Raw genomic sequence first — 57671 nt, 5'->3', positions numbered from 1 at the left:
AACGCTTCGATATGTCTATTGCTTCTATGAGGATAACGCATGTAATAGGAGAGGAGGAATACGGCCGAAAAGATTATCTCAATATGAGAGACAATCCAGAGGCAGACCCTTGGAATGTATGGTCATATATCGATGCGCGTGATTGTGCGCGCGCTTTTCGTATGAGTCTGGAGGCATCCTTCGAGGGACACGAGGTGTTCTGCATTGCTGCTGTTGAGCAGCGCTGTTTGCTAAGCTCTAAAGAGCTCGCTAAGCGTTACTTCCCTGAGGTGGAGCTGAGAAAACCATTCGCAGGGCATGAGAGCTTACTGGATTGTACAAAAGCAAGGGATATATTAGGTTTTGTTCCTACATATGTTTGGCCAAAGGAACTATAGGCTTTTAAACCAGCCTGTTTTGAGCTTCTGCAAATATAAGAAAGACTGATCGCCTCTGCCCGATTAGTGTAGGCATGAGAATCAGTCTTTTTTATAATATTAGAATTTATAAGTTATCAGCGGAGCTGAACCCTTCTGATATTGCAAGAAAAGCTACCACTACTACGTGAAAGTATCTTCATCGAAAGGGCTTCGAATAGAAGCTTTTATTAGATAATTACTCCTCGGTTTGACGTGGACGGCGGGGAGGCAATGGGCCTAAGTATTGTAAAAATTGACACTCAATCCGACCATTAAACAGCTTGCGCTTTTTGTCAGCTGGGCGGCCCATATAATGCTCTACCCGATTGTTAGGGTTCAGGATAAATGTCGACCAGGTTGGGAGTTTGGATGTAACTCCGCCCAACTGTCGCAGCACTTTCTCGACTTCGTCGAGATCCCCAAGCCTTTCGCCGTACGGCGGGTTGGTAATCACGCAGCCGTAATCGCCGAGCGGCCTTGCCTTGGCCACGGGCAGCACCTGCAGGCTGAACTGGTTCGTCAGCCCGGCCGCCTTGGCGGCGGCCAAAGCCACATCGATGGCTTCGCTATCGATGTCAGAGCCTACGATCTCGAGTGGCACATCATCCCGCACGAGATCGTAAGCCTCCTCCCGTGCCTCGTCCCAGAGGGACAACGGCACGGCCTGCCACGCCTCGGCGGCGAAGGTACGCCGCAAGCCCGGCGCTATGTTCCACCCGATCATCGCTGCCTCGATCGGGATCGTTCCCGACCCGCAGAACGGGTCGTAGAGCGGGCGTTCCACCCGCCAACGGCTGAGCAGCACCAATGCTGCTGCCATAGTTTCCTTCAGCGGAGCTTCCGTAACGAGCTTACGGTAGCCCCGCTTGTGCAGGCTGGCGCCCGTTGTGTCCAGCGTCAAGGTGGCTATGTCATTGAGCAGTGACACTTCCATAACATACCGGTCGCCGGTCTCCTCAAACCAGTCTCTGTGATAACGCAGCTTCATGTGCTCCACAACAGCTTTCTTAACGATACCTTGACAAGCAGGTACGCTGGATAACTGGGATTTGTGGGAGCGGCCTTCTGCCGGGAACTCACCATCCTCTGGAATCCAGTCGGACCAAGGCAGTGCCTTGGTCCCTTCGAACAGCTCATCGAAGGTTAGAGCTTTAAACTGCCCCATCTTGATTAATATCCGATCGGCGGTACGCAGCCACAGATTAGCGCGGCAGATGGCAAGCTCATCCCCGATGAACGTGACACGACCGTTTTCCACAGTGACTTTGTCATACCCCAAGTCACGAATCTCCCGAGCTACTACGGCTTCAAGGCCCATAGCACAGGTTGCAATCAAAGTAATTTCCGACATTCTAGTTTCTCACTCCGTATCTATAGCTAATGGCGTAAACCACTGCAGGCTGTATGCAATTCAAATATGCATACAGCTCATATTCATTCACTTGTTGAAGTCTCCTTGGATAAAACATACAATAGTTTAGTAAGTAAAGGTATTGGCAGAAACAGTTCGGAGAAGATCCATCCGTGTTTTAGCGGAAAACTTTCCTTGAAATATCAATGAACCATCGAATCTCTGGTTCATTCTGATATTATAGGATAAACTATGCGTTTATACAAATGATTGGGAGGATACAGAGGAATGGAAAAGTTAACAGCAGAGCAATATGTGGAATCATTGTTAGAACAAGATGCACAATTGGTTAGCGTAAAGGAGAGTATCCGCGATAAAGGGATGCCGGAAATTTCTATTGCGCCTGGTTATGGTAAGCTGCTAACGCTTCTGGTGAAAATGAACGGGGCGAAGAACATTTTGGAAATAGGTGCATTGGGTGGCTATAGTGGGATTTGCTTAGCACGCGGATTAAGTGAAGGAGGTAAGCTGATTTCGTTGGAGCTAAAGCAGGAATATGCGGATGCGGCGCAGCAGAATCTTCGCGAAGCAGGACTAGGTGAATTGGTAGAATACCGGGTAGGGGAAGCCTTGAATAGTCTGGAACAGCTGGAGTCAGAGGGACAGCGGTTTGATATCTTTTTTATTGATGCAGATAAAGGTAATTACCCTAATTACTTGGAGTGGGCGATCAAGCTTGCTAATCCAGGTGCTATCATTATAGGCGATAACACGTTGATGCATGGCCGCAGCATGGATCCCAAAGAGAAAGGCAATGCTGTAACCAAAATGCGTCTATTTAATGAAGGGATTACTGGCGATCCGCGCTTGGAAGGTGTTATTTTGCCAGCTTATGACGGATTAGCGATCGCGAGAGTCCGCTAGTATAAATAGACGTAAAAACACCGCAACAGCTTAAATATAAAAGCTTGCGGTGTTTTTTTATGTCTATTAGGAAGCTTTTTTCACAGTAGATGTAGCCGTTTCGTTGGATGGAGAAGGAGGTGCTTCTTGAAGAGGCGTATCATCCTTTAGATAAACAATATTATCTGTTTTCTGAACCTCGAGATAAGCCCAATAGAAGATCATCAATTCGGCGCAAACTATAATAAACAATATCTTTTTCACGCTGATCCTCAGAAAAAGCACCTCCAAAAATTTTAATTGTTTTACTTTTTGATTCAAATAATGGAAAAAAATACCACAACTCAGTTTTAAATAATTATACATGAATGTAAGGAAATTGACAAAACTTTATTTGAATTTCTGATCTGAATTTATTAGTTGATCTTGATTTTCATTCATCCCATTCAATTTACCTTACCTACAGAAGCAGATTTGTTTTTTAGTACTAGAGTATAATAGACCCAGAATGAATTTGCAAACAACAGCGCGGAGGCAATAAGGAAGAGTTGCTGGATAGTTAAAATCCCCGAAATAGCGCCTCCCACGATAGGTCCGATCATATTGCCTAAACTTAAAAAGCTGGTATTAAAGCTGTAAGAGCGGCTTTCCATTCCGTTTGGTGTATATTTGCGTATCAAAGAATTGACGGTCGGCAATAATCCACCCAAGAACATACCAAGAAAAAAACGTGCTGCCAAGAGCTGCCACACCGTATGGACGAACGCTTGCGGAATTGAAGTTACAGCAGCTCCGATTAAGCATACTCCCAGTATTTTCTCCGGTCCGATGCGGTCCGAAAGCTTTCCTAATAATGGTGAAGCGATCATATTGGAAAAACCGGTAACAGACCCAACCAGACCCGCATAAAATGCGAGATATTCTCCCGATCCATGCAGCTGCTGCACAAATAAAGGAATTAACGGCATCGTGCTCATCAGAGAAAACTGGATAACGAATGTGACGGTATATAACGATGGAAGCTGTGTGATATGTCTTAGTACATTAAACGCTTCAACGGTTGATTGCTTAGGTTTTTTGGCAGCCGCTGCTGAATCAAAGGTTTCCTTAACCATGAACATTACCAGTAAGGAAGCTGCAAACAATAGAGCTCCAGTAATGTAAAAGATGTATCGGTAACCAATCCACTCTGCCATTAGACCGCCGAGAAAGGGACCCAGGATCGCTCCTGCCATAGTACCAGACTGTAAGGTGCCCATAGCGAATCCGGTCTTATCTTTAGGAGTATTTGTAGAAACTAAGGCAATTGCCGCAGGTAGAAAGCCTGATATCGTTCCGTTTAACATCCTCAAAATAAACAGCTGCCATGCCCCAGTTGCAAAGCCCATTAATGTCATGACTATGGCCATACCGAATCCGGAACGAAGCAGCATGACTTTTCTCCCGTAACGGTCTGCTAAGCCGCCCCAGATCGGTTGAAAGATAAACGATGTTACAAAATTGCCTGCAAAAATAATCCCTGCCCACGTAGCTATCTCATGGGGGTCATGCATACCCAGCTCTTGAAGGTATAAGGGGAGGAATGGAACAATCATAGTCATACCGGCCATGACAAGAAACGCTCCGACCCATAGAACAAATAAATTAACTCTCCAGTTAAGCAAAAGAAAATCGCCTCTTTCTAGTTGTGAAAACATACATCTATTTTTGAGCAAAGATATGGAAATCATGCATGTTATTGCTCCAAGCCTGTCCTCATTTCATATCGAAAGCGATCGATTCCAGGCATCTGCAGCTGTTCTGCGATGGCTATAGCTTTCTCCACATCGTAGGGGACTCGCACGGTTTGAATGCTGAATGGTTCACCTACTGAGGCATCGGGTTTGCCCTCGATAATCGCATAGCAGGCTTGGGGGATACCCTCGTAAGATGCCCCAACACTACCTGTATTAAATAGGAGAAGGCCTTCTTTGTTTTTATTTTTTATAGTTTGCATAAAAGGAATATGAAGATCACCATAACCAACGACATCCGGTGTAAGTGATGGTGATTTTACTGCACTGGCAGTATTTGCTGCTTCTGCTTCAATAATACTCGCTTCCGGAAAACTGGTCATCGCGGTATGCTCAAACAAGGATAGCTTTTCTTTACGGGAAGCTTTGCGTGTGACACGATGATAAACATCTTTGGAAGAAGCGTGGAACAAACGGATCCATCTACCGCTAAGGTGGAGATCCACGGAAAAAGGCAGCTGCTTCAAATAGTCAAGTCGCTCAGCTCCTAATTGCGATTGCTGCCAGAGGATGCCTTCCTTATTGTGAGGTTGGTTAACACTGTGATCCCAATTTCCCTGAAGTGTAACCTCACAGAGCTCACGTATACGGTCCACCGATTCAGCGGGCTGAGGTCCTTTGCCCACAAGATCACCGAGGCAGATGACTCGTTTAATTCGCCGTTTGCTTATGTCCTTGCATACAGCCTCAAGAGCAGTGAGATTCCCATGAATATCTGAAATGATTGCAATTTTACTCATCGTAATGCCCCCTGTTTGATACTTAGTATTACCATTATAAGGTTTGCAATAGAAAAGAGACACCTAATTTTCGGTGCCTCTTTCTTTATATCAGGGTTTCTTCTCGTTTTTTGTGTTTACTTAATAAATCCTATGGATTACTTCTTCGAAATTAGGCTCCTCCATATGAACATCGGCAATGGTTCCCCACTGTTCCATTTGGCGAAGAATCTCCATTGCTTGAATGGAACGGCGGTTGCATTGAATGATCAAATCATTTCCAAGATGCTCGGTAATTAGGAAATCACCGCTCCACTCGGCTGGAACAGAAACGGGTCCGGTATAGCTGACCTTAATGAGTGTTGGCAGACCAATCCTTTCCCTTAACCCATCTATGGTTCCGTCATAAGCTAATTGTCCATGATTAATGACCATCACGCGTTCGCATAGCTGCTCGATATCATCCATATCATGTGTGGTTAGCAAGATCGTTTTACCTAGCTCTCGATTTAATGATTTTAACAGACCTCTAATTGTTTTTTTAGCTACAATATCAAGACCTATGGTCGGTTCGTCTAGAAATAGAATATCGGGATTATGCAGCAGCGAAGCAGCTAGATCAGCGCGCATTCGTTGGCCAAGGGATAGCTTACGAACTGGCGTATCCATAAATTCACCCAGCTGTAGAAGCTCACCCAGCTCGGCAAGGGTACGTTCCTTCTGAGATCTTTCGATTCGATACATTTCAGCAAGAATATCGTAAGAATCCCGAACAGGCAAATCCCACCAGAGCTGACAGCGTTGGCCGAAGACAACACCAAGCTTACGCACGACTTGACGCCTGTTTTTGTGAGGGCTGCTACCGTCGATCAGAACTTCACCTGCCGAAGGATGCAGGATACCTGTTAGCATTTTGATCGTTGTTGATTTACCAGCGCCGTTAGGTCCGATATAGCCTACGAATTCCCCTTTGTTTACGGTGAAGCTGATGTCCTGTACAGCTGTTTTTTCTTGATGTGCGCCGCTGACGTAAGACTTGATTCGCTGCCAACGGTTTTTTCCAGTAATCGGTATGCGAAAAGATTTCGTTAAATGGTTCACTTGTATCATAGGATAGCTCCTTATCATGAGTGTAGGTCGAGCTTAGCTTCCTGTGCTCTGATAGCGGCTTATGCCAAGCTTCCAAAATCGCAGCATGGCCCATAGGAATAATAAGGCAAACGCAGAGGTTGCAGGCAGCAGCCAAGGCCCAAAGTCGTGTCTGAGTACATACAAGGCTGGTATATAATTAGCCATGCCGACAGGGATGATTGTTAGTAAAATCCCACGCAGCCACATTGGATATAAATCCATTGGGTACTGGACCGCAGTATGAGAGGCATCTTCCGTGACATTTTGTAAATCGCTGACTCTTGTAATCCAAAAACCAACTGTAGCTGTTCCAAGTCCAATGGCGAATAAGATGACAGCTCCTGTAGCAATAATCGCTGCCGTTTGAGGAAGGGCCCACCAGTCGATTTGCCCAGCCTGCATTAAGCTTTTCAAACAAAGAATCAATATGATTAGACCTTGTATGAATTCACCTGCCATAATGCGGAAGTTCTGAGACATGAGTGCTAATAGAAGCGGGATGGGACGAATGAGCAGCTGGTCCAAATCGCCTGATACTAAATATTTTTCAAGATGATGGACGTCGTTGGCTGTTGATCGGTATATAGCTTTGGACAGCATAATGGTTGCATACAAGTAACCGATTTCATAAAGTGACCAGCCCTTTAAACTGCCGAACTTCCACAAAATAAGGGAGATCAGCAAAAATTGCATGGCATTGATAATCGCTGCAAGCAGGGTGGAGAACCAAAAGTTCCACTTGTACTGCATTCTGCTGCGAATGCTGGCACGAATCAGCAGACCGTACATGCGCAATGAATTCATCCGCCTTGCACCTCCACCTTACGACGTACCCATGCAGTTACAACGAGGCACAGAAGTGTGAGACCAAAACTCCATATAGCCGAGCCAATCAGGAGAGAAGCCGATTCCATTTCGAGATACAGCTTAGTTGGCACATACTGCAGATAGGGATAGAAGGAAAGATGACTTATACGCTGCAGCCAATCCGGCAACCATTCCAAAGGTATTAGAAAGCCAGATAAGACAGTGGAGAGAGAATAGTGCACCCAGAACAACCAATTGGATTCAGTGGTCCAGAGCGAGGTAACTCCAATTAAGTAGTTAACACAAATGTTCATGTAGGCTGCTAATAGGAGAGCTATTACGGTCCAGAGCCAGGTTGTTGCACTATGTGGAACAGGTAGATTCAACATCCAAATATACAGCAAATAAATGGGCAGCGATTTATAAAGCAGCTGATATCCCACCTGCCCCCATTCCTTGCACATCAGATGATAAAATAGATGAACGGGCCGCATCAAATCTAGTGAAATTTGTCCCGTCCTTACAGAACGGTCAATTCCTAAGCCATTGGTTATGAATAGAGTGATCCACAGGCATACTTGATTGAAGGCAACATAATGGATAACATTTTGCAAAGTGTAGCCAGCAGCTCCTGCTTGGCCTGGATCACCGATGCCTTTCCAAATAGACACATAAATAAGCCCGAATATCGCGCTAGCCACGGTGTTGATAGCATGCGAAGACCGGTACTGCAAATTGCGGGCATAAGTCTTTTTCATTAAAACGAGAAAAAGCATAAACACCTCCTGAGGATGAAGTTGTTGTTGTTGTTGTACCCGCTGGTAACGGCAGCAAGTACTTGCCTAAAGGTTCGGAATAAAAGATGTAAGTAAGAAATGCCGAAGTCTGATTGAGAGGGTATTTGCGTAGAGTTTTAAAGAGAGACGAAGAGTATCATATCAAAACTTGTAAGTATTGACAACTCTTATTTTGATTCTATGTATTCATGACCTTAGACGTAAGTTTTGGTATAATGACCCATAGGATACTTTATTATTATAAGAATCAACCGTGCTGCGGAATATATATGGCACATGATCGATTAAAGGAGTAGGTCCTCATAGAATCCCGTTCAAAAAAACATCCCAAGCCTGTTAAAAGTAAAAGAAACACTTGGATTACGATCAGTGTGTTAAGTATGGTGATAGTAGGCTCTTTCAGTTATTTAATGTACTCGCTGTCAGGTCAGGAGAAAGCAAGAGGAGTGGAGCCTGTACCTGGAAGCAGTCCGACACCTATTGTCAGCTCAAAATCGGAGAAGGAAGTCGAAGTCGGCACCAATACGCCTGCCCCTACCCAGCCCAATAATAATGGTTCGAATCAGATAACTACAAGTGGAGGAACTGACTCACAAGCTGGTGGTAATGTTTCGGGTGCCGTGACTGGCTCGTCAAGCAGTAGTGCCGCTAAATCGAATGTGAAACTATCCTTTGTAGGAGATGTCATATTCGCAAGCAAGGTTGAGGATCTCCTGAAGAAATATGGCTGGGACTACCCATACCAGTACGTCCAAGCCTACCTGGATAAAGCCGATATCACGGTCGCTAATTTGGAAACTCCAATATCGACACGTGGTACTCCACAATCCAAGGAATATGTTTACCGCTCATCACCTGAGGCACTGCCCGCTTTTAAAGCTGCAGGTTTTGATCTTGTCAATACATCGAATAATCATATTATGGATTATGGACAGGACGCCCTTCTTGATACCTTGGATGAATTAGATAAAGCTGGCATCAAACGAGTTGGTACAGGACGAAACAGTGAGGAAGCGTATAAGCACGTTATAATAGAGCAGAACGGCATTAAAGTCGCCTTCCTCGGTTTTAGCCGAGTTGTTCCAGAAGTAAGCTGGTATGCTGGTAAGCAGAAGCCTGGTCTTGCAGAGACGTATACGACGAAACTCCCATTAGAGGCGATTGCCAAAGCTCGTGAGGAAGCTGACCTGGTCGTTGTAATTGCTCATTGGGGAGTAGAGCGGAAAGATCGCCCGGTCAAGGAGCAAACGGATCTCGCCCATAAATATATCGATCAAGGAGCAGATCTGGTTATCGCCAGTCATCCACATGTGCTTCAGGGCTTTGAACAATACAAAGGCAAGTGGATCGCATACAGCTTGGGTAACTTTATTTTTACAACCAATACGGAACCCGCGACATGGGAATCGATGATTCTGAATGCTACCTGCACGAAGGAGAGATCCTGTGACCTTCAAATGATTCCGATGTTGAGTAAAGGAGCTCAGCCCATTCGTATGACAGAAGAAGATGGGTTGAAGCTATTCGATAAAATGTCTCGTATTTCTATTAATGCCCATTTGGATAAGGAAGGGAATATAAGTGAGGCAGCTCCTGCCAAAGAACCAGAACCTGCAGCAACGGTACCGGCTCAGAAGACAGTTCCCAAAAAGCCTGCCGATACTGGAGCTGGAGGTGCAAACTCAGCCAATCCTCAGAATGGTAAAAATGCACCACCTGCTTCAACCACAAATAAGTCTTCAACAGGAAACACACAGCGGAATGAACAACCTAATTCAAATGCACAGCAAGAGACAGCAACACCTAAGAAACAGCCTTAACTGCATGAAATAGTATGAAATTTTCAGTTATTAAGAGGAGGATTAAGATGCAATCGATACGCAATATTTACTGTGTAGGCCGTAATTACGGATTACATGCGGCTGAGCTAGGCAATGATGTGCCGGATGAGCCGATGATTTTTACTAAGCCTACCCATTCTCTGGTCGGAATTCAAGGACAGACAATAACCTTACCGGGAAACCGAGGTGAGGTTCATTATGAAACAGAGCTTGTGCTGCACGTTGGTACAGCATATAAGCCAGGTATTGGTGTAGATGAGCTGATTAATAAGTTTGCACTCGGTATCGATTTGACTTTGCGCGACGTACAGTCGGTCATCAAGAAAAAGGGATATCCTTGGCTTCCTGCCAAAGGCTTCGTAAATTCTGCACCAATCTCTGAGTTTCGTCCTTTTCCAGGTATCGAAGCAGTGAAGGAAACGGAATTCTCCTTGCGTAAAAATGGGGAAGAGGCTCAAAGAGGCAATATTAACGATATGATTTTTAATTTTCAGGTCATCATTGATTACATAGCGGAGCACTACGGCTTAGGTGAAGGTGATATCATCTATACGGGGACACCTGCAGGTGTCGCAGCGCTTCAGACTGGCGATCGGCTGGAGCTGCTGTGGGGCGAAGAATCGTTCGGCGAATTTACCGTTGAATTGAAATAAAACAAAGCAGGAGGGGCTGAGATCATGGCTCCTCCTGCTTTGTTTCCCTTAATAAAGATTTCTCAACTGCTAGTGCTCTTCTGCTCCCCGAGAGCAACATCCGAATAGTCCTCGCGGATTTTGAGTATTTTGGGAAGCTGATCCATGAAAACGTCTACGACCTTGGGATCAAAATGCTCACCGCGTTCTTCCTTGAAAAAGTTAAGAATTCGGTCTAATTCCCATGCGCTCTTGTACACCCGTTCGCTTCCCAAAGCATCAAAAACATCGGCTATAGCTGTAATCCGACCATAGATATGAATTTCTTCCCTTGATAAACCTAAGGGGTAACCTCGCCCATTCCATTTCTCATGATGCTGGTGCGCCACAATAGCTGCGGTTTTCAAAATATGGCGGTTTGAATTTTTTAGCAAGCTGTAACCTATATCCGTATGCGACTTCATAATGTCGAATTCTTCTTCGGTTAGTTTGCCTGGTTTTTTCAAAACAGCATCGGGGATCGCTACCTTTCCGATATCATGCATGGGTGATGCAATTTTCAGTAGTTCGGCTTCTTCTTGACTCATCCCGAGACCAAGCGCCAGAATATAAGAGTATTCCGCTACGCGCTTTACATGATTGCCCGTTTCCTTTGATCGGCTTTCTCCAATCTCGCCCATTGTAAAAATAATTTCTTTTTGCGTTTCTTCGATCTCATTGGATAAAAGCGCCGACTCAAGTGATTTGCCTGCATATGAAGCGGCCAGGGATAAGTGCTCCAAATCCTTTTCAGAAAATTGTTCATGCTCTGTCAGCTTATTAACTGCTTGATAGGCACCCATTATTTCGCCTTCATTGTTACGGAAAGGAATTACCATCAGCGCTTTCGTGCGGTAGCCCGTCTTCTGATCCATGGCAATTGCACCGCGTTCCAGTACTTCCTTAAATTCAACATTTTGATAGGCGTCATCGATGAAAATGGGCAATCCAGTTCCAATGGAATGGCCGACTAATCCCGCATTGCTTGGAAGACGAAGAGGCGGAACTCCATGTGCTACAGTGGAATAGACCTCGTCTTTCTGCTTATCCAAAAGCCATACCGTGCAACGATCGGATATAACCATTTCCCGTCCCATATCCGCCATTAACATTATCAAATGATCCAAACGTCGTTCATTGGCTATTTTAGCCGCATACTCAAATATAACTCGAAGCATCTCTTCGGGTAGAAGATCTTTTTTGATCTTTTGAATACCTAATTGGTGAGCTTCGTGCACGTAAATTTCCTCCCCAGTGACACCTTTTTCCATCTATGAAAATCATATTATAATGTCTATAGGTCTGTAAACATATTATTGTTGAAATTTAGCGAAAAATGGGGAAGAGGTACTGCTATGTGGTTTGATTTGTGTCTAGGCTTGTTATTCAGTCTTTTAATAGCAGGAGCTGCATACGGCAAAAGGTCGTTGTCAGGCTCTGGAGCTGCTGCGGCCGTAGTTGTCGGTACAGTGCTGTATACCTGGGGAGGACTGCCATGGTATGGTACCTTGCTGGTGTTTTTTCTAACCTCAACACTATTGACCAAGTGGCGGCATAGACAAAAAGCTTCTGTCGAAAGCGGTTATGCCAAATCGGGTCGGAGGGATGCAGGACAGGTACTGGCAAATGGGGGGCTAGGTATGCTGTTTTGCATTGGACATAGCTTATGGCCGCATCCATTGTGGTGGGCAGCCTATCTAGGTGTAATGGCTACTGTGAATGCAGATACATGGGCTACAGAAATCGGCGGATCAAGCCGTCAAATCCCACGTTCTATAGTAAATGGACGCAAGGTCCCGGCAGGAACATCGGGTGGTATTACAGTACTGGGGCTTGTGGCTTCCCTTGCAGGGGGATTGGTTATTGGGATCTTCGCATGGTTCTTTATTCAATGGAGTACGAATGCTGCTGAGACTGGCTCTATCACCTATGCATCAAGCGGCATTGGACAGCTGCTTCTGCTTGGCGTAGTCGGAGGACTAGTGGGCTCTTTGGCTGATTCATGGCTAGGCGCCGTATGGCAGGTCATGTACCGTTGTGCGGATTGCGGCAAGGAAATAGAAAAGAACCGCCATTGCAATTCGCAAGCGGTTCGTGTACGAGGTGCTTCATTCATGACGAATGATGCTGTCAATATGATCAGTTCATTGTTCGGGGGAGCAGTTTGTGTAGGCCTGTATGCTACAGTGCTTTAGCGACCTACTGATAGTACTACCATTACTATGAAAAAGAGCCCTTCACCAATGATTTGCTTCATGTGGTGAAGGGCTCTGCTTCCCTATATTCCTCTAATTGGGCAGTTGGAGATTATTAGGGCAGCTTGATGGCCTTTACATCTTGTAAAGTGGCTGAATCCGTCGCTTTCAAAATTTGCTGCGAAGTCGTATACAGTATATCTCCGATGTATAAGATTCGTTGAATACTCCGCTCGTTAAGGCCTGCATATTGTCCTGCTTTCAAATAATCCTCGTCAGTCAAATGAGTAATCTTACCTTGGAGCTTGAAGCCGCTTGCCAAATCCAACTTATACACATAGGCCCCCTGGAAAGTAAATTGTCCGTATTGGGATGCCGAGTTCACATTAGTCGGGCTGTTTGATTTATTAGTTTCCCTTATGGTTACTGGGAATGCAAGCAGGTTTTTCTCCTTAGAAAACAGCAACGCTTTATGATTATTCAGAAGCTCGGATTCTGTACCCCGGTCACCTATCTTTTCACTGTATAGTTCCTGAGGGTTGGCAACATCGCTTACATCGAACATGGCCATTTTCATGCCTTGGTAGTATGCAATCGTATTCGGATTTTCTCCATTACCATAGTTGGTTGAAACCTCAACAGCATCCTTGCCAAATCCAATCAGATGATTCTCATCATAGGGGTGAAGGTAGTTACTGTAACCGGGAATTTTCAGTTTCCCTAATATTTTGGGCTCTTGAGGTTCTTTCAGATCGATTACGAATAAAGGATCAACAGTGCGGAACGTAACCATGTAAGCTCTATTTCCAGCATAGCGTACAGAGTAAATTTGCTCGCCCGGTGCTATATCTTCGATTTTGCCTGTAATATTCATAGATTCATTAAGCACATACATATTATTCTTGGAGGCAAATTTATCGTTCATTCCAGCAAAGCCGGTTGTTGTGGCAATTCGGAAATATCCGTTATACTCATCCATTGAGAATTGGTTGAGCGTCCGTCCGGGAACCTTCCCGCGGCCTACGTAGCGTACTTTACCTTGATCCATCCCGAACTTGTAGATGACACTGCTGGTCTCAGTTGGACCGATACGAATTTTTTTCATTTCAGTGTTAGATTCTTGCGATTCCGTAGCGGTGGTGTATTCTTCGGTAGTGACATACAGCTGTGTTTGTGAAGCATACACTTGATTGCCGGAGCCAAGATAGCTCGTTACATCCATTTTCTGTTCAGACTGCTCGAGATTCAAGCCAGCTACCATTAAATAATTGGGCTGTACGGATTTCGGGAAATATCGAATATCCTCATAGCCGATTTTCACAAAAGCATCGTTTCCTGCTGCTGAGTCACGATAAGACGGTAATGCACTCGCTGCTGCGCTAGTTTGCTGCTCCTGTGTAAGTTCTTTTTGAAGAAGCGGATAAACATTAAATCCTTTATTCGCGACCAGGTAGAGAGAGGCGCCTACTTTACGTGAAGAGACATAATTGCCTTCTAATTCGACTTCGCGTACTTTTTTTAGATGGGTTCGGTCTCCCAGCTCGTAGACGATAGCCTTTGTTGTATTCGTAAATACGCGGGAAGGTCGAACAATCATCTTTTGCACAGCAGTCGAGCTGCTGGATGCTTCAACCGCAGGAGAAGCAGGGCTTGCACTATCCTGAGCTGGATAAACTCTGTCGTTGTAAGGATAAGAGGTTCCTCCGATTACGACCATGTATTTATCATCAATGTAAAGTTCGTTCGCATGAAAGTTTTGGTCATCAAAAACTACTGTTTGAACTACTTTCATTTGATCAGCTGGATAGGCTGCGGCAATAATAACACGGTTTTTGTTCATTTGATAAATATAGGTTCCGTCTGTTTTGATAATATCGGATTCATCCACACCTTCGACCTGTACATTTGTACTGGAATAGGCTGCTTTTGCTTCAGATTTAGCTGCAGACGCTGCTGAAGGAGCAGGGGAGGCAGAAGCAGGGCTGCTTGCTGTGCTGTCCGTTGTTGCATTTACCGATAGCTTTTCTTTAATCAGTGGCTGTACCATAACCCTAGCTGTAGGATCATCCGAGTAAACTGGGAACGCATTGCTGCCATATTCCTTTAGCAGTTCCTTCATATTGTCTAATGAGCCGACAGTAGGCAGGCTTTTATCTGCATCGTGGATGGCTACTGTCTGGTTCAGCGCATCCCAATATACGTTAAAATCAAATGATTCACTGAAGAATCGAAGGGGTACGAATAATTTGCCAGCTTGCATCAGTGGTGCAGCATCGAGATTGACCTGCTGTTCTCCACGGAAAGCTTGTACGTTGTTTGTGGTTAGCTTGATGCTCCGGTCACCTTTTACAGCTGTGGCAGATTGAGCATTATCTTCCCAATTTACTTGAACATTTAATGCTTCCGATAAGTCTCTAAGCGGTACCATTAATGTGCTGCCTATCAGAAGTGGCATAGAACTGAAAGAAACAGGTTGGCCGTTCAAGCTTAGTCCGATTTCTGTACGATTGTCCATTGCAGCAGAAGGTAGGGAAACACCGGAAGTGAAAAGGGTAAGAGCGAGAAGACATGCTAAGGGTAGCAGTACTTTTTTCATAACAATCCCTCCAACAATTTTGTTCTTTTTTTCCAATCATTTCTTCTAACGAAGATAGTTGCAGATTTGTTACAGCTCAACTTGCTAAAATAAAGAAAAACACAAAATAAGCCGCTTCTTTTGGAAGATGGCGGCTTGTGGCATGCCTATTAGTTTGCGTTTTGATAAAGCATGGCCCTGTTGCGACCTTCATGTTTAGCTTGATATAACGCTTTATCGGCACGTATGAACAGCTCCGAAGGATTCATCTCAACACAAGGAATCACACTTGCAACACCTAGACTAATTGTGATATATAGGGTGGGCTCCGAACGAATGTGAGGGATTTGTAAGGACTCAATATGCGCACGCATCTGGTTAGCTACAATGTTCGCCCCTTGAAGATCTGTTGCAGGAAGAATGATAACGAATTCTTCTCCACCATATCGGGCGATAAAATCATTCGGACGTTTCACACTCTTTTTTAATGAATTAGCTACACGCTTCAAACATAAATCACCTTCAAGATGGCCATAGGTGTCGTTATAACGCTTGAAATAGTCAATATCAAGAAGAATGATTGATAGAGGTGTGGATAATCGGAGGCCGTGCCTCCATTCTTTATGGAAGCATTCATCGAAGCCTCGACGGTTTGCAACACCTGTTAAAGCGTCGATGGTCGATATTTTTTGGAGCATTTCGTTGGATACCATTAATTCAAGCTCGGCTTGCTTACGAGTGGTAATATCTCGGGAAACAGCAACAATTTCCTTACTATGCCTCTTAGAATCAGAGATACTCCGAGCTGTTGTTTCGAACCAGATGTAAATACCATCTTTTCTGCGAATTCGATATGAGGATAATTGTTGATTTAAGTAGACTGCATTCTTTTGCTCCCAGTTCACGAAAATATCATATTCATCCGGATGAACTAGCTCTAATATATTACGGCCTATCAACTCATCAGGCTTGTATCCAAGCAGAGCCGTTGATGCGGGAGAAGCATACAGAAAGGTGCCGTCTGCACCATGCCTTGAAATAAGGTCTGTTGAATTATTTGCAATCATTCGGTACATTCTTTCGCTTTCACGCAAGGAGTCTTCATTCCGTTTACGTACTGTAATATCCCGGAAATAGACGGTAATAGACTCAGGCTCGGGATAGGTGTGAAGCTCAAACCATTTGTTAAAGCTTGGTGAGAAAAATTCAAATGAATCAGCAAGCTGAGTGGTCATAGAAGACAGGAACTTTTCGTAGAGCGGTGTGTGGACAGCTTCTGGAAACTGTGACCAAAATGTGCTGCCGATTAGTTCATTATTACTTTTTTGCAGTAGTTGTTGTGCGGCCGAATTGATACCCGTGAAAAGGCCAGAAGCATCCAAAACAACTAACCCCACAGCAGTACCATCCAAGGAACCAGCTGATTGTGATAAAGGTTCTTGGATATGTCGATCCATCGACGAGGCCAATTCTTGGATTTGGATCAAAACACAGTCTTGATTAGAATCAGGTGAATTTAGCGGAAAGGCGCTTACTCGGATAGGCAAAGCCCCTTTTTCCTGGTGCAGCAGCCGTATTTCAAGCTGCTTTAATGTAGGCTCTCTCCATAAGAGATACCGGATAAAGAAGGCAAAGAGCAATTCATCGTCAGGGTGCGTAATAGAGCTTATATGTTTCTCAATCAAGGAGGAATCCGAGTAAGCGAGGATATTGCTGAATGCTGGATTCACCTTGAGAAAGCGTCCGTCTTTTGATATAACTGCCATGCCAGTAATCGACCACTGAAAAGCGGCGAGTCCAATACGAAGTTCTTCTTGATTTGGATCAGGCATGTAAAAATTCCTTCCCGTTCAATGATATGTTTTTGAACATTATTAACTACATTGTAAATAATGTTTACCAACAGTTCAATGAATAAATAGGAAAAAAGTGGCTCTTTTTTATGTGAATTAATCCAAAGGCTGTTTGGTTTCAGGTTCTGCTCTAGCAGGCACCGGTTGTTCGGTGAGGATTACAGGTGTAACAGTTGCCGCGGGTGCTTGCTGTAATTCAGCTAGTTGCTTCTCAAGCTGCTTGATCGTCTTTTTTAATTTAAATTGACGTGTCACACCGCTGAGTCCTACGATGAGTCCGCCGAGCAAAGTTGAGCCAAGTATAATTAAAATAAGCGGAAGCTCTGTTTCTGTAAAAATTAGATGCACCTTTACAGGTGCTACATTAAACACTGCAAAAATAGCTGTAATCAAAGCAAAAACTAAAATAAGAATAAAGGTCCATTGTGCTTTCAATAGAATACGCGCCTCCTGAGAACATGATAAAAAGGAACAAGGCTGCCAACATCTCCCGCAGGCAGCCTTGCTGTGATTAATTATTTAGCCAATTTTTCCATTTGCTCCAGTAGGTCTTTGAAGACATCCATGGCTTGCTTGATTGGCTCTGGAGACGACATGTCGACACCAGCACGTTTCAAGATGTTAATGGAATAGTCACTGCCGCCACTTTTAAGGAAGCCAAGATAACGATCGACTGCAGGCTGGCCTTCTTCAAGAATTTGCTTGGAGAAGCTGGTAGCAGCCGAGAAGCCAGTAGCATATTTATACACATAGAAGCTATTGTAGAAATGGGGGATTCGAGCCCACTCCATTTCGATATCTTTATCCACAACCATGTCCTTGCCATAGTACTGCAGGTTAAGGTCGTAATAGATTTTACTTAGCTCCTGAGGCGTAAGCGAATCACCTTGCTCGGCTCTTTCATGTGTTATTTTTTCGAATTCAGCAAACATGGTTTGTCTGAATACCGTTGTACGGAATTGATCCATGTAGTAGGTGAGCAGGTACATTTTTTCTTTTGGATCGGTTGATTTCTTCAACATATAATCCATCAGCAGCGCTTCGTTCAATGTAGAAGCTACTTCTGCGAGGAAGATTGTGTACTGGGCGAAGCGATAAGCTTGGGTCTCATCAGATAAGTAGGAATGAATTGCATGCCCCATCTCGTGAGTTAATGTAAACATGCTGTTCAAGTTGTCCTTATGATTGAGCAGAACATACGGATGAGTTCCATATGCACCCCAGCTATAGGCTCCATTTCGTTTACCTTCGTTTTCATACACATCAATCCAACGGTTATTGAAGCCTTCCTGCAAAATGTTCAAATAATCTTGCCCAAGCGGTTTCAAGCTTTCTTTTACCGTTTCTTTAGCTTGCTCGTAGGTAATATCCATTTTGTACTCATCCACCAGTGGAGCAAACAGGTCGTACATATGCAGCTCATCTACCTTCAGCAGCTTTTTACGCAGCTCCATGTAACGATGCATTAATGGGAGAGACTCATGGATAGTATCAATGAGATTCGTATAAACTTCCTTCTTAATATTATCTCCATACAGTGACATTTCAAGAGCGGAAGGATATTTGCGGACCTTTGCATAAAAAATGTTTTTGGTGATATTGGCCGCTAATGTAGCACCAATTGTATTTTTGTTTTTGCCGTAGGTTGCGTACATTGCTTGAAAGGCCTCTTTACGAACTTCCCTGTTGCGGCTTTCCAAAAATTGAATGTAGCGCCCTTGCGTTAGCTCGACTTCCTCACCTTTTTCATTTTTTACCTTAGGAAACTTCAAATCAGCATTATTCAACATGCTAAAGATAGTGCTAGGGGCTTGTGATAAGTTCCCTACTTGAGCCAGCAGCGCTTCCTCTGCTTTAGAGAGTATATGCTGCTTTTCACGGATCATCTCTTCCAGGGTTCTCTTGTAAAATTGAAGCTCCGGATGGTTCAGCAGCTTGGTCAGCTCATCATCCGACAAGCTTAGTATTTCGGGAGAGATGAAGGATAAGGCCTCGCCGCTTTCAACACTGAGCTTCTTAGCTTTGTCGGATAAGGCCTGGTATGTAGGTTCCGCCGTATCTTCATGGTGTTTCATATTGGCGTAAACATAGAGTCGTTCCATATGTAAGGAGATGGAGTCTTCCAGCTCGAAGCATTGCTTAATGGCTGTGGGATTATGAAGCTTCCCCTGAAATGCTGCCACTTTCTGCAAAGCTTCCTTGACCTCTTGGTACTCTTTGTCCCATGCCTTCTGGTCTGCGAATAAATCCTCCAGTTTCCAGCTATGCTCAACTGGAACATCGTTGCGCTTAAGTACTTGATTCATCGGAGCCCTCCTCGTTATTTTGGATGGTTTGCTATGTCCTTCTGCTGCTATTGGGGTGGAAAGCACAGTTCCTGTTAACAGCATACCAGTCATAATCAATGGAAAAAAACGCATCTAAGCTCACGCTCCCTGCTATTTTTTTCCTAGTATGACCGGATGGTAGCTTTATTATAAGGAAATTACCGATCGAAGTAAATTCACAGGTGCGCGACCGCGGTTTAAAGGTAAATTTCCTTGCTGATGTACGGAGGCATTTCTGGAAGTTGAGCTCACATCATAAAGAGAATCTTTTATCGAAGTAAAACAGGGATGTGCGATCGCGGTTTAGATGTAGATTCTCTTGCTGATGCACGTAGCCATTTCTGGAAGTAACGCTCGCATCACTTCCCCTGCTTAATGCAGTGAGAAGAAGCTATAGACGATCAACGAAAAAGAGAAGGTGACCATCACCAATGCTATTATAGCAAGAGGGCGCTTTACAGTGCTCGGAAGAGAGTCTTTTTTTAAAATTAGAATCAGTGCAAAACAAAAAGATACAATTATCAATGTTAATATAGATGCTGAATTACTCATGTAGGATTCACCTCATCTGGCGGGGGTATGGACTCTGTACTTATTTATTACAGGCAGTTCTCTCTAATGATTCGCTGCATAGAGTCATAATTCCTTTCCCTTGCAGGCTTGGATTGAGTTTTCTCTTTATTCCAGTATACGGAGAGCAGAAGGGATGCATTCGTTGTTCAATCGGTATTATATAAAAAAGCTTCACGATTGCAGCTCCCGACTTCGGTCACTTAGCGTAACCGAGTGGGGGGGCATCGTGAAGCTTTATCCTTAAGAGATTAACCGGTCTGCTTTACAAGTACTAATCGGCCATCAGCATCTTGACTTGCTTTAAAGCTGTCATCCGGTTGTATGTTAGCTTCTTCCATAAGTTCTTGAGAGAAGGTTAAATGACCGCTCGAATCGAGAGTAACAAAGGAACTACTTTTCTTTTTCCAAATACCGGCTAACAATACGCCAGCAGTTACAATGGCTACTAAGGTCCATTTAAGTACCGGATTGGAAGCAAACCACGTTGCAACGAGTGGATCTCCGACCAGCATCTTGCCAGCCGTGAAAGCAAGAACACCTGAGCCAATATAAATAATCCATGGAAACTTCTCCATCCAACGAATGAATAAGGTACTGCCCCATACCATAATGGGTACACTGATCAGAAGACCCAAGAGGACCAAGATGAAGCTGCCATCATGAGAGCCTGCTGCTCCTGCTACAGCAACTACGTTATCAAAACCCATTACAGTGTCTGCGATAATAATAGTTTGAATCGCGGGCCAAAGCGCATTTTTGGCTTGAATATTATGGTCTTTCTTATCAACCAGTAATTTGTATGCAATCCAGACTAATACGACGCCGCCTACCAAAAGAAGTGCCGGAAGCTTAAGCAGCCACACAACGGCTAAAGTTGCTATTACACGAATACCTATTGCGCCAACAGTCCCCCAAATAATAGCTTTCTTCTGAATTTCCTTCGGCAAATTTCTCGCTGCTAACCCGATTACAATGGCGTTGTCCCCTGCAAGTACCAAGTCGATGAGAATAATGCTTAAAAGTGCCGTAAAAAATGTTGCATCCAACCATTCCATACCCGATCAGCTCCTTAGTCTTGTAGTTTAAGTACATAAAAAATGACCTCTACCAATTAACTGGTAAAGGTCATTTAACAGAAAAAGACCTTTACCGAATAGGCAAAGGTCTTGCTAACAACGATTCGTTGCCAATAAAGCCGGGGCTTTTAAACCCGAACTGACGACTTTACTGTGACAGCTACTCCCCTTTGGAGGACATCTTATGTAATTAACTACATTATATGAGGTGGACAAGCACAAAGTCAAGTATCTGGGGAAATTACACTTCTTTAAAGGCCTTCATAATGGCTTCCCGTTCCTCCGGGGTACCGTTGAAGCCTTCCTTGGAGAACCTCGACTCAGCCCAATGCATCATTTCAGGACGGCTAATAAACGTATGGCATTCTTCGCCCCATTGGTCGCTAATTTCCCGTAAAATCAAGGTTTTTCCGTGAACCTCGACAGTAAGCATGTTCCATTTGTCTATTTTGTAAATTAAGTGCTTTTTGATCATCGTTAAGCTCCATTTCATTAGAAAGATATCGGCTGAATCATACCGCAAACCTAAAGGAAAATCAAGTGTGATAGGCTTTTCATTGTTATAAGCCTGTTTTTTCGTGTGTGCAAGTGAAAAAAAGGATTGTAAACATCTGGGTGCCATGTTAAAATTTCTCCTAAGCTTAGCGAAGGCTAGCTTATGGCAAGTTGCCATAGATGAGTTGAGATGAGAATAGGAGAGATGAGTATGAGTAAAAGATATGAGCAGGTAGGCGTAGCAATGACCTGTAGATCGTTTGCCGAGTATGAAAGAATGTTCGCATTAGGACAACTGACCGCGTTAGATGGCCCCATATTGGATGTTGCTTCAGGAGCATCGTCATTTACAGCTGAAGCTTGTGCAAGAGGGATTGACGCGAAATCGGCAGATCCACTCTATTCCATGAATGCAAACGAGATCATGAGTCATGGGGAACAGGAGATTGTAATCTCAACCCAGAAGCTTACCGCTATCAGAGAAACATTTGACTGGAGCTATTACGGCGATTTAGATCGTCATCGTGCTTTACGTGAACAGTCATTGGACCGTTTTATTCAGGATTATCGGCAGTACAAAGACGAGGGGCGTTACGTACCCGCCTTGTTGCCTAAGCTGCCATTTAAAGACGGCACGTTTAAGCTAGTGCTGTGCAGCCACTTTTTGTTCCTGTATCACGAGCAGTTTGATTACGAGTTTCACCTTCAAGCCATACAAGAATTGCTTCGTGTTTGCCGTCCTGGGGGACAAGTGCGAATCTATCCATTAAAGTCACTGCAATGGGACTATTATCCCCACTTGGAGCTATTGCTATCAACGCTAGAAAAAGAGCAAATAAAATCCAAAATACTTGCATCCGAATTGCCGTTTATTCCTGGTTCAACAGAGCTGTTAAGCCTTATAAAATAAGAGAAAAAGAGCCGTTCTTGATAATTTTTGAATGTTGATTTATAATAATTGAGATGCTATAATTAACCTATTCGCCCTTAGATGGCGATACTTCTAGGAGGTTGTTTTCATTGAAAGGTACAGTTAAATGGTTTAACGCAGAAAAAGGTTACGGTTTCATTTCAGTTGATGGCGGCGACGATGTATTCGTTCACTTCTCCGCAATTCAAGGCGACGGCTTCAAAACTCTTGAAGAAGGCCAATCCGTTGAGTTCGAAATTACTCAAGGAAATCGTGGTCCTCAAGCAGCTAACGTCATTAAGTTATAAGATCCTAAAACTTTCGTGGGGTTGCCCATTGAAAAGTTTTCTTATATATTAGTGCCATAGCAACCAAAAATAAAAGTAGTTTGCGAAAGTTTCGGCTTTCGTGAACTGCTTTTTCTTGTTTTCTTTGACCTGCACCCTATGGGAATGGTAAAATATAAGGTGACACTTATCAATAGGGAGCGTTTTAATATGAAGTTTAAATTATTTAAGGACCGTAAAGGAAAAGCAGACCAAGCTAAGAATAATCAATTTGTTAAGCTCGGACGTGAAATTTTCGTGGCTGCTCGTAAAGGTGGACCTAACCCTGATTCGAACTTTGCCTTGAAAGTAGCGATTGAAAGTGCTCGTCGCATACATATGCCTAAGGATAATATCGAACGCGCAATCAAGAAGGCAACCGGTGATGGAGATAATGTAGAGTATGAAGAAATTTTATATGAAGGTTACGGGCCAGGTGGTGTAGCTATCATGGTGAAGTGCCTTACGGATAACAGGAATAGAACAGCTGCTGATGTTCGTGCAGTATTCAATAAAAGAGGCGGCAACATGGGGGAATCCGGTTGTGTTTCTTACATGTTTGATGAAAAGGGAATATTGACTATCGACCGTGAAGAGCATTCATTAGACGAAGATGAGCTGATGATGCAAGCACTCGAAGCGGGAGCTGAGGATGTTAGAACAGAAGAGCAAAGCTATGAGATTATCACACATCCTCATGAGTTTGAGAAAGTGAAGACGGAGCTTGAGAAGCAGGGGCTTGAGTTCGTGGAAGCTTCGGTTAGCTGGACTCCACAGAATACGATCAGAGTAGAAGGCGAGAATGCTGAGAAACTGATCAAAATGATGGATTCGTTCGATGATTTGGACGATGTTCAAGATGTTTATTCTAATTATGATATTGAAGAAGAAGAGATGGCACGCATCGGATAGCCTACAATTCTTTGATGTCTACACCAATTGGAAAGCCCCGGACCTTTGATTAAAAAGGCCCGGGGCTTTTATTCGATCTATTAATCGACAATCCTGAGGATTTCCTCGACTTCTTTCCGCGCCAGCTTCCCTGGCTGCTCCGAAGGGTGTCCTAAGGAAATAACCATATTAATCTGGCATTCCTCAGGAATATTGAGGTATGCTCTTAACTGATCGGCTGCTAAGAGAACAGGGCCGGTCATTGGGCATGTGGCAAGTCCCTTGGCATGGGCGGCTAACATCAAATTCTGAGCAGCTAAGCAGCTGCTTTTGATCCCTTCTTCATCCCAAACAGAAGGATTTACGAGTTGTACAGGATCGAAGATTTTGTCTCTAAATTTCGATGTATATGGAGTCGCGAGACAGACGATCAACACAGGAGCATCTGCAAAAGCAGTAGCATAGGGACCAAATGATTTAACCAGCATCCGCGCCTCACGATTTAACCCGCGTTCTTCCGCTTCTGCAGCTTTTTTGTGTAATTGGTCCCAAGTCATTTGCTCGATCTCTTTTATTTTCTCCCGGTTGACTACAGCGATAAACTGCCATGTTTGTGAATTCGTATCGCTTGGTGCATAACGGGCACAGTCTATAAGTTCTTTTATATCCTCGATGGTTACGTCCTCTTCGGTGAACCGACGAATACTTCTTCGTTCTAACACAATCTTTTTGAAATCATCGAATTGCACGGCAAATACATCCTTTCAAGCTTACATGGAAATAGTTTATGACTTGGTACTAATAGTGACAGTTAATTATATCCGGTTTTAGAAGGAATAACAACGGGAAGAGGGCATTATTGTAAGATGACTATGTCTCCTTCCTTCAACCCGCTTACAATTTCTGTTTTCTCCGGTGTTTCTAATCCGATCTTGATATCACGGCGTAAGGGTGCTTGTCCGGCTTCCGAAACCATGACATAGTATTGATCCTTATCACGCTGTACAGCAAGTGTTGAGACTACCAGCGTGTCCGGCTTCTTATCGGTCTGAATAGTAGCAGTCAAGCTGAGACCTGCAATAAGCTGCTCATTCGGCGGAAGTGAGATGACGACTTCAAATTCTGCAGCAGAAGTATTATTATCCGTGGTGCTTTTGGCGAACTTGGAAAGCTTCTCAACCTTGCCCTGTAGAGTTGTGTTCTTAAGGGCATCCACTTTAACGTCTACCGACATTCCAGTTTTAATACGAAATAGATCAAATTCACCGACATATCCAATCAACTGCAGCCTGGTGAGATCAACAATTTTACCTACCCGTTCATTTTCTTTGAAAGATTGGGGCTCTTTGGTGTCATTGAACAAAAAGATACCGGTCTCGGGTGAAGTGAAGCTGGCACTTTGACGTTTTTCCAGCTTTTGCGCCAATTGGGTTTCCATATGTTGAGAGCTCAGTTTATTGATTTCAGCCTGCATTTGGGTCGTTTTATTTTTAGCATAACGTTGTTTAGCTTCTGTTTCTGATAATCCGCCATTAAGGATGTTCTCTGTGGAGCTGTTATCCTCTTGAAACTTAGCAATTTGAATTTCCATATCTGCTTTTTTTTGATTAGCTTGGAGTTGAGCAATTTCATCACGAAGTGTAGTATCGTCTAGTTGGAACAACAAGTCGCCTTGGTTAACTTGAGCGCCTTCACTGACCTTCCATAACTTGACGTCTGCACTAAAAGGGGCATTAATATAAGTTTCTTTCTGGTAGGAGGACTTGCCCTTTAGCTCGACCGTACTGGATAAATCCTCTCGCGTTACCTTGAAGGTAATGGCGGATGCGTTCAGTGCTCCCGCTTGCTGAGGCGATTTTGGGGAATGACTTAGTAAAAATAAAGCGGCGGTTATACCTGCTACGACGATCACCGCAATTCCGATCAGCCATGTTTTCTTTTTCATAATAGTAATATTCTCCTAATCCCGTTTGATGGCAGTTAATGCGTCGGTGCGTGAAGCTTTTACGGCTGGATAGATACCTGAAAGAACACCAGTCATTACAGCAAAAAATAATCCAACCGGTAATATCCACGGGCTAATAAACAATATCTCAGCCTCTGAGCCCGGCCGCTGCGGAGTGAATTGAATGACCGCAATATTGATTCCCCAAATAACCCAATACGAAAGTAAAATACCACATCCGCCGCCCAGCAATCCAAGCAGAGCTGATTCTGTCATAAACATGTTGCGGATTTGGTTTAAATTAGCGCCCAACACTTTCATGATGCCTATTTGCCTTCTTCTTTGATAAGTTGACATGGTCATGGCGACTATGATGGAGATAGAAGCGACAAAAAGGATAAACAGACCGATCCCTCCAAAAATGAGGCGGAGTATGACCAGCTGGCCCTGCATTTGCTCCTCACGGTGAATGTTGGTTTCTGTTGATAGCTTGAGCTTTTTAATGAGGTCGTCGACTTCCTTAACATGAATGCTTTGCTCGACTTTAATTTTCACCTCATTGTACTCGGAGGTCTTTTTTTTCTGGGATTCTCCATTATTGGATTTATCCCCGCTGCTGCTGGTATACATATTTGCGATTGTTTCCTGCAGCCTTTTCCCCAATCCAGGTGAAACGAAAGCGGTTTTCATATTCATTATGGCATCATCAGGAATGCCCTCAGGTTTTTTTAGAATGCCAATTACCCGTAAAGGAATAGCTGTAGCAGAGACGGGTGCTCCGTTTGGACGGTAGATTTGCGGTATTAACATAATTTGCTTCTGATAAACAGGGTAGGCGAGGTACATCTGTTGCTTCCAACTGTCTGAAACCTGCCTATCCTCGGACATGTTTTGAATTTGCAAGGAGCGTGTTCGCGACAATTGCTGATCCAACAGTCCCATGGTAGCTCCATAGCTCAATATTATTGTGTTCTCTTGATCGCTTGCACTGCCTTGCTGGAGCTCGTAGCCAAAAGCTTCCAATGTATGTAATTCGGTTGCGTATATGTTGTTAATTCGCCCTTTTTTACTATCAATATCGAACTCGAAAGAATTTAGCGTTTGATAAGTAGCTATTGCTTTGACATGGGGAAAGCTGCGCATAATTTCGATTTTTGCTTTAGTCAATTCGTAGGGCTTGGCTGCATTAGGATCGGATGGATTTGCATCATTAGCGTATCCGTTTCGTACGGTTATTTCGTCCGATTTCATGAAATAACTCATCTGCTCGCGGCTGTAATGATTGATGGATTCTCCGAAGGAGAGAGCTACAATAATGGAAGCTGATCCAATGGCTATCCCCATTGTGCATAAAGCAGTGACGACCATCCGGCGTCTTAGCTGATCCCAACCAAGCCGTAAATAATCGAAGCCTTTCATTCGGGCTCACCTGCCCATGAGGCATCCTCAACTAAGAATCCGTCTCGAAGCTGTATCACACGGCGTGTGCGTTTCGCTACCTCCAGCTCATGAGTAACAATGACAAAGGTGATGGATAGTGTACTATTTAGCTCAATAATTAGATCGATGATTTCCTTTTCTGTTTTCGTATCCAGGTTGCCTGTAGGCTCATCAGCGAATACAATCGCTGGTTCGGTTATCAGCGAACGAGCAATACTAACCCGCTGCTGTTGACCTCCAGAAAGCTGGGATGGGAACAGCTCGCTTTTTTCCCCAATGCCGACTTTGGCAAGCAGGAAGAGCGCCTTTTCTTTGCGTAGCTTAGCTTTAATACCCTGAAATACGAGGGGGAGCTCTACATTTTCCCTTACGGTCAAGTGGGGGATTAATTCATAAGCTTGAAAAATAAAACCGATCTGAGTCCGGCGAAATTCAGCCAGTTGGTTCTCAGTCATTTTCTCGATAGGGTGGCCGTTAATAAGGATACTTCCCTTGCTGGGCTTCATCAGCCCGGCCATTAGATTCAGCAGTGTTGATTTACCAGAGCCCGAGCTTCCGAGCAGGGCGATAATTTCCCCTTTTTCAACGGTAAAATGAATGTTGTGAAGCACCGGAGTTTCTTCTCCGCCATTGACGAACCAATGTGACAGTCTTTCTACTGCAAGCACATAACCCCTCCGTTACAATTGTAAACCTACCTCAGTAAGACGTTCGTTGCTGTCAAAATGTTGCAAATAATGTCGAAGCCGCCACCCTATATAGGATGGCGGCTTCATGTACGGATTTCAAGCAAGAAACGGATGTTCTTACTCTTCGAACTCACGCTGTAGTAAATGCAGAAGGAGGAAGCTAATCATACCAACGAATGCAAGAATAGCACCGACGCCATACATAACATGAGGTCCGGCTAGATTAAAGATCCATCCTCCGAGAACACCGCTTAATAGTCCCGCCATTCCCGACCAGGTAACAGCATATATGGCTTGCCCAGTTGCTCGATATTCGTCAGGGACGATACGTTGGATATAACGGATAACCGTGAACATGAAGATGCCGAATGAGATACTATGAAGAGCTTGAACCGCGATAACCAGCAATGGATTGTCGATTAGACTCATTAGAATAAACCGAATCACATATACCGTGCTGCACACAACAAGGAGGGGAAGCTCTTTAAAACGATGTCCATATTTGCTTAATAAAATAAATGCGGGGATCTCGCTCGAAGCTGAAACGAGCCAAGCCCATCCAACAAGGGATGGATCCGCTCCTAGCTGATGAAGAAACAAGCCTAAGAAACCGTCGTTAAACCGGTGAGCAATAGATACAATCATCACAGACAGCAGAAACCATAGGAATCGTTTGGAGCCGATGATTTTGGCAAGTACACGAAATTCCGGTTTATTAAAGGAGGTGCTCCGAACATCGGTTAGAAACAAAGAAAGGATTAAGGAGATACTGATAGTACCAAGACATAGCAGCAACGTATAGTTGGGCCCGTTCTCTTTAAGCCACATACCGAAAACGAGCGATGCTACTGCAAACCCGATGGATCCCCACAGACGGAAAGAAGCATAGCTTTTCTTAGTACCTCTAATGGTCAGCAGGGTCAGGCTATCTGTTAATGAGCTGGTAGGAGATTGGAAAAAGAAGAATACGGCCATTAGCATCATTAAAATTCCGAAATGAAAGCTCTGGGATACGAAGAAGGCCATAATCAATTGACATGCTAAAATGCCGATAAGTATTTTTTTTACAGTATGAAATTTATCGCTCATAAATCCCCAGAATAGATTGGAGAAGATGCTGATCATCGGTCCGATGGAGTATAAGAGCCCAATTTGAACCGCAGAAAATCCTTTGGATTGGAAATATAAAGGGAAATAAGAGGTAATGACGGCCATTGTACTGTAAAAAGAAAAGCTGAATCCCCGCAGCACTTTATAGTTAGCTGTATTCTGCTGTATAGCGCTGTTCAAATCCATCACTCGTTTCTAAGATTTAAGTGTAGAGCGGAACCCCGCTTTGCCGGTCGATTTACCGATAGCACGAAGAACATACCATACAACGGCGGCCTCTGCAGCTACACCGAATGATTGCGCAAGCGCGCCGATCATTCCATTCCATCCTGGACTTAGTAGGATACATACGGTCAAGGTTATTAAGGTTATCGCTACGTTAGCCGCTTGTGACCAGACCATAAGCTTTGTTTCTCCGCGCAGCAAAACTAGACCGTTACCAAAATCAAGCCAAGGGAAAACAAGTGTCATGATTGTAAATACTCTTAAGGTGTCTAAGCTAGCATGCATCAACCGTTCATTCACACCCATTACGTTCTGCATAAACCAAGGTCCTAGCGGGGTGTAGGATAGAATAGCAATTAATAATCCCGGTATAAAAGCAAGAATTAATGTGAAGCGAATAACTGAAGCTGAATCCTTGCGGTAAAAGTTTAGCACGATTTGATGGATATAAGAGAAAAAGCTAATGACAAGCTGTGTAAGGCTGGCTGCAATTGTGAAGGATGCAACCGCCAATTGAAAGTCCATCGTTTTTCCAAGGAATGCATTAATGGAAGGTCCGATGATAACAGCGATAATGGATGAATAAAGCAGCGGTTTGTAAAAATGAAAAATTTGCCGCGGATGTTCAATAGGATGATCCGGCTTCTTCTCTGGAATTTTTTTCAGCAGAGATCTTCCTTCCCAGACACTGACAGCTGCCTCAACCATCATGCCGACCAGGAATATAATAGCTCCGACCTGAGCGCTGTTAACTTGATTGGTTTGTATATAGTAAACTGAAAGTGAATACATCGCAGTCAATCGGAAAAACATTCCTATAGTTAACCATTTAGTCCGCATATTAAAGATAATGATACCTTGGTACATGCAGCGCAGCACTGAGAATATACTGACAAACATAAGCACCTGATACACTTGAATCATCGGCTTAACGAGCTCTTCGCTTGCTCCGAAGAAATACAAAAAGACCCACTTCCCAAGTGGAGTGTAGCAAATCAAGGATCCTAAAATCAAGACACAAGCCAGTACGTACCAACTGATAATTGACATAGCTCTAAATGAAACACGGTCACGTACTAAAGCGGAACATGTTTGTCTCATAAGGAGGGCGGGCTTTTCGGTTAAGCCTAATATACTCATAGGCAAAGCATAGCTGGCGATGATGATTTCGGGACTGGCCGATCGAGCTAGTGTGCTGTTGATAATAACGTGAGAGATTGTGATCAGGCTTGACGAGATGCCTAATGGAATAAAAAAGGTTAACAGCTGCTTAAAGGTGACTTTCTGTTCATGGTTGCTGCTCATAGTTACAGGACTCCTACTGGATAAATATTGAATCAATTGCTCTAGTATACCATAGATTTGGGGCATTCAAAGTGTAAATTGATACATCCTACTAGCAGTAGCTTGGGGTTCGTGGTACATTTATTGAATAAAAAATGTGAGTGTAACTTGGAAAGGTGGAGATTTCGATGTCCTGGAATTTCATCATAGATGATCGTCTTGGTATTCCGCTTCCTCATTTTGAGAAGGAATGGGAAGAATATACCGAGGAGGAACGCTCTATAATTTTACTTCATTGGGAGGAAATTCGCGGTACGATTCCCGATCATGTTAAGCGTTTGGAGCGTATCATTATTGCGAAGCAAAACCAATTGAATATAGAGGATAATTTCAAATATTCTTGCCAATTGAATTCTGAAATTGCCGATCTGGCGGGAACTATTAATGAATTGCATCTCTGGTTTAGGGTAAATCAGGATGTCACAGCCTCGGCAGCTCACCATTAATACAGGTTTTCTGAATGGGCTGAATGTATCTTTAGTAAAGGGACTTCTATAGAAGCTTTACTTATATTATAATAGACGCTATGAGTTTTATTGGCAGATTCCAATGAAGAAGGTGAATGCAAGATGGAATGGACGGTAGCGGTGCAAAAGCTGTGGGATAAGTTGTCAGAACACCGACCTTCACTTTATCCTGCTGAAGAATGGGATGATTTGCTTGATATCAGGATCGCTAAGCTGCCCATGCAGGGCATGGATTCCCAACAAACGGTCTATGCCTCGTCTGTTAAGGCTGGTTTGCATCTGTTGAATGAAAGCTTGGACAAATCCCATGAGCTGTCGCAGGAAATACACAACCCGACGGGAAGTTATTGGCATGGGATCATGCACCGGATGGAAGGGGATTACAGTAACGCGAAGTATTGGTTTCGACAGGTTGGAGCGCATACCGCGTTTGCAGCCGTGCTTGAACAAGCCAAGTATTTGTACCATCAATTTGAAGCGGACTCCATTCAAAGTGCTACTCTAAAGGGGCAGCTGGCTAAGTTAATGGCAGGCTCGGAATGGGACCCCTACTTATTCATTGACGTTGTTCAGCAACAGGTTAATGTTGCCCAAGAGGAGCAAGCGGAAGGCCTGCTCTTGGAAATTCAATGGATCGAAATGAAGCAATTGCTGCAGTATTCAATGGAGCAGACCGGAGGGAAGCGGATTGAGCTTTGAAGCCCGCCGCATAGCTCTTGTCCCACGAAATCCATTACAATTGATGCTGCGTGTGTACCGCTATATTCTACCGGAGGTACGCGATCAGCTGCTATATTGGCGGCGTAAGGCAGATGAGATTCCTGACCCTGAGCTGCAGAAGCAGGCAATTGCAAGTATGACCAGCAAGCAGTTTCATTGTCAGGGTGGTGCGGTATACGCTGTTGCCAGATTGCAGATGCGCCATGTGATGATCCCTCTAATTGTAGCTTTTCAAACGATTAGCGATTATTTGGATAACCTTTGCGATCGAAGTACATCGATGGATCCCGAGGATTTTCGGATGCTTCACCAATCCATGCTGGATGCGGTAGACCCTGCTGGGCCTATCCATGATTATTATTCGTATCGTATTGAAAAAGAGGATGGCGGTTACCTCGATGAGCTGGTAAAGACGTGTCAAGCTAGCCTTAGGCTGCTGCCTTCCTATTCTCTTGTAGCAGGTCATGTACAAGAACTGGTTGGGTTATATTGTGACCTTCAGGTGTACAAGCATATTAGACAGGAGCTTAGGGAGGATGCGCTTTTAGACTGGTGGAAAATGTATGAATCTCGATATCCACAAATAGGCTGGAATGAATTTGCAGCGGCTACGGGCTCTACATTAGGCGTTTTTATGTTGTTTATGGCCGCTTCTGATTCGCAGCTGAAGCCGGAAACCGTAGAAACGATTCGAGACGCATATTTTCCATATATAGGATCGCTGCACATATTGCTGGATTATTTAATTGATCAAGAGGAAGATGAGCTTGGCGGCGATTTGAATTTTTGCAGCTACTATGATGGGATGGATCAAACAGTTGAGCGCATAGCTGTTATTGTAATCGAGGCGAGAACAAGAGCAGCTCGGTTGGAGCATCAGTACTTTCACAGAATGATTATTGAAGGATTGCTCGCACTTTATTTGTCAGATCCGAAGGTAAGCAAACAGAGACAGGTGAAGCAAATATCACGTCTGCTAATGAAGGGGAGCCCGCTTATGCGGTTGTTTTTCTTTTTCAACAGCATATTAATTCGTAAAGCCTTTTAGGCTATTTAGTTCAAAATTCGGATAATGTTTATGATCCAGTTTCATTAAAGAGAAACTCTGTAGGAGGAAACCATACATGACAGTCAAAAAAATAGCCGTTCTAACGAGCGGCGGAGATTCGCAAGGAATGAACGCGGCGGTACGTGCCGTAGTGCGCAGTGGGTTATTTCATGGTTTGGAAGTATTTGCGGTACAACGGGGTTATGCTGGATTGATTAATGACGATATCCGGCCTATGGATTTGCGCAGCGTGGGAGATATCATTCAAAGAGGCGGCACTATTTTACAGACGGCGCGATGTAAGGAATTTATGACGCCAGAAGGGCAGCAGATCGCTGCAGACAACCTTCGAAAAAGAGGAATCGATGGGCTGGTTGTCATCGGAGGGGACGGATCCTACCAGGGAGCCAATAAGCTAAACAAGCTGGGGATTAAAACGATGGGACTTCCGGGTACTATCGATAATGACATTCCTTTTACAGATTTCACAATTGGATTTGATACGGCTGTTAGTATCGTAGTGGATGCAATCAACAAACTGCGGGATACAATGAGCTCCCATGAGCGTTCCTCCATAGTTGAAGTTATGGGTCGTCATTGCGGTGAGATCGCTCTGTATGCGGGGTTGGCGAGCGGTGCAGAAACGATTCTCGTGCCAGAGGTTCCCTTCGATTTAACTGAGGTATCACAACGGATGGTAGACAACTTTAATCTTGGAAAGCGTCACAGTATTATTTTGGTTGCAGAGGGTGTATGCAAGGGCGAGGATATTGCGACTGAGATTACGAAAAACACAGGTATTGAACCTCGTGTAACGGTACTGGGCCATATTCAACGCGGTGGCACTCCGACCCATAATGATCGTATATTGGCAAGCAGCTTGGGTGACTTCGCCGTGCGTAAATTGATCGAGGGAGAGTCCGGTAAAGGATGCGGTATTATCAAGGGTGAGTTAGTGCTAACCGACATCGACAAGGTTGTAAACACCAAGAGAGGTTTCAATATGGAATTGTACGAATTAGCTAAAAGGCTGTCCCAGTAATTTAATCGATAGGCTTCTTAATAAAGAAACATGCGCCAGCTTGTGTGAACAAGAGGCAGCATGTTTTTTTGAACATTGTATTTTATTTGCATAGCAGCGAAACGGCCATTAGCCTTGAAGAAGTTGAACAGAAATTAACTAGCGATCTAATCTCAAAGCATTCAATATTTCAGATGTCGGACGGTTCCCTTTTTTGGCGTAGATGACAGTTCCATTAACACCGATGACAATGACACAGCGCTGCTGTCCCAACAATATGATTTTACCTACATCGTACAATTGCCGAATTCGTTCGTGGCTGTCAGATAGGAGTGGGAAGTCATACTGAAATTTCTGCGAAAATTGCCTGTGTTCCTCAAGAGTAGCCGGGTTAATCCCCAATACGAGTGCATTGAATTCGGCATATTGAGAGGCTGAATCACGAGCTGCACACAGCTGCTTGGTACAAATGGGTGTTCCGTCCTTCGGATAAAAGATCAGCACAATGGGCTGCTTTCCTAAATATTGCTGCAGCTTAATACTGCCTTGGGTGCTATCCGCTTCAAATGATGGTGCTTTTTGTCCAATAGACAGCATGGAACACATCTCCTTCAGTTATCTCTTTCTGTCCATTGTATCGAAAAAGGGAAATTACATGCAAATAAGTCTACGTTCTGAAAAGAGATGAAAAAGAATCGATTACAAGCAATTGGCGCATTTATGTTTATTGTAAGGAGCATTTGGTACCGTTGACTCATAAAACATTATATACTATTATGTATGTAAAGTGAGTCGTGAGGGGCGATAATAATGGCACAAATTACAATCATTGCCGGAAGCAACCGTGAGGGCTCAACTAGTACCCAATTATGCAGACACCTTAAGAATGAACTAGAAAACATGGGGTGTAGTGTCACTCTGTTACCTTTATATGAGTTTCCTATGCCATTCTACAGGCCACGAGTTGCTTCAGACGATGCCAATGTCAGACTGTTTATTAAGAGTTTACGGGAAGCTGACGGTATTATATTAGCAACGCCTGATTATCATGGAGCACCTAGTGGTATTTTGAAAAATGCACTCGATTATGCCGGTTTCGATGAATTCGATGGCAAGGTGGTGTTGTCCGTCAGTTCGGCAGGAGGCGCTGTGGGTGTCAGCTCGCTGCAGCAGCTGCAAACGATAGTTCGCAATGTTCATGGTGTTAATTGCCCTGAATGGATTTCTATCGGCGGAGAGCAAAGGAGCTTTACATCCGAGGGAGTACCTGCTCATGATAAAACCAGAGAACGCGTTGCCCGTACATTAAATTATTTCGTCTCTATGGTGAAAACCTTCCGGAAATTAGTATGATTTGTAATGGTTTGGAGTGAATCCTTAATGTCCGTTTTAAAAAATGATTGGGCCGAACTATTAGCACAGGAGTTTGAACAGCCTTATTATGTTGAGCTCTGGAATTTTATAACAGAAGAGTATGAAAAGCAAATCATATATCCTAGTAGGCATGATATTTTTAATGCGCTGCATCTAACCTCCTACTCCGATGTCAAAGTCGTCATATTGGGGCAGGATCCTTATCATGGAGCGGGGCAAGCACATGGCTTGAGTTTTTCTGTTAAGCCAGGGGTACCCACTCCGCCTTCGCTGCAAAATATGTACAAGGAGCTGCGCGATGATCTGGGCTGCACAATTCCGAACCATGGATATTTGGCGGGTTGGGCCGAGCAAGGCGTCTTGCTGTTGAACACAGTGCTGACTGTAAGAGAAGCTACTCCCAATTCCCATAAAGGGAAGGGCTGGGAGCGGTTTACCAATAGTGTTATTGAAGCCTTAAATGAGCGGGAACAACCGATTGTGTTTATCTTATGGGGAAGCCATGCCCAGCAAAAGGCACAGCTCATTACAAACAAGCGGCATCCTATTATTCATTCAGTACATCCTAGCCCATTATCAGCTTATCGTGGATTTTTTGGCAGCAAGCCATTTTCTCAAGCAAATGCTTCTCTGCGTAGCTTGGGTACAACAGAAATAAACTGGCAACTACCGAACTTATAGAGGTTGGTTACATAGACCCCTTTTTTTGAAATCACGATGTTTCCCAGCATAAAAAAAAGACCCCGCAAATTTGGCGAATTCAATCGCCTTTTCTGCGGGTTTTTTTTTTAGATTCAGCTCTTATCGTAATCAACATTAGGTGTGTACGTATTGACGGCATTCCATAGAAGAAACTCATCCACACCGTTATCCTTCAAAGCGCGAATCTGTTCTTCGACTTCGTGCTTACCGTATTTGACATAGCCCTGCACCCAGGAAGCTGTGAAGTCTTGGATCCATGGACGTATAATAGGCTTCAGATCACCCGTAGGCTCCAGCTTTTTATGTGTATCCTTCGAGGCTCCGTTGATGGTGACATAAGGTGCAGCGTCTGGCACTTTGGCACCGAACCAACCTGTGCTGTAATGGCTTGGATAGATCATCGGGCAGATGACATCAACATTCTGAGAAATTTTCACGAAATCCTGTCCAATTCCCTCTGCAGCAGGCACAGAAGCGGCGTAGCCAAAAATATCAACTGAAACTCTTACGCCAAGCGGCGTGAGCTGTTCTCTTGCATACTTTACGAATTCGGCAACAGCATCGATTCTTGAACGGTCGTCTTTATCATATTTTAACGTATCGGCACGCTTCTCGAAACCTTCAGGGAATCGTACATAGTCAAATTGAATTTCTTTGAAGCCGGCTTTGGCCGCTTCCTTTGCAACCGCAATATTGTAATCCCAAACCTCTTTCATGTAGGGGTTCACAAAGCTGTCTTTACCATTATTCCACAAGGTGCCATCTGAATTGACAAAAGATAACTCAGGCCGTTTTTTCGCTAGTATCGTATCTTTGAAAACAACAATACGGGCAATGGGATAGACTTGATGCTCCTGCAGTGTGGTCATGAATTTGGGCATGTCGGAAATGATTTTTTGTGTTGTCTCCATGGCTTCCAGCTCCGGGTTGCCAGTGGGGTAGGTAATGTATCCCCAATCGTCTTTGATATCAACGACAACAGAGTTCAATTCCGTGTCATCCAACAGTTTTAATAAGGTGTTCATTCGAGCGCCTCCGGCACTGTGGGCCGTAACATAAACTCCTTTTACTTTGGGAGCATCCTTTTGTGGGTCTTTCTTATTAATAGGTATTAATCTGTCGTTAGGGTTGGCCGCCAGACCAGGTGCAGCTTGTTGGACAATTGCGTTTTTGGAATCAAGTGATGCTTGAACAAGCTGTTCGAAGCTCACATCGGGATGTTCCGTTCCTACCTGACCCATAACCATCAACAGCGAGGCTAGTAAAAGTTCCATATGCGTCTATCTCTCCTTGCCAGAATGATATTCTCCATTATAATAGAGAAGTTGATAGGTTGATAGAGAAGTTTGACGCATTTTGTTGGATTTTCGGTTAAAGTGACATTTTATAATCAAAAGGACAGGTGTTATGAAAAAGCAAATATGGACGCTGCGCGGCTTAAATCTTTCATACTATGCGACTACAGCAGCTCTTATGCCATTCCTTCCCATCTATTTCGGGCATAAAGGCTATTCATCCTCCCAAATCGGCTTATTAATGATGTTCGGACCGTTTGTGGCGATATTTGCTCAACCGTTATGGGGATATTTAGGGGATCGTTATAACACACTTAAGCTCATTATTTTTTCGCTTTGGGTGATGACAATTGCTTCCAGTGTAGGTATCTTTCACACCGATGGCTACGGCTGGGCGTTTATTTTTATGATGCTGCTCTATTTCTTCATGCTCTCCTCAGTACCGCTACTGGACAGTATTACAGTTAAAGCTACGCTGCAGGCCGGGAGGTCTTATGGGTCGGTACGTCTGTGGGGATCGCTTGGTTTTACATTTATAGCGGTAATTGCAGGAGTAGTACTTGATGCGTTGGGAGGAATTCAACATATTCCTGTACTGTATTGGTCGATCTGGGTACTGCCTCTAGTTCTGTTGATATTTTTGAAGGATGAGAAGGGCAGTGGGCAGCGAATTACAGCTTCTGCTGTTTTAAACATAATAAAGAATAAGCAATTTCTATGGTTTCTAGTATTAGTATTTATTCTCATAGTTCCACATCGAATGAATGACGGCTTGCTGGTGCTTCATTTAAAAGATCTGGGAGCAAGCGATTCGATGGCCGGCTGGGCATGGGCGCTTGCAGCAGTGAGTGAGGTTCCTACCTTTGCTTTGCTTAGCCGCTATATGCATCGTTTCCATGAGCTTGCATTGTTGGGCGTTGTTGCCATTTTGTATACCATAAGGTGGATTTTGTACGCTGTAATTACGGATCCGACTGTATTGACTCTTATGCAAGTTTCGCATTCCGTGACTTTCGCTGTATTCTGGATTGTATCTGTACAATATGCGGTGCGTTTAGTTCCTGAAGAGATGCGTTCCACGGGGTTGGCTCTGCTGTCCGCTGTATTCTTGGGATTGGCTGGATTAACGGGCGGCTTAGTAGGGGGCTTTATTAAGGATCTATGGGGCGGGTCAGCGATGTATATATTTGCTGCAGTAATGACGGCCATCGCGGCTGTGTTGCTTTTGGGGACTCATGCCTATGGGCAAAAATTAAGGAAACCGTTTGGCCTATAAAAGGGCTAAGCGGTTTTTTCGCAATATAGTGCAATATTTATACAGAATTTGCGTAGACGGAATGTAAGAGCTTCCAATATAGTGTAAGTGGGAACCTGTAACAAAATTAGGAACATAAAAAAGATGATTAGAAATGGGTTTAAGAAATATATGGAAAAAGGTGATAGAATGGATGAGAAAATTGACCGTTATGCTCTTGTTAGCAGACATAACCCTGTATTAAAGCAAGCAGAGCTTTTATCTCCACTATCAGTTGGTAACGGCGAATTCGCTTATACAGTAGATATCACGGGCTTACAGAGCTTTCCGGAACAGTATCAAGTTCCATTGGGGACACAATCGCAATGGGGTTGGCATAGCTCAGGTGGCCGAGATCGCTTCAAGCAGGAAGACATTCAACTTAAACCTTTTGAAACCTACGGACGAGCAGTCGGATATGCAACGGATGCTGATGGACAGGAAGAAGCTTTCCATTGGCTTCGGCAAAATCCACATCGTATGCAGCTTGCACAAATTGGATTGCACATAGTTCTGGAGGATGGCAGCGAGGCAAAGCTTGAAGATCTTAATGAGGTGGAGCAAATTCTCTCCTTGTGGGAGGGTGTTATTACAAGTAGATTTGAGGTGCAGGGAGATCGGGTGACGGTTACTACTTGCTGTCATCCTATGTCAGATCAGATTGGTATATTCATCGAATCAGCGCTGCTGGATAATGATCGACTTGCCGTCCGTATTGGATTCCCGTCCACAGAAGTCGAGTCCAATGAATGGGCCGAAAGCATTGACCTTAACTGGAATAATGACATGACCCATCATACAACCAAGCAATCAACAACAGCAGCTTCCACAAGTTGGAAGCGTAGTATGGATGATGAAGGATATACAGTTTCAGCCTCTTGGTCGGATGGCCAAATCATTCAGGAGAGTGAGCACCGCTATGTTTTGAAGCCATCGGGTATTGCGGAAACGCTTGAGCTAGCGATTGGATTTAGCTCACGTAATGAAGAGTTATCTAACCAAAGCTTTGAAGATATTAAATGGGCCAGTCAGACCTATTGGCGTCAATTTTGGAGCGAAGGCGGGGCCGTTGATTTCAGTGGAAGCGTTGACGAGCGAGCAGCTGAGCTGGAGCGACGAGTCGTGTTGTCTCAATATCAGACAGCCATACATTGCTCAGGCTCATTGCCTCCTCAGGAAACAGGACTTCTTTACAATAGCTGGTTCGGTAAGTTTCATCTTGAAATGCATTGGTGGCATGCCGCACATTTTGCCCTTTGGGGACGTACGGCGATGCTGGAGAAAAGTTTGGACTGGTACTGCGATATTTTACCTATTGCGCATGAAGTAGCTAAATCTCAGGGGTATGAGGGGGCTCGTTGGCCCAAAATGGTTGATCCTGCTGGCTTACAGAGTCCATCAACGATTGGAACTCTGCTCATTTGGCAGCAGCCGCATCCAATAGCAATGGCTGAATTATGTTATCGCAGCCATCCGAATGAAGAAACCCTTCAGAAATATAAAGAAATTGTACTGGATAGCGCAGCTTTCATGGCATCCTTTGCAGTATGGGATGAGCAGGCTAAGCGTTATGTATTAGGACCTCCTGTTATTCCGGCACAAGAAAATCACGCTCCTGAAGATACATTGAATCCAACGTTTGAGCTGGAGTATTGGAAATATGGACTGGAAGTAGCTCAACTGTGGAGGGATCGCCTTGGATTGAAGCCTGATCCTGACTGGGAGCATATATGCACACACATAGCGGCGCTGCCTATTAGTGAGGATGGTGTATATCTGGCGCATGAATGGTGCCCCGATTCCTTTACTAGCTTTAATGAGGATCATCCATCTATGCTTGGTGCACTTGGCATTCTTCCGGGGAAGCTGGTTGACCGTGAGATCATGAGAAGAACGTTAAAAAAAGTCATTACCGACTGGAAATGGGAAACAGCTTGGGGTTGGGATTTTCCAATGGCGGCTATGACAGCAGCACGCTTAAGTGAGGGAAATATAGCCGTTGATATGCTCTTGATGGATCAAATTAAAAATACTTACTTTTCTAATGGACACAATTACCAACGACCAGGACTAACTGCTTATTTACCAGGCAATGGTGGATTGCTTACGGCTATTGCGATTATGGCCTGCGGCTGGGAGGGTAGCGGGGATCAGCATGCTCCTGGATTTCCACAAGACGGGACCTGGGTGGTCCGCTGTGAAGGGCTTTCGAAGATTATATAAGGGTTGGTCACAATAAAAAAGTCAACAAAAAGGCCGAGCACAATTGTGCTCGGCTTTACTAATGCGCTTTCTTATGAAAGCGATTGTTCTCTGGCTGCTGAGTGGACAAACCGATTATTTAGGCAAGTTGGACTGTTGCTCTGTGCTCTGTTGTTCTTGGACAACATGCAGTTCCTTCTTTGCCGGAGCGGCTGGTTCATCTGGAGTTGAGTTATTGCCGGATGTAGCTTCTTTGAATTCACGGAACATTTTACCAAAGCCTCGGCCTAATTCTGGCAATTTATTGGGTCCGAATAACAGCAATGCTACAAGAGCGATCAATATAATATGCCATGGTGATAAAGCTCCCATTTAATACACCTCCGATTTTGGATAACATGTCTATCATACCATTTTATAGTTAGAATATAACATGCAAATATTACAGAACGATAACATTTTGCCCGTTACATTAAAAATAAAGACGCTGCCCCTTAATGGAGCAAGGCGTCCTTTTGTTGTTCTGAAATACTGTATTGAATAATTTCCATTGCGTCTTCAGCTTCCAAAGCTTCAAGCCCGTTCCGCAGTACGATCTCAAACTCGAGTTCGGTCCGCTTCAAAAAAGGATATAACTCGGGAGTCAATCTCATCACAATCGCTGACAACTTTACTGTTTCCACAAGCATCACCCTTCCTCGTCATCTATTAGAGAAGATCAGGCTTGACTTACTTGATTAACAAAGGTAAAGAATGAGGATTTAAATGAAATTAATACTTCTATTATACCATATGAGTCGAAAATATGTATGGTTTATTTTTCTAAGATTCGGACTAATTCCTTCTAAATTGGCCCATTATTGCAACCGTTTCAACTATATTCACAAAAGCATCAGGATCCGTTGATTTAATCATGTTTTGTAAGCTTACTAAATCATAGCGGGTTGTAACGGTCATTAGCATATGCTGCTCCTTTTTAGTATAAGCCCCTTCCGTTGTCAGAATCGTTACACCACGCTGCAGGAGCATTAAACGTTCAAGCAAAGCGTCTTTAGATTGGGTGATAATATAAACGGTTACTTTTAAATGGCGAGTATGAATGGTATCGATAATTTTACCGGTAATGAAGATTGACAGCATCGAATTAAGGGCTAGATCCCAATCGGTTTTAAAATAACCTAAAGCGACGATAACAACACCATTTAGTATAAATAGAGTGGTCCCAAGTGGGAAATCACGTTTTTGCGTCAAAATGGAGCCAATAATATCGAAACCTCCTGTAGATCCTCCAGCCCGCATCGACATTCCTGAAGCAATGCCTATAAGCACCCCGCCAGTAACAGCAGCCAGCATGTTATCTTGAGCTACAACAAATGTGGGAATCAACCGTAAAAACCATGACGTCATAATAACTGAAACTACGCTAAGTACGATGAATTTGCGCCCGATTCTTATCAATCCAAATAAAACTACAGGTAAGTTGCTTAGCAAAAACACCAAGGAGATGCTCCAGCCAGTAAAATAACTTACAATCATAGAAATGCCGGATAGACCTCCACTAAGAAGCTGTTGTGGGACAAGAAAAAGATTAAAGGCTACGGCAATTAATGCTGAACTGATTATAATTGACAGCAAGGGGCCGATCCATATTCGAAGCAATAAACTCATCCTCCTGATTTACGACGGTAAGCTTAGTATGGATTAGGGCTGTTAAATCAAACCGTGTGGTGGAAAGCTTTTTTCAATAAAAAAAGCTTCACACCCAGCGAATGCTGAGTGTGAAGCTTTATGATGATCTATTTCTTCTTGAAAGACCCTGATCGGGTGCTTGTACTTGGTTTAGAACTGGAGCCTGATTTACTGCTGCTTGGTGATTTGTAGGTTGATGTGGATCCATCATTTTTACGCGTATTGCTGCTATTATTGCTTGAACTGCTTTTTGGCGGTGTTGTAACTGATGGAGATTTAGTTGTTGGTGCACTATTGAAGCTTCCTTTACGATCTGTGGTTGCCGGTGTCGGTTTAGTCGTCGTAGTAGGCGGTGTAACTGTACTCCCACCCGTTTTCGGTGTAGTTTGGTATTTCCCATAATCATCGTATCTCTTGCTGGACGTATATCCTCGATAATCGTATCCGCGGGAGTTATTCCAGCCTCCACCGAATATGGATTGAATTAAGGAAGCGGCTATATATCCTTGAAGGAAAGAGGAGTCATAGTTCTGCTTGGCATATTCAATCGAGTCTACTTCAACAAGAGAATTGCTTTCATTGTTAGGATCCTTTTGTACATTAACAATTTTATTATCGTACACGAGGAACATTTGATCGGCTGATTCTTTACTTATCTCTTTCGGTTTTTCTTTATCGGCGACTTCTTTGGCAACGGTTGGAACATCTTTTCCTTCGACCGAGTAAATTTTCGCCGTGCTTTTGCCTTGGCCCTGTACATCAACCAACGTATAGTTATCTTTCACGTAATTACCAGCATCGCCGCAACCTACAAGCAAGGTAAATACAAGTAAAATCGAAAGTAATTGCAGTGAACGCTTTTTCATAATGAAATCACCTCCATACGGTTTGTGCCGTATCCTTGAATCCTCTAGTGGCTGCCTTTCAAAAACTTGATCTGACCTGCGGGAGTTTTGGTTCCTTCCATGGCCACAAATTTGCCATCCTGCCATTGAAGGAAGAAATAACGTCCTTCCGATCCGATGTAGCGCCATAAAATGACGTCATCATTTGCGCGAAAATCAGTGCTTCCTTCGGCACGCACCAGATCGGTACGTTGATTTTCCAAGCTATAGGTAACTTCACCATTAAGATCAAGTTCAGTAGGGACATCGTTGGGATCATCGAGTGCACCTTCGACAAAATGGCAGACGAAGCATTCATAGCTGCGTCCTTTCTCTATCAACAGGCTTGAAATGGCTGTTCCGTTCTGTAAGTAGTAAACAAAGCGGTGAGGGGGATAACCTCTGTCAAAATATACAAGCTTTCCGGAAACTACATATTCTTCAAGATCAACGATTATAATATCTCCAACTTGTGTATCCTCTATAGGATTGGATGCTTTTACCGTAGGCTGCTCTTTATTGCTCTTAATGATGGAACCGACTCTTTTCCAGATCGACATAACAGGTTCGCTCCTTTTGTAAGCATGTATAGTAAGTATTCATTTATATCATTATAACTAATGTATACGATAAAGAGGAAGTGCAGGTTTCAAACTGAAATTTCTGGAATTTGAATTTTGGTTGTGATATAATATTGGAGATATTCTTAAGTACGGCCTTGCGTATGTAATTACGAATGCTTCGGACGCATTTTGCAGATACAATAAAAGGATATAGGAGTCGCACTTAAGGGTATAAATAAATAAGAACCCTATTCTAAAGGAGATTGAAAACATTTGAAAAATTTTAACGAGTTCGGCTTGGAACCAAAGGTGCTTCGTGCCATTACGGAAATGGGCTTTGAAGAATCGACACCGATTCAAGAGAAGGCAATGCCTATTGCTATGGATAATCGCGATTTGATCGGTCAAGCACAAACAGGTACAGGCAAAACGGCGGCATTCGGAATCCCGTTGGTAAATAAAATTGATGTAAGAGAAGAAAAAATCGTAGCTTTGATTATGTGCCCGACACGAGAATTGGCCATTCAAGTTGCAGAAGAAATCGAGAAATTAGGCAGATTTAAAGGTATTCGTTCTTTGCCAATCTATGGTGGCCAAGATATCGTGAAGCAAATTCGCTCATTGAAGAAGAAACCACAAATCATTATCGGAACTCCAGGACGTTTGCTTGATCATATCAACCGTAAAACAATCAGACTGGATGATGTGCAAACTGTAATTTTGGATGAAGCGGATGAAATGTTGGATATGGGTTTCATGGAAGATATCCAATCTATCCTGAAGCTGGTTCCAGCAGAGCGTCAAACTATGCTGTTCTCGGCTACAATGCCGGTTAACATTCAAAGACTAGCCCAACAATTTTTACGTAACCCAGAACATGTTTCTGTAATTCCTAAGCAAATGAGTGCTCCGTTGATTGAGCAATCCTATATTGAATTGCAAGAAAGACAGAAATTTGATGCATTGTGCCGCTTGATCGACATGGAGTCCCCAGATCTAGCTATCATCTTTGGCCGTACTAAACGCCGGGTAGATGAGTTAGCTGAAGGATTGCAAAAACGCGGTTATACTGCCGAGGGCTTGCATGGAGATTTGTCCCAAAATCAACGTGACAACGTTATGCGTAAGTTCCGTGACGGCAGCATTGATGTATTGGTAGCAACTGACGTTGCTGCACGTGGCTTGGACGTTTCAGGCGTTACGCATGTTATCAACTTTGATTTACCGCAAGATCCAGAAAGCTATGTTCACCGTATTGGTCGTACAGGACGCGCTGGTAAAGAGGGTGCGGCTTACACATTCGTAACACCTAGAGAAATCGATCACTTGAACTTCATTGAGAAGCTTACACGCCACAAAATCACTAAAAAACCGATTCCTAGCTTGGCTGAAGCCATTGAAGGAAAACAAAAAGTAACAGCTGAGCGTATTCTTGCTTTGCTTGATAAAGAAGATCATAACGAATATAAAGGCTTGGCAATCCAGTTGTTGGAACAGCATGATTCAGTTCACCTTCTAGCCTCTGCATTGAAATTGCTGACAGGCGATAAGAAAGAAGTAGCAATTGAATTGACACCTGAAGAGCCGCTTCGCGCTAAAAAGAGAAGACAAGATGTACGCAGCTCAGGCCGCAAACCATCGGGTACTTACGGTACAGCAGCAGGCGCACGTCGTAACGATAAGCCTTATGACCGTTCCGGTTCAGGTTCGAACTCAGGGTCCGGTTCGAGACCTCCACGCAGAGATGGTAGCGGTGGTGGAAGAGACTATGCTTCCCGCGATAACCGTGGTGGAAGCGGACGTAATGAAGGCAGCCGTGACTATGGTCGCGACCGCGGTTTTAACCGTTCAACTTCATCTTCCCGTTCTAACGAAGAGCTTGTAAAAAATTAACAAGAAGAGGTGAAGCTTAGTAAGCTTCACCTTTTCTATTCATGCTAATGTTATATAGTTCCTTGAAGGATGATTACCAGAAGGATATAAAGTACAAGGATTATTGCTGTGGAAGTCCAAATCGCAGCGTGGGACATTGTGCTAACCTCCTCTGTAAGTTATTTCCGGGTGGTACCCAATATCCTATGCCCATACAAGAGTATTGCATAGACAGCTACCTAGAAATTATAAAATAGGCTATAATAGAGTGCGTAGGTGTTTCCTACAAAATATAAGGGGATTACATAGTACATAATTAACGTTCCAGTAGATGTTAGTTTTTTCTTGTGAGGCAAGTTTTCTAAGAAAACTCATTCTTAGATTAGGTTTACGAAGTTAGGTTTTCTACGAAAACTCTTAAGGAGGGTATTGTTTTGGAGTTTAGAGGTATTATGGGTGGCTTTTACCGCATCTCAGAATGGATTATGCGGTTATCTGTTATTAATGTATTATGGATAATTTGCGCACTGCCCTTTTTCTTTATCGGACTGATGCTTTTGCAAACAGATTCGGTTGACCAATTGTTGTCGACGTTAATTCTTCTTGCAATTGTATCACCATTTACTCTTTTTCCCTCAACCGCAGCGATGTTTTCTGTAGCTCGTAAATGGCTTACAGGTGAAGAGGACGCTCCTCTATTCAAAACTTTTTTTCGTGGATACAAAGAAAATTTTGTACAAGCTATGTTGGGTGGCTTTATTTATACAATAATAGCTGTAGTATTATATACAAATTTTAAATATTATGGTAATCAAAGCGGGTCATTGGGTGTTTTGAGGTTCCTGGTGTTGACGCTTACAGTATTGATTTCCGTTTCGCTTTTTCACTTTTTCTCAATTTTGTCTCATCTACATATGAAGATGTTCCAAATTATTAAAAATGCTGTGCTGATCACAATCGGACATCCGGTTCGTTCCATAACGATGATTATTTGCAACGGCTTCATTATTTACATAAGTTTTTCAACCTTTACTTTCTTGATTCCGTTTTTTATGGGCAGTTTAATTGCGGTGACGACATTCTGGCATTTCAATTTAATTTTTGGAAAGCTGCAATCAAAACAGCAGGAAATAGCTGATAAAGAGGCGGAAGAGGAAGAGAAAAAACAGCTTGAAGCTTCGGGGGATGGCCTGACAGATGATAAGCTTTCCACATCGTCTTCGGAGATGAATCAAAACTTAGCAGATGGGAACTCTAAAAACGAGAAGTCTTAGCAGATTTCAGAAGCTTAAGGGCTAAGGTTTACTTTCGCTTCAGAAGAACTTATAATGGGGTTACAATTAAATCCTGCGATGTTCGTTACGATTTTAAGTTGTTTTGAACCAATGACTGTTTCTTGGGAGACCTATATTGAATCGTGGCTGACCTGCCCTCGAAAAGGGACTTCAAAATCGATTCTGCGGACACCCACCTGCGAGAGCGGGTTTGAGACGCTAAATCGGACGGCATTTGCGGGTTTTTTTGTGCGTTTTTTCTTAATGCTCATTCATAATCTCTGCAGTTGTGGATTTACAGAACAAATCAGATATTATTAGAAAGGGTGACGAAGTTGAAACTATTTATTGATACTGCTAATGTTGAAGAAATTCGCAAGGCGCATGAGTTGGGAGTCATTGCTGGAGTTACGACAAATCCATCCTTAATTGCTAAAGAAGGAAGAGACTTTTTTGAAACCGTTAAGGAGATTGTCTCTATTGTTGGAAACTTGCCGATCAGTGCAGAAGTTATCAGCTTGGAAGCCAAAGAAATGGTTGAACAAGGACGTAAGCTTGCTGCGCTTGGAGAAAGTATCGTTGTTAAAGTACCTATGACAGAAGAAGGCTTGAAAGCAACTAAAATTTTTACCGAACTCGGTATTAAAACTAATGTAACCCTAATTTTTAGTTCGCCACAAGCATTGCTCGCTGCGCGTGCAGGAGCAACATATGTATCGCCTTTCATCGGCCGTCTGGATGATATCAATCAAATTGGAATGAATTTAATTAAAGAAATTAGCCAAATTTTCAAAGTACATAACATCAAATCGGAAATTATCTCAGCTAGCGTACGTCATTCCGCTCATGTGATTGAAGCGGCGCTGTTGGGTGCAGATATTGCAACAGTACCACTTAAGGTAATTCAAGGAATGGTCAAGCATCCTCTCACAGACTCAGGAATCGAACGCTTCCTGGCTGACTGGGAAGGCGCGAAATTAAGCCAGTTCTAGTATGAACGTTATTTAAAGCCTGCTCAGGGATAACCTGGCAGGCTTATTTAAATTCCTTATCATTTACTAATAAAGGAAATATGAAAAGGGAGAGCCATTAGATATACAACGGCTCTCCCTTTGGATTTAATTTAAGGCGAAACAAGATCATTTAGTTGGTGAAGAGTTGTTCGTAGAGTGGGGTAGAGTGTCCGGTATACTTCGTAGTACCTTTCATACTCACGCTGCTGCTGTGGGTTAGGTTCAACCCGATCTACGATTTGAATCCACTGGTCGCAAAGGGTAGTTATATCCTTCTGAAGCACACCCGACGCTGCCATTACAGCTGCACCATATGCAGGTCCATCCGTGGAGTTCACTGTAACGACAGGGTATCCGAAGATATCAGCGATCATTTGCCTCCAGAACAAGCTCCGTGCGCCACCTCCGTTAACTCTAAGCTCCTTAATCTCGATGTCAGATGCTTTGATTAGTTCCATTGAATCGCGCAGACCGAAGGTGATGCCTTCGAGTACGGCTCTGGTGAGATGTGCTTTGGTGTGGCGCATGTTCAACCCAATAAAACCGCCCCGTGCTTTAGGATCAGGGTGGGGTGTGCGTTCACCAGTCAAATAAGGCATGAATAGCAAGCCTTCGCTGCCTAGAGGCGCTGTCTCAGCAAGCGCCGTTAAGTATTCGTATACATCGCGGCCTTCCGCTTCAGCTTGCTGGAGCTCTTCGAACGCGAAGTGGTTCTTCCACCACTGGAAGGAGCCACCGGCGGCCAGCATCACGCCCATGCGGTGCCACTTGCCTGGCACGCCGTGACAGAAGGAGTGCAGCCTGCACTCCGGATCCATTTGATACGTGTCGTCATGGACGAACACGACACCGGAAGTGCCCATCGCAACAGAGGCGATGCCCTGCTGCACGACGCCTACGCCGACCGCGCCGCAGGCTTGGTCGCCTCCGCCAGCGACGACGGGGGTGCCTGCCCGAAGGCCTGTGAGCTCCGCAGCAGCAGGCAGCACATGGCCTGCCACGTCGTTGCTCTCGAAGAGCGGCGGCAGCCATTCCATTGGAATGCCGATTCGCTCCACTACTTCAGGCGACCATTTACGCTTCGCCACATCCAATAGCAGAGTGCCGCTGGCGTCTGCCATATCCATTCCAAAGGCGCCGGTAAGCATTAGCCTTACATAGTCTTTGGGAAGCATTAAATGAGCGGTACGCTCGTAATGCTGCGGCTCGTGATTACGTAACCATATTACCTTCGGCGCAGTAAATCCTGTAAGTGCTTTATTCCCCGTTAAGCGGCCCAACTCTTCTTTGCCAATAGTTAGCTCAATCCAATCGCATTCAACTGCTGTACGTTGGTCACACCACAGCAGAGCGGGTCTAACAACCTTAAGTTCACTATCAAGGAAAACGGATCCATGCATTTGACCTGAAAGGCCTATACCTGCAATTTCTTCACCGAGTACAGATGCTTTAGCTAGCAAAGCTTGTATACAAGCTGCAGTCCCTTTCCACCAATCCTCCGGATGCTGTTCAGCCCAACCGGGCTGTGGCTGTAAGAGGGGATATTCAACACTGTGGCTTGACTTAACTCCACCTTGATCATCTACCAGAATGCATTTTACTGCTGAAGTTCCTAAATCAATCCCTAAAAAATAAGCCATTACACTCACCTCAACTGTTGGTTTTCATACTTAGTTTATTGGATAAACAAATTGTATGATATATATATTCGGAGGGAATGTAGAAATTCCTGCTGATGCATCACCAACTATTATCAAATTTTGGACGCTTTCGGATCATTAGAAATAATGAATTTAAATCTGTCATGAATTTGTAACTTATTTTAATATAATTATCATAATATTGTCTAAAATGTGAAATAACTCTTTATATGAAGGCCAATCAATGGTATGATTTAAAACAGTGTATACGGAAATTATTGTACTGTACTTCTATGAGGAGGGAAAGCTTTGTTAAAGCGCACCTTAATCGGCCTAATTCGTAGCCATGAGACAACAGGAGAAAAAGCGAAGGATCCGGCCTTGAAAACCCGGTATTATAAGCTTTCCAAGGATCAGGTCTGGGATGAAGTGACCAACATGTTCAAGAAAATGAATGGGTATAAACTGCTTCATGAAGTAAAGAACGTCGGTGAAATTGTTGTAGAAAGAAAAACGGTTACCGGACGGACGCAAGATATTACATTAACCTTATTTGGAATTAATCCGTTAAAAACAGCTATTGACATCTATTCAGCTTCCAGAGGATCTTTGGGCGATCTTGGTTCCAACTATAGGACGATCTTAGAGATCTACAAACAACTGGATAAGCGACTCGCATCTCACAAAATGGATCAATAAGAAAAGCTTCTGAGTAGAGGCTTTTCAATGAAGATACATTGCTTGAGGATTTGCCCTTTTTGGTATTTGAAACAAAAAACAGCGGAGAAGCTAAGTGCTTCTCCGCTGTTCTTGTAAAAAGTCTTATTAATTAAACGAGCTTCTTAACTGCTGCAATTGCATTTTCGTAGTTAGGATGCTCAGTCATTTCGCCCAAGTATTCGATATACTGAATAGTGTCATTTGCATCGATTACGAAGATGGATCTCATCAACAGCTTGATTTCATTAATTAGGACGCCGTAACCTTGACCGAAAGAATGATCTTTGTAATCAGATAAAGTTACCACTTTATCGATGCCTGCTGCGCCGCACCAACGGGATTGTGCAAAAGGAAGATCCACGCTGATAGTTAGTACTACCACGTTATCGCCAAGCGTTGCTGCTTCTTCGTTAAAACGGCGAGTTTGTGCATCGCAAACACCTGTATCCAGGGAAGGAACGACACTGATCAATTTGATTTTTCCTGCGTAGTCAGCTAATGATGCCTGTTCAACCAAATTTTTGTTTACTTTAAAGTCAGGTGCCTTGTCGCCAACCTTTAGTTCTGGACCGATCAGAGTAATCGGATTGCCTTTAAGAGTTGCTACACCAGTACGCTCTTGTGCCATAGTAAATGGGCCTCCTTATTTTTCAATGAGAATGATTGGTATTTCACCATCATTTATTATAAGCTTTTTAAAAGGAACTTGTCCAATCGGAAGGAGAAGCAATGTGGAATTAAGACAGCTTCAATATTTTGTGAAAGTAGCCAAAAAAGAGCATGTAACTCAAGCTGCTGAGGAGCTTCATGTTGCTCAATCTGCGGTGAGCAGGCAAATTCACCAGCTAGAGGAGGAACTAGGTGTAGCTTTGTTTGTGCAAAAGGGACGGAATCTACAGCTAACCTCTGTTGGGAAGTTATTCTTAAGCAGATTAGAAGAAATATTATCAGAGCTAGAACGGGCAGTTATAGAAGTTAAAGAATTTCTAGATCCAGAGGCTGGGGAGATTCGTATCGGCTTTCCGCATAGTTTGGGCATTTATTTGCTGCCTACTGTCGTTGCTAGCTTTCGACGTACACATCCAAATGTAAAGTTTCGTTTGCGGCAGGGGACCTACAACAGTCTAATTCGTGACTTGATGAAAGGGGAAATTGATTTGGCCTTTATTTCTCCTTTCCCTGAAAAGCATGAGTATGTAAGCGGGCATTTATTGCTTGAAGAGGAGTTGTATGCTATTGTTCCGCAGGGACATAATCTTGCTGAGAACGGAACGATTCGGCTGGAGCAGTTAAAAGAGGATTCCTTCGTTATGTTTAGTGAGGAATATTCGTTGAGAAGTATTGTTTTGGAAGCATGTGAAAAAGCGGGTTTCGCCCCACAGATTGGGTTTGAAGGTGAAGAAACCGATACCATTCGCGGGTTGGTTGCCGCGGGGATGGGAGTAAGCTTGCTGCCAGAGATGGCTTTAACGGAGATTAGTCAGCTGCAGCCTGCGAAAGTTCGAGTTGTAGAGCCGCAGGTGACCCGAAGTATCGGATTGATTCAAAGAACAGGTGAAAAGCTTCCGCTCGTAGCTGAAGGCTTCCAAAGTTTTCTGCTCCATTTTTTTCAAGAAACAGAAAAAACAATGCCATCGACTTAGGTCGATGGCATTGTTTTTTTTATAATATTTAATCGTTATTACGATTGTTAAAGATCATAATGTATTTGACAAGCTCCAGAAGCGAGATTAGTGCCGCTGCTACATAAGTCAAAGCTGCTGCATTTAATACTTTGGCGACTCCTCGTTCTTCCTCATTAGTAATGTAGCCTTCAGCAATCATCAGATCCCTTGCACGGTTACTTGCGTTAAATTCAACAGGCAGTGTTACTAATTGAAAAGCTACAGCGGCAGAGAAGAAGATAATGCCGAGGCCTAACAAGAAGCTGAACTGCTGGAAGAATAGACCAGCCAAAATTAACAAAGGCGCTACCCCGGAGGTAAAATTTACAACAGGGAACATCGTATGTCTGAGTGAAAGCATTGGATAATGAACCTTATGCTGAATGGCATGGCCAACTTCGTGACATGCAACAGAGACGGCAGCAATAGAGTTTTCATAGTATACCGGCTCAGATAAGCGAACTACTCTTTGAGTAGGGTCATAATGGTCGCTGAGCCTTCCTGGTACCGGCTCAACGGGTACGTCATAAAGTCCGTTGGCATCGAGCATTCGGCGCGCTGCTTCGTAGCCAGTCATGCCGCTTTGGGTTGGTACGGTGGCCCATTTGTTAAATGTACCCTTAACTCGGAATTGCGCCCATAAAGAAAGCGCGAATGCAATGATGATCAAAAAATCCATCGGATGAAAAAACATGGCAGCAGACCTCCGTTTGTATTAGGATAAGGGGCTTTTACCCAGTAGTAACAGCAAGGCCTCAATGCACGCGGCGGTATGAGGTGTGAGCACTTTATTTAGTTTCTTTAATTGTGAAGGCTTCAATCGTTCAAGTATGGGGCTAATTTCTAGAACTTCCTTTTGCAATTGCTGCAAATGGAGTTGTAGTGATGTTAGCTTTTCTGTCACAACTTCATCCTTGCTGATTTTTGTCCACAATTGAAGGCTCGCCTTGATTTCCTCTAAGGTATATTTCTCCCTTTTCATATTCTCAATACGTTTTAAACGCGTTAAGGTTTCATCACTGTATAACCGGTAGTTAGTATCTGAACGTGCTTCAGGCTCGATTAAACCCAGCTTAGTGTAATAATCGATAGTCCTGGAGCTGACCTCGGATAAACGAGCGAGTTCGCCTATTTTAAATAGCTTCATATCCCCATTGAGTTCCCTCCTTAATGAAAACTAATATAGCGTGTAAGTTTGAATACATTAACCGGATTGTGTTCAACAACTCATTGAGCTTCTATATATGATACCTGAAATGAAACCATACAGTCAAACGTTATGCTTTTGCATTCAAGTATATGAGTACTTCTTCTATAATATATGCGGATTGATTGTGTTAAAGGTTAAACCTCACATTAAATAGAGGTAAAAGAATTGATCAGAAAATATACAATCGCCCAATTGTTAGTATAGATTACACGGAATTATATGAAATACCCTAGTATATCGTTAGAAAATCCGAATTATGCATATTCCATGTCAGGTTATTTTTCGTTTTTACAGCTTTTTCGGGAAAAACCCTATTGTCAAATCCAAAAATCCTGTATATAATGACATTAAGATTTTCAAAACATGTTATATAAACTAACATTAAGAAGGAAGTGGTCAACCATGTTTAAAAAATTACTATTATCAACCGGCCTTATGTCTCTACTCTTACCGACTATGGCATTTGCAGCGGATGACAAAACCCCTGCTCAACTGGCAAGTGCCATCGACTCCGTTTGGGTCATGTTGGCAGCAATACTCGTAATTTTTATGCAAGCAGGTTTTGCACTTCTCGAAGCTGGATCTACACGAATGAAAAATGCAGGTCACGTTGCTGGTAAGACCATTTTAACTTTCGGAATTTGCGCTATTGCTTTCTGGGCAATCGGATTCGGCTTTGCCTTCGGTGATGGAAATAGCTTTATTGGAGAAGGCGGCTTCTTCCTTGATGGTAGTGCAGAACAAACGAAAGCTTCTATAAGTCTTTTCGCAGAATCACCGATTCCTATTAGTATTTTGTTCTTATTCCAACTGGCATTTGCAGGCGTTTCACTTGCAATCGCTTGGGGCGGATTTGCGGAACGCGGTAAGCTTGCTGTTTACTTCATCTTTGGAATTTTGTTTACTGTTTGTATCTATCCGGTTGTTGCTCACTGGGTATGGGGTGGCGGCTGGCTGGGTCAGTTGGGCATGCAGGATTTTGCCGGCTCGACGGTTGTTCATTTACAAGGTGCAACAGCAGCATTGGTAGCAACGATCTTACTCAAGCCTCGTATCGGTAAATATAACAAAGATAAAACACCTAATTTAATCCCTGGACACAATCAAGTATTATCGGTTCTAGGCGTTATTATCCTCTGGATTGGTTGGTTCGGTTTTAACGCTGGCTCCACATTAAGTGCAACTGGCGATGGATTCTTTGGTTATGTTGCTTTAACAACAAACCTTGCTGCAGCAGCAGGCGCAGTAGCTGCCCTTGTGGTATCATGGTTGTACTTTGGTAAAGCGGATATTCCTAGCATGTTGAACGGTGTTCTTGCAGCCCTTGTAGCAATTACGGCGGCTTGCGCATTCGTTACTCCGCGTGATGCGATCATTATCGGAGCTTTGGCTGGAATTATCACCTTCTTTACTGCACAATGGTTTGAAAAAGCTGGTGTTGATGATCCGGTTTATGCTTTCTCCGTTCACGGTATCGCAGGTATTTGGGGTACATTGTCAACAGGTATTTTTGCAACACCGGAATTAGCCAAAGCAGTTAACGTTGGAGGACCTGGCCTATTGTACGGCGGCGGTTTGCACCAATTAGGAGTTCAAGCGTTGGGAGTTTTCGGAGCGTTCGCATTCGTTCTGGTTCTGTCCTTTATTATTCTTGGATTGATTAAAGTAACGATTGGCCTTCGTGTAACTGAAGAAGAAGAAATTGTTGGATTAGACCTTTCCGAGCATGGTACTTACGGATATCCGGAAGCTATGAAGAAAGCTCAAACAAACGCACAAACTTTGTAACAGTATTAGGTCGCAACTGGTATTACAATTAAAATAACAAGGCTGAAGGGGATACCTAATGGAACGTCTCTCATTAGAAATGATTCGCATTGAAATTCAAAAGGCTGGCGATGATAAGCAGCTTCGACGAATACGCGATCAACTGCATGAGGAGTTCGAAGGGCGTCTCCTTCTTTCCAATTCAATCGAATGGAATCGTGAATTGAATCAAGTTCATGATCTTCTCATTGGGAAAGCAGTCGGCCTTGCACAAGTGAACGTTCGGAGAGATGGGGGCGGTGAGCCTCCGTTACCTTTTGCTTTTGTATTGTTTGGAAGTGGGGGCCGCGGCGAACAGACATTGTGGAGTGATCAGGACAACGGATTGATCTATGCAAATCCAGATAATTCAGTGGTAGAGGAGCAGGCTCGTAACTATTTTCAGCTGCTTGCAGAAGCAGTAAGTGAGCTGCTGATGCATCTCGGCTATCCTCCGTGTACAGGTGGAGTGATTTGCACTAATGAGAAGTGGCGCAAGCCGCTGAACGGTTATCGCTCCATGCTTTACGAATGGATGCAGGACCCACATTGGGAGCATATCCGATACTTGCTTATACTTGCAGATATGAGGATTGTTTATGGTGAGAAAAGTCTGGTAACACAGCTATTAGAAGAATTTTATGATTATGTCCTGAAGCATCCCATTATGCTGGAGTACATGCTGCATAATACGCTTCATCATAAAATTTCGTTAGGCTTGTTCGGACAGCTTATTAAAGAGAGATACGGCGAGGATGCTGGTGGGGTAGATATAAAGTATGGAGCCTACATCCCAATTGTAAGCGGGATCCGTTTGCTTGCTGCGCAAGCAGGTGTGATGGCCTCTTCGACAGAGGAGCGGATTCTAGGATTGATGAGGGTGGGTTTTGTTGAAGAGGAAATAGCCCATGATTGGCTAGAAGCGCTGTCTATTGCTTTGAAGCTGCGCTCACTAACACCTTTTCAACTGGAAGAGGGGCATTATACAACCAGGGGAAAATTATCTGCGGACGGATTAACCAAGGAACGAATTAGTGAATTGAAGCTTTGTCTTCGAATTGGTAATGATCTGCAAAAGTATGTAAAAAAAAGCGTCCATAAAGAGATAGAAAAAGGTTAGGTGGTATTGTAATGAAAGACATGAAGCCTGCGGGAAGAATGTGGCATCTATACAAAATGGGCGGAATAACACCTGCCATTACTTCAATGTTTAATGCGCAAAGCGCCCAGCAGATGGCTTTCATTCGATCCATCATGAAGGAGCAGCGGAAAAACTCTTTATATGATATTCCCTTAGATACGGTGGAACTGGTTGTTTTCGACTTGGAAACGACCGGTTTTTCGCCGTATAATGGGGATGAAATTATTTCATTTGGCGCAGTATCAGTTAATGGCGATTCTATCATGGAAGAGCAAACCTTCTATAGTTTGGTTAATCCCAAAAGAGTCATACCGGAGGAAATAGTTCATTTAACTGGAATTACGAATGAAATGGTCGGGGATGCTCCTGATTTACTTTATGGGCTGCGGAATTTTCTGGAGTTTGTCCAGCAAAAGGTTCTAGTGGCTCATGGTTCAGGACATGACAAGCATTTTTTGAATTCGGCCTTGTGGAAAACATCAAAGATTAATTTATCTCATCGCATTCTGGATACTATGATGGTAACCAAATGGCTGAATCCGAAGCTAAAAAGCTATGATTTGGACTCGATGCTGGATCTATATGGCGTTGAAGTCACAACGCGCCACCATGCGCTGGAGGATGCGCTGATGACTGCAAAGCTATGGAGTAAACTGCTGATTGAAATCCATTCGAGAGAAATTCACAATCTAGGTGATTTATACACTCATTTAAGCTATCAGCAATAAAAATCTTTGGTCTGCATGATATTGCGCCGAAGGTTTTTTTGTTAATAATCGAAGATTTTTAAGGTTAGTGCAGCATAACTGATTTTGTCGGAAGAACCTGTACGGCATGAGTCATCAAAATTATTCCTATAGTAATGAAATACTTGTATGTCGTAACATTCATCATGTTGTAGAGACACAATCCAGTGGCTTGGGATGTGAAGCCATGCTGCGTACAAATCCTCAGCGGAAGGAATGGATGCAGCCGTCGGATGTGAATGCAGCACTCCTACAATGGGTTTTACATGACTTGAATGATTCGTAACAATAGGGATCATCACGGCCGGATCCATAACAAAGCTTTTTACAGCGTTTTCAGCAATGTTAGTAACGGGTATAAATTCATCTGCATAAATAGTCTCTGCTTCGTGAGAACCAAGTAAAAAGCCGCATGCTTCATACGGCTTTTTTTTCATGCAATAACATGTGATATGATCCAATGTAGATTTTTTTATGAATACCGTTCTAACCATGGCGATTGAAATTCCTTTTAGGCTTGATCTCTATATTATATTTGTTTTAGGAACATGAAGGAAGGCTTTTTAGTTGATCTGCCCCTTTGGTTTAATAAGAAAGAATACTAAGCCTAATGTCAGAAGTGATAAGCTTGCCACCGTTATGAACACGATTTGACGAGATATGTCCATCATCCAGCTGAATAAGGGAGGACCAAATGCTACTCCAAGAAACCTTAGGCTGCTGTAAATGGAAGTAATCATTCCTCGTTGTTGTCTTTCAACAGAACCCGTGATCATCGTATTTAAGCATGGCAGTAATAAGCCTGTACCGATGCTGCTAATAGTTAGCAGGCCAATTAAGAAATATAAGTTTTTTTCTAAAATAAAAATACAGGCACCTAACGCTATTGTCATAAGGGTAAGCCCGATATTCATCAACCATCTCATTAAGGTTCCATTCTT

The 57671-nt window shown here is 43.5% G+C and carries 57 protein-coding genes and 1 other RNA gene (2 of these 58 only partly in view); 25 read left to right on the top strand and 33 right to left on the bottom strand.

Annotated elements, in window-relative coordinates; all coding sequences use genetic code 11:
- Positions 1 to 377: the 3' portion of an NAD-dependent epimerase/dehydratase family protein gene (locus GC093_RS33195; protein ID WP_171656239.1), read on the top strand. Its footprint begins 466 nt before the window's first position; 377 of the gene's 843 nt are visible here — the last part of the coding sequence; its start codon lies beyond the left edge, outside the window; the stop codon is at positions 375 to 377.
- A gap of 217 nt (positions 378 to 594) precedes the next feature.
- Here GC093_RS33195 and GC093_RS33190 read toward each other — a convergent pair whose 3' ends face one another.
- Positions 595 to 1749 carry a THUMP domain-containing class I SAM-dependent RNA methyltransferase gene (locus GC093_RS33190; protein WP_171656238.1) on the bottom strand — a complete coding sequence of 385 codons (1155 nt, stop codon included), beginning with the start codon at positions 1747 to 1749 and terminating at the stop codon, positions 595 to 597.
- A 288-nt stretch (positions 1750 to 2037) separates the two neighbouring features.
- Between GC093_RS33190 and GC093_RS33185 the strand changes: the two genes are divergently transcribed.
- Positions 2038 to 2673 (top strand): O-methyltransferase, encoded by a 636-nt coding sequence (locus GC093_RS33185; protein ID WP_171656237.1) that lies wholly within the window; start codon positions 2038 to 2040, stop codon positions 2671 to 2673.
- Positions 2674 to 2739: 66 nt separating this feature from the next.
- On the opposite strand, the gene GC093_RS33180 is transcribed toward GC093_RS33185, so the two are convergent.
- The 6 genes from GC093_RS33180 to GC093_RS33155 all read right to left on the bottom strand — a co-directional run bounded on the left by GC093_RS33180 (position 2740) and on the right by GC093_RS33155 (position 7878).
- On the bottom strand, positions 2740 to 2916 hold the full coding sequence (locus GC093_RS33180; protein WP_171656236.1) for a hypothetical protein: 177 nt from the start codon (positions 2914 to 2916) through the stop codon (positions 2740 to 2742).
- 182 nt (positions 2917 to 3098) lie between these two features.
- Positions 3099 to 4316: an MFS transporter gene (locus GC093_RS33175; protein ID WP_171656235.1), complete on the bottom strand. Its 1218-nt coding sequence runs from the start codon at positions 4314 to 4316 to the stop codon at positions 3099 to 3101.
- 71 nt (positions 4317 to 4387) lie between these two features.
- Positions 4388 to 5185 carry a metallophosphoesterase family protein gene (locus GC093_RS33170; protein WP_171656234.1) on the bottom strand — a complete coding sequence of 266 codons (798 nt, stop codon included), beginning with the start codon at positions 5183 to 5185 and terminating at the stop codon, positions 4388 to 4390.
- A gap of 120 nt (positions 5186 to 5305) precedes the next feature.
- On the bottom strand, positions 5306 to 6274 hold the full coding sequence (locus GC093_RS33165) for an ABC transporter ATP-binding protein (protein ID WP_171656233.1): 969 nt from the start codon (positions 6272 to 6274) through the stop codon (positions 5306 to 5308).
- A 33-nt stretch (positions 6275 to 6307) separates the two neighbouring features.
- Positions 6308 to 7099: an ABC transporter permease gene (locus GC093_RS33160; protein WP_171656232.1), complete on the bottom strand. Its 792-nt coding sequence runs from the start codon at positions 7097 to 7099 to the stop codon at positions 6308 to 6310.
- Entirely contained in the window at positions 7096 to 7878 is a 783-nt protein-coding gene (locus tag GC093_RS33155) for an ABC transporter permease (protein WP_171656231.1), read from the bottom strand. Before GC093_RS33155 ends, GC093_RS33160 begins: the two co-directional genes overlap by 4 nt.
- A 467-nt stretch (positions 7879 to 8345) precedes the next feature.
- On the opposite strand from GC093_RS33155, the gene GC093_RS33150 reads away from it, so the two are divergent.
- On the top strand, positions 8346 to 9719 hold the full coding sequence (locus GC093_RS33150; protein WP_312886672.1) for a CapA family protein: 1374 nt from the start codon (positions 8346 to 8348) through the stop codon (positions 9717 to 9719).
- Positions 9720 to 9766: 47 nt separating this feature from the next.
- On the top strand, positions 9767 to 10393 hold the full coding sequence (locus tag GC093_RS33145; protein WP_171656229.1) for a fumarylacetoacetate hydrolase family protein: 627 nt from the start codon (positions 9767 to 9769) through the stop codon (positions 10391 to 10393).
- A gap of 62 nt (positions 10394 to 10455) precedes the next feature.
- Here the strand turns inward: GC093_RS33145 and GC093_RS33140 are convergent, their stop codons facing one another.
- A complete protein-coding gene (locus GC093_RS33140) occupies positions 10456 to 11649 on the bottom strand; it encodes an HD domain-containing phosphohydrolase (protein WP_312886671.1) in 1194 nt (397 codons plus the stop codon).
- Positions 11650 to 11766: 117 nt separating this feature from the next.
- On the opposite strand from GC093_RS33140, the gene GC093_RS33135 reads away from it, so the two are divergent.
- Positions 11767 to 12606: a DUF92 domain-containing protein gene (locus GC093_RS33135; protein WP_171656227.1), complete on the top strand. Its 840-nt coding sequence runs from the start codon at positions 11767 to 11769 to the stop codon at positions 12604 to 12606.
- Between the two features lie 115 nt (positions 12607 to 12721).
- Here GC093_RS33135 and GC093_RS33130 read toward each other — a convergent pair whose 3' ends face one another.
- The 6 genes from GC093_RS33130 to GC093_RS33105 all read right to left on the bottom strand — a co-directional run bounded on the left by GC093_RS33130 (position 12722) and on the right by GC093_RS33105 (position 21485).
- On the bottom strand, positions 12722 to 15202 hold the full coding sequence (locus GC093_RS33130; RefSeq protein ID WP_171656226.1) for a beta-propeller domain-containing protein: 2481 nt from the start codon (positions 15200 to 15202) through the stop codon (positions 12722 to 12724).
- A gap of 149 nt (positions 15203 to 15351) precedes the next feature.
- A complete protein-coding gene (locus GC093_RS33125; RefSeq protein ID WP_171656225.1) occupies positions 15352 to 17013 on the bottom strand; it encodes a sensor domain-containing diguanylate cyclase in 1662 nt (553 codons plus the stop codon).
- Between the two features lie 117 nt (positions 17014 to 17130).
- Complete coding sequence (locus GC093_RS33120) at positions 17131 to 17469, bottom strand: LapA family protein (RefSeq protein ID WP_171656224.1); 339 nt, start codon at positions 17467 to 17469, stop codon at positions 17131 to 17133.
- Between the two features lie 80 nt (positions 17470 to 17549).
- Positions 17550 to 19340, bottom strand: coding sequence for an oligoendopeptidase F (gene pepF / locus GC093_RS33115; protein ID WP_171656223.1), 1791 nt, complete (start codon positions 19338 to 19340; stop codon positions 17550 to 17552).
- An 842-nt stretch (positions 19341 to 20182) separates the two neighbouring features.
- Entirely contained in the window at positions 20183 to 20989 is an 807-nt protein-coding gene (locus GC093_RS33110; protein WP_171656222.1) for a TerC family protein, read from the bottom strand.
- Positions 20990 to 21251: 262 nt separating this feature from the next.
- Positions 21252 to 21485, bottom strand: coding sequence for a hypothetical protein (locus GC093_RS33105; protein WP_171656447.1), 234 nt, complete (start codon positions 21483 to 21485; stop codon positions 21252 to 21254).
- Between the two features lie 231 nt (positions 21486 to 21716).
- Here GC093_RS33105 and GC093_RS33100 point away from each other — a divergent pair, with 231 nt between their 5' ends.
- From GC093_RS33100 to GC093_RS33090, 3 genes are all read left to right on the top strand, one after another.
- Positions 21717 to 22415 (top strand): class I SAM-dependent methyltransferase, encoded by a 699-nt coding sequence (locus GC093_RS33100; protein WP_171656221.1) that lies wholly within the window; start codon positions 21717 to 21719, stop codon positions 22413 to 22415.
- Between the two features lie 110 nt (positions 22416 to 22525).
- Positions 22526 to 22723, top strand: a complete 198-nt coding sequence (locus tag GC093_RS33095) for a cold shock domain-containing protein (protein ID WP_171656220.1) — start codon at positions 22526 to 22528, stop codon at positions 22721 to 22723.
- Positions 22724 to 22912: 189 nt separating this feature from the next.
- Positions 22913 to 23653, top strand: coding sequence for a YebC/PmpR family DNA-binding transcriptional regulator (locus GC093_RS33090; RefSeq protein ID WP_171656219.1), 741 nt, complete (start codon positions 22913 to 22915; stop codon positions 23651 to 23653).
- A gap of 80 nt (positions 23654 to 23733) precedes the next feature.
- Here the strand turns inward: GC093_RS33090 and GC093_RS33085 are convergent, their stop codons facing one another.
- The 6 genes from GC093_RS33085 to GC093_RS33060 form a co-directional block, all read right to left on the bottom strand.
- Complete coding sequence (locus GC093_RS33085) at positions 23734 to 24381, bottom strand: nitroreductase family protein (RefSeq protein WP_171656218.1); 648 nt, start codon at positions 24379 to 24381, stop codon at positions 23734 to 23736.
- A gap of 107 nt (positions 24382 to 24488) precedes the next feature.
- Entirely contained in the window at positions 24489 to 25577 is a 1089-nt protein-coding gene (locus GC093_RS33080; RefSeq protein ID WP_171656217.1) for an efflux RND transporter periplasmic adaptor subunit, read from the bottom strand.
- A 15-nt stretch (positions 25578 to 25592) separates the two neighbouring features.
- Positions 25593 to 26996, bottom strand: coding sequence for an ABC transporter permease (locus tag GC093_RS33075; protein ID WP_171656216.1), 1404 nt, complete (start codon positions 26994 to 26996; stop codon positions 25593 to 25595).
- The gene (locus tag GC093_RS33070; protein ID WP_171656215.1) at positions 26993 to 27685 is read right to left on the bottom strand and encodes an ABC transporter ATP-binding protein; all 693 of its coding nucleotides are present in this window, start codon (positions 27683 to 27685) and stop codon (positions 26993 to 26995) included. The genes GC093_RS33075 and GC093_RS33070 overlap by 4 nt, the downstream gene beginning before the upstream one ends.
- A 138-nt stretch (positions 27686 to 27823) precedes the next feature.
- On the bottom strand, positions 27824 to 29002 hold the full coding sequence (locus GC093_RS33065; protein WP_171656214.1) for an MFS transporter: 1179 nt from the start codon (positions 29000 to 29002) through the stop codon (positions 27824 to 27826).
- A 9-nt stretch (positions 29003 to 29011) separates the two neighbouring features.
- Positions 29012 to 30346, bottom strand: a complete 1335-nt coding sequence (locus tag GC093_RS33060; RefSeq protein WP_171656213.1) for a multi antimicrobial extrusion protein MatE — start codon at positions 30344 to 30346, stop codon at positions 29012 to 29014.
- A gap of 167 nt (positions 30347 to 30513) precedes the next feature.
- Here GC093_RS33060 and GC093_RS33055 point away from each other — a divergent pair, with 167 nt between their 5' ends.
- The 4 genes from GC093_RS33055 to pfkA all read left to right on the top strand — a co-directional run bounded on the left by GC093_RS33055 (position 30514) and on the right by pfkA (position 33662).
- Positions 30514 to 30831, top strand: coding sequence for a hypothetical protein (locus tag GC093_RS33055; RefSeq protein WP_171656212.1), 318 nt, complete (start codon positions 30514 to 30516; stop codon positions 30829 to 30831).
- Between the two features lie 123 nt (positions 30832 to 30954).
- Positions 30955 to 31551 (top strand): hypothetical protein, encoded by a 597-nt coding sequence (locus GC093_RS33050; protein ID WP_171656211.1) that lies wholly within the window; start codon positions 30955 to 30957, stop codon positions 31549 to 31551.
- 43 nt (positions 31552 to 31594) lie between these two features.
- Positions 31595 to 32620, top strand: a complete 1026-nt coding sequence (locus GC093_RS33045; RefSeq protein WP_171656446.1) for a tetraprenyl-beta-curcumene synthase family protein — start codon at positions 31595 to 31597, stop codon at positions 32618 to 32620.
- Between the two features lie 76 nt (positions 32621 to 32696).
- The gene (gene pfkA, locus GC093_RS33040; protein WP_171656210.1) at positions 32697 to 33662 is read left to right on the top strand and encodes a 6-phosphofructokinase; all 966 of its coding nucleotides are present in this window, start codon (positions 32697 to 32699) and stop codon (positions 33660 to 33662) included.
- A gap of 138 nt (positions 33663 to 33800) precedes the next feature.
- Here pfkA and GC093_RS33035 read toward each other — a convergent pair whose 3' ends face one another.
- Positions 33801 to 34238 carry a peroxiredoxin family protein gene (locus tag GC093_RS33035; RefSeq protein WP_171656209.1) on the bottom strand — a complete coding sequence of 146 codons (438 nt, stop codon included), beginning with the start codon at positions 34236 to 34238 and terminating at the stop codon, positions 33801 to 33803.
- Positions 34239 to 34451: 213 nt separating this feature from the next.
- Between GC093_RS33035 and GC093_RS33030 the strand changes: the two genes are divergently transcribed.
- Together GC093_RS33030 and GC093_RS33025 are read left to right on the top strand one after the other, a co-directional pair.
- Entirely contained in the window at positions 34452 to 34994 is a 543-nt protein-coding gene (locus GC093_RS33030) for an NADPH-dependent FMN reductase (RefSeq protein ID WP_171656208.1), read from the top strand.
- A 27-nt stretch (positions 34995 to 35021) separates the two neighbouring features.
- Positions 35022 to 35696: a uracil-DNA glycosylase gene (locus GC093_RS33025; protein WP_171656207.1), complete on the top strand. Its 675-nt coding sequence runs from the start codon at positions 35022 to 35024 to the stop codon at positions 35694 to 35696.
- A gap of 113 nt (positions 35697 to 35809) precedes the next feature.
- Here GC093_RS33025 and GC093_RS33020 read toward each other — a convergent pair whose 3' ends face one another.
- The gene (locus GC093_RS33020) at positions 35810 to 36991 is read right to left on the bottom strand and encodes a putative glycoside hydrolase (protein WP_171656206.1); all 1182 of its coding nucleotides are present in this window, start codon (positions 36989 to 36991) and stop codon (positions 35810 to 35812) included.
- Between the two features lie 133 nt (positions 36992 to 37124).
- Here GC093_RS33020 and GC093_RS33015 point away from each other — a divergent pair, with 133 nt between their 5' ends.
- Positions 37125 to 38288 (top strand): MFS transporter, encoded by a 1164-nt coding sequence (locus GC093_RS33015; RefSeq protein WP_171656205.1) that lies wholly within the window; start codon positions 37125 to 37127, stop codon positions 38286 to 38288.
- Between the two features lie 168 nt (positions 38289 to 38456).
- On the top strand, positions 38457 to 40529 hold the full coding sequence (locus GC093_RS33010) for a glycoside hydrolase family 65 (protein WP_171656445.1): 2073 nt from the start codon (positions 38457 to 38459) through the stop codon (positions 40527 to 40529).
- Between the two features lie 114 nt (positions 40530 to 40643).
- Here the strand turns inward: GC093_RS33010 and tatA are convergent, their stop codons facing one another.
- From tatA to GC093_RS32985, 5 genes are all read right to left on the bottom strand, one after another.
- Entirely contained in the window at positions 40644 to 40880 is a 237-nt protein-coding gene (gene tatA, locus GC093_RS33005) for a twin-arginine translocase TatA/TatE family subunit (RefSeq protein WP_171656204.1), read from the bottom strand.
- Positions 40881 to 41002: 122 nt separating this feature from the next.
- Entirely contained in the window at positions 41003 to 41197 is a 195-nt protein-coding gene (locus GC093_RS33000; RefSeq protein WP_171656203.1) for a hypothetical protein, read from the bottom strand.
- A gap of 145 nt (positions 41198 to 41342) precedes the next feature.
- Complete coding sequence (locus tag GC093_RS32995; RefSeq protein WP_171656202.1) at positions 41343 to 42176, bottom strand: YitT family protein; 834 nt, start codon at positions 42174 to 42176, stop codon at positions 41343 to 41345.
- Between the two features lie 128 nt (positions 42177 to 42304).
- Positions 42305 to 43063 (bottom strand): DUF4247 domain-containing protein, encoded by a 759-nt coding sequence (locus tag GC093_RS32990; RefSeq protein WP_171656201.1) that lies wholly within the window; start codon positions 43061 to 43063, stop codon positions 42305 to 42307.
- 44 nt (positions 43064 to 43107) lie between these two features.
- Entirely contained in the window at positions 43108 to 43641 is a 534-nt protein-coding gene (locus tag GC093_RS32985; RefSeq protein WP_171656200.1) for a DUF4178 domain-containing protein, read from the bottom strand.
- Positions 43642 to 43917: 276 nt separating this feature from the next.
- On the opposite strand from GC093_RS32985, the gene cshA reads away from it, so the two are divergent.
- The 4 genes from cshA (at position 43918) to fsa (ending at position 47782) form a co-directional block, all read left to right on the top strand.
- Complete coding sequence (gene cshA, locus GC093_RS32980) at positions 43918 to 45537, top strand: degradosome RNA helicase CshA (RefSeq protein ID WP_171656199.1); 1620 nt, start codon at positions 43918 to 43920, stop codon at positions 45535 to 45537.
- A gap of 413 nt (positions 45538 to 45950) precedes the next feature.
- Positions 45951 to 46790, top strand: a complete 840-nt coding sequence (locus tag GC093_RS32975) for a YesL family protein (RefSeq protein WP_171656198.1) — start codon at positions 45951 to 45953, stop codon at positions 46788 to 46790.
- Between the two features lie 67 nt (positions 46791 to 46857).
- A non-coding RNA gene (gene ssrS / locus GC093_RS32970) (6S RNA) lies at positions 46858 to 47038 on the top strand.
- Between the two features lie 87 nt (positions 47039 to 47125).
- On the top strand, positions 47126 to 47782 hold the full coding sequence (gene fsa, locus GC093_RS32965) for a fructose-6-phosphate aldolase (RefSeq protein ID WP_171656197.1): 657 nt from the start codon (positions 47126 to 47128) through the stop codon (positions 47780 to 47782).
- Between the two features lie 131 nt (positions 47783 to 47913).
- Here the strand turns inward: fsa and xylB are convergent, their stop codons facing one another.
- Positions 47914 to 49443, bottom strand: a complete 1530-nt coding sequence (gene xylB, locus GC093_RS32960; protein ID WP_171656196.1) for a xylulokinase — start codon at positions 49441 to 49443, stop codon at positions 47914 to 47916.
- Between the two features lie 309 nt (positions 49444 to 49752).
- Here xylB and GC093_RS32955 point away from each other — a divergent pair, with 309 nt between their 5' ends.
- Complete coding sequence (locus GC093_RS32955; protein ID WP_171656195.1) at positions 49753 to 50142, top strand: DUF1499 domain-containing protein; 390 nt, start codon at positions 49753 to 49755, stop codon at positions 50140 to 50142.
- Positions 50143 to 50272: 130 nt separating this feature from the next.
- On the opposite strand, the gene tpx is transcribed toward GC093_RS32955, so the two are convergent.
- Complete coding sequence (gene tpx / locus GC093_RS32950) at positions 50273 to 50791, bottom strand: thiol peroxidase (RefSeq protein WP_171656194.1); 519 nt, start codon at positions 50789 to 50791, stop codon at positions 50273 to 50275.
- A gap of 103 nt (positions 50792 to 50894) precedes the next feature.
- On the opposite strand from tpx, the gene gltC reads away from it, so the two are divergent.
- Positions 50895 to 51806 (top strand): glutamate biosynthesis transcriptional regulator GltC, encoded by a 912-nt coding sequence (gltC, locus tag GC093_RS32945; RefSeq protein ID WP_171656193.1) that lies wholly within the window; start codon positions 50895 to 50897, stop codon positions 51804 to 51806.
- Positions 51807 to 51834: 28 nt separating this feature from the next.
- Here gltC and GC093_RS32940 read toward each other — a convergent pair whose 3' ends face one another.
- Positions 51835 to 52521, bottom strand: coding sequence for a zinc metallopeptidase (locus GC093_RS32940; protein ID WP_171656192.1), 687 nt, complete (start codon positions 52519 to 52521; stop codon positions 51835 to 51837).
- A gap of 21 nt (positions 52522 to 52542) precedes the next feature.
- On the bottom strand, positions 52543 to 52974 hold the full coding sequence (locus GC093_RS32935) for a MerR family transcriptional regulator (protein WP_171656191.1): 432 nt from the start codon (positions 52972 to 52974) through the stop codon (positions 52543 to 52545).
- 465 nt (positions 52975 to 53439) lie between these two features.
- Here GC093_RS32935 and GC093_RS32930 point away from each other — a divergent pair, with 465 nt between their 5' ends.
- The 3 genes from GC093_RS32930 to GC093_RS32920 are packed head-to-tail and all read left to right on the top strand — an operon-like array spanning position 53440 to position 56712.
- Complete coding sequence (locus GC093_RS32930; RefSeq protein WP_171656190.1) at positions 53440 to 54825, top strand: ammonium transporter; 1386 nt, start codon at positions 53440 to 53442, stop codon at positions 54823 to 54825.
- 58 nt (positions 54826 to 54883) lie between these two features.
- Positions 54884 to 55963 carry a DUF294 nucleotidyltransferase-like domain-containing protein gene (locus GC093_RS32925; RefSeq protein ID WP_171656189.1) on the top strand — a complete coding sequence of 360 codons (1080 nt, stop codon included), beginning with the start codon at positions 54884 to 54886 and terminating at the stop codon, positions 55961 to 55963.
- Positions 55964 to 55974: 11 nt separating this feature from the next.
- On the top strand, positions 55975 to 56712 hold the full coding sequence (locus tag GC093_RS32920) for an exonuclease domain-containing protein (RefSeq protein WP_171656188.1): 738 nt from the start codon (positions 55975 to 55977) through the stop codon (positions 56710 to 56712).
- 41 nt (positions 56713 to 56753) lie between these two features.
- On the opposite strand, the gene GC093_RS32915 is transcribed toward GC093_RS32920, so the two are convergent.
- Both GC093_RS32915 and GC093_RS32910 read right to left on the bottom strand, forming a co-directional pair.
- Entirely contained in the window at positions 56754 to 57224 is a 471-nt protein-coding gene (locus GC093_RS32915) for a M67 family metallopeptidase (protein WP_281365356.1), read from the bottom strand.
- A 69-nt stretch (positions 57225 to 57293) separates the two neighbouring features.
- Positions 57294 to 57671 carry the 3' end of an MFS transporter gene (locus GC093_RS32910; RefSeq protein WP_171656186.1) on the bottom strand. The gene runs 927 nt beyond the window's last position, so 378 of the gene's 1305 nt are visible here — the last part of the coding sequence; its start codon lies off the right edge, out of view — the gene reads right to left on this strand; the stop codon is at positions 57294 to 57296.

The organism is Paenibacillus foliorum (assembly GCF_013141765.1).
GTDB lineage: Bacteria > Bacillota > Bacilli > Paenibacillales > NBRC-103111 > Paenibacillus_S > Paenibacillus_S foliorum.
This window is presented reverse-complemented; position numbering and strand designations above follow the sequence as displayed.

Excerpts from the sequence above, each read along its gene's own strand:
- GC093_RS33035 (WP_171656209.1), bottom strand. The coding sequence starts at position 34,238 with ATGCTGTCTATTGGACAAAAAGCACCATCATTTGAAGCGGATAGCACC.
- GC093_RS33100 (WP_171656221.1), top strand. The coding sequence starts at position 21,717 with ATGAGTAAAAGATATGAGCAGGTAGGCGTAGCAATGACCTGTAGATCG.
- GC093_RS33185 (WP_171656237.1), top strand. The coding sequence starts at position 2,038 with ATGGAAAAGTTAACAGCAGAGCAATATGTGGAATCATTGTTAGAACAA.
- pfkA (WP_171656210.1), top strand. The coding sequence starts at position 32,697 with ATGACAGTCAAAAAAATAGCCGTTCTAACGAGCGGCGGAGATTCGCAA.
- GC093_RS33015 (WP_171656205.1), top strand. The coding sequence starts at position 37,125 with ATGAAAAAGCAAATATGGACGCTGCGCGGCTTAAATCTTTCATACTAT.
- xylB (WP_171656196.1), bottom strand. The coding sequence starts at position 49,443 with ATGGCTTATTTTTTAGGGATTGATTTAGGAACTTCAGCAGTAAAATGC.
- GC093_RS32915 (WP_281365356.1), bottom strand. The coding sequence starts at position 57,224 with ATGGTTAGAACGGTATTCATAAAAAAATCTACATTGGATCATATCACA.
- GC093_RS32920 (WP_171656188.1), top strand. The coding sequence starts at position 55,975 with ATGAAAGACATGAAGCCTGCGGGAAGAATGTGGCATCTATACAAAATG.
- GC093_RS33145 (WP_171656229.1), top strand. The coding sequence starts at position 9,767 with ATGCAATCGATACGCAATATTTACTGTGTAGGCCGTAATTACGGATTA.
- GC093_RS32985 (WP_171656200.1), bottom strand. The coding sequence starts at position 43,641 with ATGTCGATCTGGAAAAGAGTCGGTTCCATCATTAAGAGCAATAAAGAG.
- GC093_RS33000 (WP_171656203.1), bottom strand. The coding sequence starts at position 41,197 with ATGCTTGTGGAAACAGTAAAGTTGTCAGCGATTGTGATGAGATTGACT.
- GC093_RS33165 (WP_171656233.1), bottom strand. The coding sequence starts at position 6,274 with ATGATACAAGTGAACCATTTAACGAAATCTTTTCGCATACCGATTACT.
- GC093_RS33090 (WP_171656219.1), top strand. The coding sequence starts at position 22,913 with ATGAAGTTTAAATTATTTAAGGACCGTAAAGGAAAAGCAGACCAAGCT.
- GC093_RS33155 (WP_171656231.1), bottom strand. The coding sequence starts at position 7,878 with ATGCTTTTTCTCGTTTTAATGAAAAAGACTTATGCCCGCAATTTGCAG.
- GC093_RS33110 (WP_171656222.1), bottom strand. The coding sequence starts at position 20,989 with ATGGAATGGTTGGATGCAACATTTTTTACGGCACTTTTAAGCATTATT.
- GC093_RS33170 (WP_171656234.1), bottom strand. The coding sequence starts at position 5,185 with ATGAGTAAAATTGCAATCATTTCAGATATTCATGGGAATCTCACTGCT.
- GC093_RS33130 (WP_171656226.1), bottom strand. The coding sequence starts at position 15,202 with ATGAAAAAAGTACTGCTACCCTTAGCATGTCTTCTCGCTCTTACCCTT.
- GC093_RS33080 (WP_171656217.1), bottom strand. The coding sequence starts at position 25,577 with ATGAAAAAGAAAACATGGCTGATCGGAATTGCGGTGATCGTCGTAGCA.
- pepF (WP_171656223.1), bottom strand. The coding sequence starts at position 19,340 with ATGAATCAAGTACTTAAGCGCAACGATGTTCCAGTTGAGCATAGCTGG.
- GC093_RS32940 (WP_171656192.1), bottom strand. The coding sequence starts at position 52,521 with ATGTTTTTTCATCCGATGGATTTTTTGATCATCATTGCATTCGCGCTT.
- GC093_RS33135 (WP_171656227.1), top strand. The coding sequence starts at position 11,767 with ATGTGGTTTGATTTGTGTCTAGGCTTGTTATTCAGTCTTTTAATAGCA.
- GC093_RS33045 (WP_171656446.1), top strand. The coding sequence starts at position 31,595 with ATGCTGCGTGTGTACCGCTATATTCTACCGGAGGTACGCGATCAGCTG.
- GC093_RS33025 (WP_171656207.1), top strand. The coding sequence starts at position 35,022 with ATGTCCGTTTTAAAAAATGATTGGGCCGAACTATTAGCACAGGAGTTT.
- GC093_RS32995 (WP_171656202.1), bottom strand. The coding sequence starts at position 42,176 with ATGAGTTTATTGCTTCGAATATGGATCGGCCCCTTGCTGTCAATTATA.
- GC093_RS33010 (WP_171656445.1), top strand. The coding sequence starts at position 38,457 with ATGGATGAGAAAATTGACCGTTATGCTCTTGTTAGCAGACATAACCCT.
- GC093_RS33060 (WP_171656213.1), bottom strand. The coding sequence starts at position 30,346 with ATGAGCAGCAACCATGAACAGAAAGTCACCTTTAAGCAGCTGTTAACC.
- GC093_RS33030 (WP_171656208.1), top strand. The coding sequence starts at position 34,452 with ATGGCACAAATTACAATCATTGCCGGAAGCAACCGTGAGGGCTCAACT.
- tpx (WP_171656194.1), bottom strand. The coding sequence starts at position 50,791 with ATGGCACAAGAGCGTACTGGTGTAGCAACTCTTAAAGGCAATCCGATT.
- GC093_RS33125 (WP_171656225.1), bottom strand. The coding sequence starts at position 17,013 with ATGCCTGATCCAAATCAAGAAGAACTTCGTATTGGACTCGCCGCTTTT.
- GC093_RS32930 (WP_171656190.1), top strand. The coding sequence starts at position 53,440 with ATGTTTAAAAAATTACTATTATCAACCGGCCTTATGTCTCTACTCTTA.
- GC093_RS33020 (WP_171656206.1), bottom strand. The coding sequence starts at position 36,991 with ATGGAACTTTTACTAGCCTCGCTGTTGATGGTTATGGGTCAGGTAGGA.
- GC093_RS32990 (WP_171656201.1), bottom strand. The coding sequence starts at position 43,063 with ATGAAAAAGCGTTCACTGCAATTACTTTCGATTTTACTTGTATTTACC.
- tatA (WP_171656204.1), bottom strand. The coding sequence starts at position 40,880 with ATGGGAGCTTTATCACCATGGCATATTATATTGATCGCTCTTGTAGCA.
- GC093_RS33190 (WP_171656238.1), bottom strand. The coding sequence starts at position 1,749 with ATGTCGGAAATTACTTTGATTGCAACCTGTGCTATGGGCCTTGAAGCC.
- GC093_RS33050 (WP_171656211.1), top strand. The coding sequence starts at position 30,955 with ATGGAATGGACGGTAGCGGTGCAAAAGCTGTGGGATAAGTTGTCAGAA.
- GC093_RS33160 (WP_171656232.1), bottom strand. The coding sequence starts at position 7,099 with ATGAATTCATTGCGCATGTACGGTCTGCTGATTCGTGCCAGCATTCGC.
- GC093_RS33055 (WP_171656212.1), top strand. The coding sequence starts at position 30,514 with ATGTCCTGGAATTTCATCATAGATGATCGTCTTGGTATTCCGCTTCCT.
- GC093_RS33075 (WP_171656216.1), bottom strand. The coding sequence starts at position 26,996 with ATGAAAGGCTTCGATTATTTACGGCTTGGTTGGGATCAGCTAAGACGC.
- GC093_RS33105 (WP_171656447.1), bottom strand. The coding sequence starts at position 21,485 with ATGATCAAAAAGCACTTAATTTACAAAATAGACAAATGGAACATGCTT.
- GC093_RS33065 (WP_171656214.1), bottom strand. The coding sequence starts at position 29,002 with ATGGATTTGAACAGCGCTATACAGCAGAATACAGCTAACTATAAAGTG.
- GC093_RS32935 (WP_171656191.1), bottom strand. The coding sequence starts at position 52,974 with ATGAAGCTATTTAAAATAGGCGAACTCGCTCGTTTATCCGAGGTCAGC.
- GC093_RS32925 (WP_171656189.1), top strand. The coding sequence starts at position 54,884 with ATGGAACGTCTCTCATTAGAAATGATTCGCATTGAAATTCAAAAGGCT.